Below are 57,671 nucleotides of genomic sequence, written 5' to 3'. Positions count from 1 at the left end.
GGCGTTCCGGCAGATTCTTCGATTCGGCCTGGGCCTGGGCGAACTGTTCTTGCAAGCTCATGAATACTCCTGTTGGTTGCGTTGGCAAAAATGCAGGAGACGATCTTAGCGCAGGAGAAGGGCGTTCACCGCCAAACCGGGCGAACTTTAGAGGGGATGCTCAAGGCGGCGCTCTGGAGATGGCGCCGCCCCGGAAGTCTTATACGTCCAGCAGTTCGACGTCGAAGATGAGGGTAGCGTTCGGCGGGATCACGCCGCCGGCGCCGCGTGCGCCGTAGCCGAGGCTGGCCGGGATGGTCAGGCGGCGCTGGCCGCCGACCTTCATGCCCTGCACGCCTTCGTCCCAGCCGCGGATCACGTGGCCGGCGCCCAGTGCGAACTGGAACGGATCGTTGCGGTCTTTGCTCGAATCGAACTTGGCGCCCTGGCTGCCGTCGTCGTTGCGCAGCCAGCCGGTGTAGTGGACGGTGACGTGCTGGCCGGCTTTCGCCTCGGCGCCGCTGCCGACGACGGTGTCTTCGTATTGCAGGCCGGAATCAGTGGTAATGGTGGACATGGTTTTCCCTGTTGTTCAAGTTGAACGGGGATTGTAGTCCATGCATCGCGGCCGCGCCAAACCACTGGCCTTACAATGGCGTTATCGAACTGAACACAGGAGTGACGATGCAGCCCGAGGTCCATCCATGAAAGGCGTGGCTACCGCTTACCGGCGCGCGCTGCGCGCTCAATTCTCGCGCCGCATGCTGGTGCTGTCCGGCGCCCCGCTGGTGCTGTCGCTGCTGCTGTGGGGTGCGGTCCTATGGACCAGCCTGCAGCCGCTGGTCGACTGGCTGCAAGGCCTGTTCGCCGACTACGGTTTGTTTCAAACGAGCAGCAGCATGCTGGTGACGCTGGGTCTCGGCGTGTTCAAGGCGATGGCAGTGCCGCTGCTGGCGATCGCGCTGCTGCTGCCCCTGATGATCGCATCAAGCCTGCTGTTCATGGGCGTGATCGCGATGCCGGCCATCGAGCGCCACGTCGGTAACACCCAGTATCCCAAGCTCGAACGGAAGGAGGGCGGTTCCTTCCTCGGCAGCGTGGCCATCAACCTCGGCAGCACCGCCGTGTTCGCGGTGCTGTGGCTGATTTCCCTGCCGCTGTACGCGGTGCCGCCGCTGGCCTGGCTGGTGCAGGCCTGCCTGTGGGCCTGGGTGACCTCGCGCGTGATGAGCTACGACGCGCTGGCCGCGCATGCCAGTCCCGAGGAGCGGCGCGCGCTGGTGCGGCGCCACCGCGGCGCGCTGCTGGCGATCGGCTTCGCCACCGGGCTGGCCGGCGCGCTGCCCGGCATCGTGTGGATGGGCGGGGCGCTGCTGTCCTTCCTGCTGTTCCCCTTCCTGGCCGCGCTGTCGCTGTGGCTGTACATCATGATCTTCCTGTTCGCCGGGCTATGGTTCCAGTATTTCTGCCTGGGGGCGCTGGAAGAACTACGCGCCGGGACGCCGCAAGATGGCAACGCCTGACAAGCATTGCCGGCCTGCCTCCAATGGATCGGTGCGAGTTTTCGTGAATTTTACGCCGCACCGAATGTGTACGATGCATGCTTTCTTCACGTAAGCAAGGACCTGTAATGATCAATGCGCGTCATCTGGCGATGTGCTCAGTGGTACTGCTGACAGCATGCGGTAGTGGTGGGCGCGATACGGCGTCCGGATCGTCTTCGCCCTTGCCGCCGACAATAGGGCTGGTCCCTTCCGCGGCGTCGGTCATGCCGAACGGCGCGGCGGTCGAGATCACGCCGACGCTCACCGGTGTCACGGGGCCGGTCAGCTGGTCGGCGACGCCGAAGGCCAGTATTGGCGACACCCTGTACACCTTGTCGGACAAGCCCATTGCCGCCTATGCGGCACCCTGGGACATGACGGCGGACAAGGTGACGATCACGGCCAGCGCGGGCGGCGTCTCGAACGCGATCCAGCTGAACGTGAAGCCTTCACCGGCGCCGGCGCCTTGGGTCGACTTGCCGGTGACCTGGGGCATTGCCTTCGGCGACCCGCCCACGCTCACCGGGGCGCGCCCCGTCGATTCTGCCATCGATCAATCCGGCAATCTTTACCTTGCTTATTCATCGCCCGTGTCGGAAATCAAGAAGGTGGCGACGGACGGCAGCATCACGACCTATGCCCGCGTGGGCGAACCGGTCGCGCTGGCCTTCGGGCCCGGCGGGGTGTTGTATGTCGTGGACAGGCTGGCTTCCTCCGCCTACGCGATCCGCCGGATATCAGGCGACGGAACGGTGTCCACGTGGACGGAAACCGCCCCCTATGACGCGGCAAGAGGGACAATCGATGGCGCTGCCAGGGTCGCCACCGCATATACCTTGCGCCTCGCGGTGGCGCCAGACGGCACTGTCTATGCGACCGATGGGTCGAGGGTGCGCAAGATCGCCCAGGACGGCTCGTTTGCGACCTTGGCCGGCGGCGGCTGCGAAACCGGCGTCCCGCCAGGATCGGCCTGCGCCGAGCGCAGGAACCCGGTCGACGGCCTTGGCACGCAGGCACGTTTCATGGGGCCGGCTGCGGTCGTCACTGACAAGGCCGGGAACCTGTACATCAGCGATGTCGCGCTCATCCGGAAGATCACGCCTGCAGGCGAGGTCACGACGCTTGCAGGTCGAACGAGCCGGAACTTCGATTTCGTCAACGAGATCGATGGTACAGGCAGCGCCGCCGTTTTCTCCGGGAATGGCCCGATGACCATCGATGCCGCAGGCAACCTCTACAAGCTTAGCCAGACCGGGCAGCTGAGAAAGATTACGCCTGCCGGCGTCGCAAGCACGGTGGCAAGCTCGATAGGCTTTACTGGAGCGCAACCACAAAACCGCATCGTATCGCTCCATGCGCTCAGCCCTGGCGTCCTGGTGCTGCAGTCTTACGCCCGGTTGAGCAAGATTCGGGTCGACTGATGCGCATGACGGCCCTTTTGCGCCGTCGCTGCGCTTCGGGGTGCCGGGAGCAGCCTGCCCGAAACGGGCATCGGTCCCTTGGCCTGTGGCACACTGGCCTGAAAGTACAGGAGGAAGTAGATGGGATTCGGCTTGATCATCGTGGGCGACGAGATCCTGTCCGGCAGGCGCCAGGACAAGCATTTCTCGAAAGTGGTGGAGTTGCTCGGCGCGCGCGGCCTGCAGCTGGCCTGGGCCGAGATCGTCGGCGACGATCCGGTGCGCCTGACGGCGAGCCTGCAGCGCAGCTTCGCCGGCGGCGATATCGTGTTCTCCTGCGGCGGCATCGGCGCCACTCCGGACGACCACACGCGCCAGTGCGCCGCGGCAGCGCTCGGGCTGCCGCTCGTGCTGCATCCGGAAGGGCGCCGCAACATCGAGGAGCGCATCCGCGAGACCGCGCCCGACGCCGACCTGGAGGCGCCCGACAACCTGCAGCGCCTCAAGATGGCGGAATTCCCGCAAGGCGCGAGCCTGATCCCGAATCCCTACAACCGCATCGCCGGCTTCTCGATTCGCCAGCACCACTTCGTCCCCGGCTTTCCGGTGATGGCCTGGCCGATGATCGAGTGGGTGCTCGACACCCACTATGCGCATTTATTTCACGCCAATGTCCACCTGGAGCGCTCGCTGCTCGTTTATGAACAGGCGGAGTCTTCTCTCACCCCGCTGATGGAGGCGCTGGAGCGCGACTACCCCGGCCTGCGGGTGTTCAGCCTGCCGAGCGTGGGCGACGCCCAGACCCGGCGCCACATCGAACTGGGCGTGAAGGGAGATCCTGCGCAAGTCGAGCCGGCCTTCCTTGCCATGCAGGCCGAACTGAGGAGCCGGGGCGCGGAATTCGAGGCTTTGTAGGACTGCATGCCGTCCTATTAACTCAGCCGTTGTTTTTTTGCGAAAATACTTCGCGCTAATCAAAATTGTTAAACGGTGTCTCGCGCGTGTCGTATTGATGTGGTGGAATGATACCTGTGGAGGTGCAATCCTGAGTGAGTTTGCACCGCACATTTTTGCGGACTGACGAGGACCTACATCACTCGAACGAACAGCGGCAAGGATGGCGGGCAGGTTGGCGGGGATTGAGCACGTATTGATTCAGACCGGTTGAGCCATCATGGAAAGTATTCGCCGCAATAAGCGGCCAAGCAAGCAAATCGAAGCAGTCAGCAACTGGCTCGGGCGTCCCGCCCAGGCCATGGCCGGCGGCGCCCCCGTGTTCGCATCGGCGGGCGGCAACGATGTTCCCCTATATGAAGCCTATCCGCACCTGGCGGCGGGTGGTTCCGGTGCGCCGGACCGCCCCGGCGACGTGCCGGTGCCGCCTCCGGAAACGCCCGAGGGCGGCCCGGCCGGGACCCCCAAGCCGGCGCCGCGCAAGCGCCGCTTCAAGCTCTATTTCTACCTCACGCTCCTGATCCTGCTGGTGCTGCTGGCCGCCTGGGGCGCGCTCGAGATGCGCACCTCGCGCCTGCAGGCGAAGATCTTCGCCGACATGGCCAGCGAGCTGACCTATCGGGTGGAGAAGGGACCGAGCAAGTCGATCCGCTTCCCGGCAGCGAGCCCCTACGACACGCGCCTCGGCTACGCCAGCATGCCGGCCTACCTCGAGAAGCTGCAGTCGCGCGGCTACCTGATCGACGCCCAGGCCCGCATCTCGCCGCAGATGGCGGCGATGGCCGACCGCGGCCTGTACGCCACTTACCACGAGAAGACCAAGGTCGGCCTCGAGATCCTCGACTGCCGTGCGCAGCCGCTGTTCGCCTCGCGCTTCCCGGAACGCTTCTATCACAAGTTCGACGACGCCCCGCCGCTGCTGGTGCAAAGCCTGCTGTTCATCGAGAACCGCGAGCTGCTCGACCCGGCCTACCCGCGCCGCAACCCGGCGGTCGAGTGGGACCGCTTCTCGAAGGCGGTGTTCGACAAGACCCTGAGCAGCGTCGGCCTCGGTGGCGCTGGCCGCGTGGCCGGCGGCTCCACGCTCGCCACCCAGATCGAGAAATACCGCCATTCGGCCGAAGGCCGCACCGGTTCGCTGCACGACAAGATCATCCAGATGGCCTCGGCCACGCTGCGCGCCTACCAGGACGGTGAAGACACCACCAAGGCGCGCCGCCAGATCGTGCTCGACTACCTGAATACCGTGCCGCTGTCGGCCAAGCCGGGCTACGGCGAAGTCAATGGCATCGGCGACGGCATGTGGGTCTGGTACGGACGCGACTTCGACAAGACCAGCAAGATGCTGCGCGGCCCGATGGACAGCCAGGAAGCCGTCACCGCCTACAAGGAAGCGCTGTCCCTGATGATTGCGCAGCGTCGCCCGGCCTACTACCTGGGCGACGGCGAGCACGATCTGGAAACCCTCACCAACAGCCACCTGCGCGTGCTGGCCCAGACCGGCGTCATCTCGCCGCAGCTGCGCGACGCCGCGCTGAAGGTCCAACTGCATCCTTCCCAGGGTTCGGGTGTGGCCGCGCCGGGCGCCGACGCCTTCGTGTCGCGCAAGGCCGCCAACGCCGTGCGCAACCACCTCGGCTACCTGGTGGGCGACTCGCGCCTGTACAACCTCGACCGCCTCGACCTGTCAGTGGTCTCGACCCTCGACGCCGGCGTGCAGCAGGCCGTCACCGCAACCCTGCGCCAGCTGTCCGACGCCGAGCACGCGAAAGAAGCCGGCCTGACCGGCAAGGGCCTGCTCGGCAACGGCGACCCGGCCGAAGTGGTGTACAGCTTCACCCTGATGGAACGCGGCGAGCACGTGAACTACCTGCGCGTCCAGACCGACAACTACGACCAGCCCCTCGACATCAACGAAGGCGCCAAGCTCGACCTCGGCTCGACCGCCAAGCTGCGCACCCTGGTGACCTACCTCGACATCGTCGACCAGCTGCACAAGCGCTACGAGCCGATGGACAAGATCGGCCTGATGGGCGTGGAAGTCGATCCGAAGGACCGCATGTCGCAGTGGGCCGTCGAGTACTTCCAGCAGCTGCCGGAAGGCGCCGACCGCGGCCTCAAGCCGATGCTGGCCGCCGCGATGGAGCGCAAGTACTCGGCCAACCCGGGCGAAGCCTTCTTCACCGGCGGCGGCATCCACACCTTCGGCAACTTCAGCAAGCTGGATAACAGCAAGATCATGACGGTGACCGAGGCGCTGCAGAATTCGACCAACCTCGTGTTCGTGCGCATGATGCGCGACGTGGTGCGCTACTACATGTTCCAGCTGCCTGGTTCCTCGGCCAAGCTGCTGGCCGACGCCGACGACCCGCGCCGCCAGAGCTACCTGGCGCGCTTCGCCGACAATGAGGGCAAGGTCTTCATGGCCAAGTTCTGGAACAAGTACAAGGGCAAGACCCCGGCCGAGGTGGAAAGCCTGCTGTTCTCCGGCATCCGCCCGCTGGCCTCGAAGCTGGCCGCCGCCCACCGCACCGTGTTCCCGAACGCGACGATGGCGCAGTTCGGCGCCTACGTCGACCAGGCCCTGCCGGATTCGGTCGACATGGATCCGGACCGCATCCCGAAGATGTACGAGATGTACGACCCGAAGAACATGTCGCTGGCCGACCGCGGCTACGTGGCCTCGGTGCACCCGCTCGAGCTGTGGCTGGCGGGCTACCTGATCACCCATCCCAAGGCCGGCTGGACCGAAGTGACCGATGCCAGCGTCAAGGAGCGCCAGGAAGTGTATTCGTGGCTGTTCAAGACCCACCGCAAGCACGCCCAGGACAAGCGCATCGCCGGCCTGATCGAGGTCGAGGCCTTCCTCAAGATCCACGCGCAGTGGAAGAAGATGGGCTACCCCTTCGATTCGCTGGTGCCGTCCTATGCGACCACGCTGGGCGCGTCGGCCGACCGTCCGGCCGCGCTGGCCGAGCTGATGGGCATCATCGTCAACGGCGGCGTGCGCAAACCCGTGGAGCGCATCGACTCGCTGCACTTCGCCAAGGACACCCCGTACGAGACCCTGGTCAAGCGCAGCAAGGGCGGCGGCAAGGAACAAGTGCTGGCGCCTGAAGTGGCGCGCGCCGTAGCCGACGCGATCCAGGGCGTGGTCAGTCACGGCACCGCCAAGCGCGTGAAGACCGCCTTCACCCAGTCCGACGGCAGCGTGATCGCCGTCGGCGGCAAGACCGGCACCGGCGACCAGCGCTTCGAAGTCTATGCACGCGGCGGCCGCGTGATCGAATCGCGCTACGTGAACCGTTCGGCGACCTTTGTCTTCAACATCGGCGAACGCTACTTCGGCAGCATGACCGCCTATGTGCACGGACCGCAGGCCGGCAACTACGACTTCACCAGCGCACTGCCGGTGCAGCTGCTGGCCAACCTGGCGCCGAGCCTGATGCCGATGATCGAACCGCCGGCGGGCAGCGTGGCCGCCCAGCGCCAGTGCGTCCGATAAGGGGCAGTACGGCCGCCGTACGAAAGGCGGTCACCCGCGTGCGCCAGTTCAGCGTTTTGTCCCTGCGCGACCTCCTGGTCGCGTCGGGGCCGACCCTGCTGGCGGCGATCGCGGTGGCGGTGCTGGCCTATATCTGGGTCGACCCGGCGCCGCCGCGCCACCTCATCATGGCCACCGGCCAGTTCAACAGCGCCTACGAAGAATTCGGCCGCCAGTACGCCGCGCGGCTGGCGCGCGACGACATCAAGCTCACGCTCCAGCCTTCGCTCGGCTCCGCGGAAAACCTGCAGCGCCTGGTCGACGGCAAGGCCGACGTCGCCTTTGTGCAGAGTGGGTCCACCGCGGATGGACAGGCCGAACGGGCAGGGCTGGTCTCGCTGGGCAGCCTGTTCACCGAGCCGGTCTGGCTGTTCCTGCGCGAGGGCGCCAAGGTCACGCATCTGACCGACCTGAAAGGCAAACGCATCAACCTGGGGCCGGAAGGCACCGGCGTGCCGCGCCTGTTCCGCCAGGTGCTGGACGCGAACGGCATCGAACCCAATGACTTGCAGATCGGCGCGCTGGAAAACACGCCGGCCACGGTCGAACTGCTGGCCGGCCGCATCGACGGCCTGGTGTTCAGCTCCGCGCCGGAAGCGCCGCTGATCCAGATGCTGCTGCAGACGCCCGGCATCCGGCTCTTCAATTTCACCCAGGCCGACGCCTATACCCGCCGCCTGCCTTTCCTGACCCATGTGGCGCTGCCGCGCGGGATCGTCGACCTCGGGCGCGACATCCCGTCCCAGGACTACCACCTAATCGCGCCGACCGCCACCTTGGTGGCGCGGGAAGACCTGCATCCGGCCCTGGTGGGTTTGCTGGTGAAGTCGGCCGGCGAAATCCACGGCAAGGCCGGCTGGTTCCAGCAGCAGGGCCAGTTCCCTTCGCCGAAGTACACCGAGATCCCGGTGGCGCGCGAGGCCGAGCGCTATTACCGCGACGGCCCGCCCTTCATGCAGCGCTACATGCGCTTCTGGCTGGCCAACCTGTTCGAACGCCTGTGGGTGGTGGCCGTTGCCCTGGCGGCCCTGCTGATCCCGCTCTCCAAAATCGTCCCGCCGATCTACGTCTGGCGCGTGCGCTCCCGTGTCTACCGCTGGTACGGCGAACTGCGGAAAGTCGAGCAGGAACTGGAGGCCACCCAGCCGGAAGAACGCGAGGCGGCGCGCGAAGGACTGCTGGGGCGCCTCGACGACATCGAGGACCGCGTCAACCACATCTCGATCCCGCTCGCCTATGCGGACGAACTGTATCGCCTGCGCAGCCACATCAACTTCGTGCGCGAACGCGTACGCGGCACGATCGACCAGCACGGCGTCGCCGTGCCCTTGGCAAGATAGCAAACACCGGCGGAAACGGATTACACTGGCGGTCTTTTGTCCGCCCTCCGAAGGAAGTCATGATCCGCCGTCCGTTCTCCGCCCTCGCACTTGGCGTGCTGCTGGCCTGCAGCGCCGCCGCCCAATCCAGCGCATTCGCCCAGTCGCCTGAGGCCTCCGCCCAGAAGCGCAGCCCGCGCGAAAGCTATACCAAGTACGAGTACCGCATCCCGATGCGCGACGGCGCGAAGCTGTTCACCACCGTGTACGTGCCGAAGGATGCATCGAAACCCTATCCCTTCCTGGTGCAGCGCACCCCGTACAGCGCCGGCGTGTTCGCGCAGGGAGAGCGGCGCTACGGCGTGGACTGGTTCCCCGAGGCGATCAGCCCCTCGCGCGAACTGGAAGACTCGGGCTACATCTTCGTGACCCAGGACGTGCGCGGCCGCTACATGTCGGAAGGCAGCTGGCAGGAGATGACCCCGCACGCCAAGGCCAAGCGCGCCGCGGGCGAGGGCCAGGAAAGCGAGGACATGCACGACACCGTCGAATGGCTGCTCAAGCACGTCCCCAACAACAACGGCCGGGTCGGCATCTGGGGCATCAGCTATCCCGGCTTCTATACCGCAGCCAGCATCATCGACTCGCACCCGGCGATCAAGGCCGCTTCGCCGCAGGCGCCGATCGCCGACCTGTACATGGGCGACGACTCCTATCACGGCGGCGCCTTCATGCTGTCGGCGAACTTCGATTTCTATTCGTCCTTCCTGCCGCAGAAGAACCCGACCGTGGGCGACAAGGAGCGCTCACGCTTCGAGTACGGCGAGGCCGACGCCTACGACTTCTTCCTCAAGCGCCTGACGATGTCGAACATCCTCGCCAGCCTGAGCGAAGAGCAGCGCACCTTGCTGGTGCCGACCATCGAGCACGACACCTACGACGAATTCTGGCGCTCGCGCGCGATCACGCCGCACATGAAGAACGTGAAGGCGGCGGTACTGACGGTGGGCGGCTGGTTCGACGCCGAAGATCCGGCCGGACCGTTCGAGATCTACAAGGCGGTCGGCAAATACAATCCGGCCACGCCGAACGCGCTCGTGATCGGTCCCTGGGTGCACGGCGGCTGGGCGCGCAGCGACGGCGCGCGCCTCGGCCACGTCAGCTTCGACGCCAAGACCGGCGACTACTTCCGCCGTGAGATCCAGTTCCCCTTCTTCGAGCAGCACCTGAAGGGCGTGAAGCCGGCGCGCACCGTGCCGAACGTGAGCGCGTTCGAAACCGGCACCAATGTCTGGCGCAGCTACGCGGCCTGGCCGCCGGCGCCAAGCAAGGCGCGCACGCTGTACTTCGGCGACAAGGGCACCCTCAGCTGGCAGCAGCCGGCCGCAAGCGGCGCCGGGTACGACGAATACGTGGCCGACCCGAAGAAACCCGTGCCCTTCATCGGCTACGCGGCCACCGGCGTGCCGCGCGAATACATGGTGTCGGACCAGCGCTTCGCCGCCAACCGTCCCGACGTGCTGGTCTACCAGAGCGAGGTGCTGGAAGAAGACGTGACGGTGGTGGGGTCCGTCGTGCCCAAGCTGTTCGTGTCGACCACCGGGACGGATGCCGACTGGGTCGTCAAGCTGATCGACGTCTACCCGAGCGACTACCCGACCCCGGCGGCTCAGCGCTCCGGCAACGACGTGGGACCGCCGAGCGTGAACCTGGGCGGCTTCCAGCAGCTGGTGCGCGGCAATCCGCTGCGTGGCAAGTTCCGCAACAGCTTCGAGAAGCCGGCGCCTTTCGTGCCGGGCAAGCAGGAAGCGCTGTCCTTCGACATCGGCGAAGTGAACCACACCTTCCGCCGCGGCCACCGCATCATGGTGCAGGTGCAGAGTTCCTGGTTCCCGCTGATCGACCTGAACCCGCAGACCTTCACCCACATCCCGAAGGCCAAGCCGGAAGACTTCCAGAAGGCCACCCAGCGCATCTACCGCGCCCCGGGTGCGGCGTCCGGACTGCAGCTGATGGTGATGCCGGCGCAGTAAGCCTGGGCTAACGCGGCGACAGCAGCATGGTCGCCGCGGTGCCCAGCAGGACCAGGCAGAACAGCAGCCGCAGGCGCGCCGGCGCAAACCGGTGCGCCAGCATCACGCCCAGCGAGACGGTCGCGATCCCGCCCAGCGCCAGCGGCACCCCGGTGGCCCAGTCGACGTGGCCGCCCTGGGCGTAGCCGAACAGCGCAACAAGCGAACTCGGTACCACCAGCGCCAGCGCCATGCCCTGGGCGCGGGTCTGCGGCATGCCGAACAGGCTCACCAGCGCCGGCACGATCACCAGCCCGCCGCCGATCGTGAACACCCCCGACATCAGGCCGCAAGCGATGCCGAGCAGGGGCAGGGCAGCGCGCGGCATCTTCTGCGCCGTCGCGGGCGCCGCCGGAACGTGTTTGGTCAGGAAGCCGAAATACACGGCCAGCGCCACTAGGAACAGCGCGAACGCGATGTGCAGGGCGCGCGGATCGAGGCCGATGGCAAACCGCGCGGCGAACCAGGTCGCGACCACGGAAAACAGGGCCATCGAGGCCACCGCGCGCAGGTCGACCGGATGCCTCTGGTGGTAGCGGTAAAAGCCGATCAGGACGTTCGGCGCGATCATCACCAGCGCCGTGCCCTGGGCCAGCTGCTGGCCCATGCCATACAGCAGGCCCAGCACGGGAATGGCGATCAGCCCGCCGCCAATGCCCAGCAAACCACCCACGAGGCCGAGCAGGGCGCCCAGCCCGAGGTTCAGCAGTAAATCAATCAAAGGCTCAGGCGCCTACCCAGGGCAGGCCGGCCTTGCACCAGCCGCCGATGGTCTTGCGATGTCCGTCGACGTCGCGGTCGCCTTCGAAGCCTTCCAGGATGTCGTAGGACTCGGCATAGCCGGCTTCGGTGGCCACGCGCGCGCTGTGGCGCGAGCGCACGCCGGAACGGCACAGGAACAGCAGCACCTCGTCCTTGCGCGCCAGCTGCTCCAGCTGCGCACCGAATGCGGGATTTGGCTGGCCGCCGGGGTAGGTGGCCCATTGCACCGCGAGGTGCTGGGCCTCGGGGATCGCGACCTGGCCGACCCAGTCGCGCTCGGCATTGGTGCGCACGTCCACCAGTTTCACGCGCGGATCGCTTTGCAGGAGCGCAAAGGCTTCCTCGGGCGTGACGGCGCCCGCATAGGGCTGGCCGACGGCGCGCTGGCGCGCATTGGCGAGGATCGAGTCGGTAGTAGTCATGGTCTGGTTCCGTTCTGAGGCGACGAAAAAAACATTGCACCAACTTGGTTCGGTGTATGCTGCGCTGCGATGGTGCACTGGCGCTGAACTTGCACTGTTTTGGTGCGGATGCACAGGCATGCACACCGATGGTGATGAGCGATTTTAGGACGGACAAGAGCGAATTCCAACGAAGCATTGAGCATTTGCTCATAATGCCCGGTTGGCACGCTTCATGCTTTAAACTAAAGCAAGTTGTCGTTCCGCGAGGACCTTCCGGTGCGACACCCCCTTTTCAATCAGGAGATACGAATGGCAAAGACGGTTGCAGACGTAATTCAACTCATCAAAGACAACGAAGTGAAGTTCGTTGACCTGCGCTTCGCGGACACCCGCGGCAAGGAGCAGCACGTGACCGTCCCCGTGTCGCACTTCGACGAAGACAAGTTCGAATCGGGCCACGCCTTCGACGGTTCGTCGATCGCCGGCTGGAAGGGCATCGAAGCCTCCGACATGCTGCTGCTGCCGGACCCGAACACCGCCAACCTCGACCCGTTCATGGAAGAGACCACGCTGTTCATGCAGTGCGACGTGATCGAACCGTCGGACGGCAAGGGCTACGACCGCGACCCGCGCTCGATCGCCAAGCGCGCCGAAGCCTACCTGAAGTCGACCGGCCTGGGCGACACCGCCTACTTCGGCCCGGAACCGGAATTCTTCATCTTCGACTCGGTCCGCTGGAAGATCGACATGTCGGGCTGCTTCGTCAAGATCGACTCGGAGGAAGCATCCTGGTCGACCGACAAGGAAATCGAAGGCGGCAACAGCGGCCACCGTCCGACCGTCAAGGGCGGCTACTTCCCGGTCCCGCCGGTCGACAGCTTCCAGGACATGCGTTCGGAAATGTCGCTGATCCTCGAATCGATGGGCATCCCGGTCGAAGTGCACCACCACGAAGTGGCCGGCGCCGGCCAGAATGAACTCGGCACCAAATTCTCGACCCTGGTCGAGCGCGCCGACTGGACCCAGAACCTGAAGTACGTGATCTGGAACGTGGCCCACAGCTACGGCAAGACCGCGACCTTCATGCCGAAGCCAATGAACGGCGACAACGGCTCGGGCATGCACGTGCACCAGTCGATCTGGAAAGACGGCAAGAACCTGTTCGCCGGCGACGGCTATGCAGGCCTGTCGGAAACCGCGCTGTTCTACATCGGCGGCATCATCAAGCACGCACGCGCCCTGAACGCGATCACCAACCCGGGCACCAACTCGTACAAGCGCCTGGTGCCGGGCTATGAAGCCCCGGTCAAGCTGGCCTACTCGGCCCGCAACCGTTCGGCCTCGATCCGCATCCCGCACGTGGCGAACCCGAAAGGCCGCCGCATCGAGACCCGCTTCCCGGACCCGCTGGCCAACGTCTACCTGTGCTTCGCTGCGCTGCTGATGGCAGGCCTGGACGGCATCCAGAACAAGATCCACCCGGGCGAAGCCGCGACCAAGGACCTGTACCACCTGCCGCCGGAAGAAGACAAGCTGATCCCGACCGTGTGCGCCTCGCTGGAAGAAGCGCTGGAAGCCCTCGACAAGGACCGCGAGTTCCTGACCCGCGGCGGCGTGTTCAGCGACAGCATGATCGACGCCTACATCGACCTCAAGATGCAGGAAGTGCAGCGTCTGCGCATGACCCCGCACCCGGCCGAATTCGACATGTACTACTCGTCGTAATCAAGTGGTCAACACAAGCGTTGCGCAAGAGCGTCACCACGCGTAAGGCTGTGTAACAAAGGCGGGGAAAGCGATGGCTTTCCCCGCCTTTTTTCATGCTTGCTGTACACTCGGGCCGTTCTACAATACGTGCACGTTTATTGTGCACCCTGACTCCTGATGCGAACGACATTGAGACTTCTTCAACGCTTTGCCATCGTCCTGGCCGCGGGACTGGCGCTCCACAACGGGGCGCAAGCCCAGGGCGCCGTCTATAAGTGCGTGGACGACCAGGGCCGCGTCGAATTCACCGATACCAGCCGAAAGGGCTGCAAGGCCCTCGACCTGCCGGGCTATGCGCCGCCCGCGCCGCCGCGCGCCTCCGCGCCGATTCCGGCCGTGCGCCCGCCGAACGGCAGCCCGGCCCCGGTCGCGAGCCCCACCAGCTTCCCGCGCGTCGACACCGCCCAGCAGCGCGCGCGCGACGACGACCGCCGCGAGATCCTGAACGACGAGCTGCGCATCGAGCAGAAGAAGCTGGCCGACCTGCGCCGCGACTTCAACGGCGGCGAGCCCGAACGCCAGGGCAACGAACGCAACTACGCCAAGTACCAGGAACGCGTGGCCTCGATGCGCGACGAGATCGGCCGCACCGAACGCAACATCGAAGCGCTGCAGCGCGAGATCAGCAACATCCGATGACGCCGAGCGGCCCCACCTCGCGTTACGCCGGCCTCGACCTGCTGGCATCGAGCGTGCTGCTGCTCGGGCTGGAAGGCGAGGTGCGCTACGCGAACCCGGCCGCCGAGAACCTGCTCGAACTCTCGCTCAAGTCCCTGCAGCGCGCGCCGCTGTTCGAGCTGTTCACCAATGGGAGCGAACTGGCCGCGCTGTGCGCCCAGGCGCTGGCCCACCAGTACGCCGACCTGCGCCAGGACCTCAGCCTGCAACGGAGCGGGCGCGAGCCGCTGCACGTGATCACCAGCGTCAGCGCGCTGGGGGAGGGCGAGCTGCTGCTCGAGCTGCGCGAGAACGTCCAGCAGCTCAAGCTCGACCGCGAGGAGCGCATCCTCGACCAGAGCCAGGCCAACAAGGAACTGATCCGCAACCTGGCGCACGAAATCAAGAACCCGCTGGGCGGCATCCGCGGCGCGGCCCAGCTGCTCGAGCTCGAGCTTCCTCCGCACCACCTGGCCGACCTGTCGGAATACACGCAAGTGATCATCAAGGAGGCCGACCGCCTCCAGACCCTGGTCGACCGCCTGCTGGCGCCGCACCGCAAGCCCCACATCGTCGGCGACGTCAACATCCACGAAGTGTGCGAGCGCGTACGCAGCCTGATCCTGGCCGAATTCCCGTCCGGGCTCACCATCCGGCGCGACTACGACGCCTCGATCCCCGAGTTCAGGGGCGACATGGAGCAGCTGATCCAGGTGGTGCTGAACATCGCCCACAACGCCGCCCAGGCGCTTGCGAAACGCATCGCGGCGGGCGACGCCGAGATCGTGCTGCGCACCCGCGTGGCGCGCCAGGTCACCCTGGCCAAGGTCCGCTACGGGCTGGCATTAGATTTGCATATCATCGACAATGGACCGGGCATCGCACCCGAGATCCGCGACCGCATCTTCTACCCGCTCGTCTCCGGGCGCGAAGGCGGCAGCGGCCTCGGGTTGACGCTGGCGCAGACCTTCGTGCAGCAGCACCTGGGTGTGATCGAGTGCGAAAGCCGGCCTGGACTGACGGATTTCCGGATCCTGCTGCCCTTGCCATAAGTGGGGGAATGCAGCATCCGCCGTGAGTCCCCATTGAATCGTAGGATGCGAACGACGGGAACCACGAACACATGAAACCAATCTGGATTGTCGACGACGACGCATCGATCCGCTGGGTGCTGGAAAAGGCGCTGGCGCGCGAAAGCCTGGAGACCCGCAGCTTCGCCAATGCGCAGGATGCGCTGGCCGCTTTCGACACCGACACGCCGCAGGTGCTGGTGTCGGACATCCGCATGCCTGGCGAATCCGGCATCGAACTGCTGCAGGCGGTCAAGGCGCGCCACCCGGGCCTGCCGGTCATCATCATCACTGCCTTCTCCGACCTCGATTCGGCGGTCGCCTCGTTCCAGGGCGGCGCCTTCGATTACCTGGCCAAGCCCTTCGACATCGACAAGGCGGTGGCGTTGATCCGGCGCGCGCTGGAAGAGAGCCTGCGCGAAGCCAGCGTCGAAGCGGCGCCCGCCGAAACCCCCGAGATCCTGGGCCATGCGCCGGCCATGCAGGAAGTGTTCCGCGCCATCGGCCGCCTGTCGCAGTCGAACGTGACGGTCCTGATCACGGGCGAGAGCGGCACCGGCAAGGAGCTGGTCGCGCGCGCCTTGCACAAGCACAGCCCGCGCGCCCAGCAGCCCTTCATCGCGCTCAACACGGCGGCGATCCCCAAGGACCTACTGGAATCGGAACTGTTCGGCCACGAGCGCGGCGCCTTTACCGGCGCCCAGGCCATGCGGCGCGGCCGCTTCGAGCAGGCCGAGAACGGCACCCTGTTCCTCGATGAAATCGGGGACATGCCCTTCGATTTGCAAACGCGCCTGCTGCGCGTGCTGTCGGACGGCCACTTCTACCGCGTCGGCGGGCACCAGCCGGTCAAGGCCAATGTGCGCGTGATCGCCGCCACCCACCAGAACCTGGAACAGCGCGTGCGCGACGGGTTGTTCCGCGAAGACCTCTACCACCGCCTGAACGTAATCCGCCTGCGCCTGCCTTCGCTGCGCGAGCGCAGCGACGACATCCCCATTTTGGCGCGCCACTTCCTGGTGCAGAGTGCACGCCAATTGGGCGTCGAACCGAAGCGCCTGTCCGAATCGGCGATGCGCTTTTTATCCGGCCTCGAACTGCCGGGCAATGTGCGCCAGCTGGAAAACCTGTGCAACTGGATTACCGTGATGGCTCCGGGTCAGACGGTCGAGGTGAAGGACCTGCCGCGCGACCTGACCCAGGGCTCGCCCGCGCCCTCGACCTTGCAGGATGCCGCTCTGGCCGGGATCGCGGCCGCGCCGGTGGTAGCGCCGGGCGTCTCGGCGCCGACTTCGCCGGAAGGCTGGATCGCGCTGCTCGAACTGCAGGCCGCCGGCATGCTCAGCGCCGGCCAGGTGGACGTGATGGACACGCTCGGACGCCAGTTCGAATCGGCCCTGATCAAGACCGCGCTCAAGCACACCCACGGGCGCAAGAACGATGCCGCGATGCGGCTCGGGATTGGCCGCAACACCATCACGCGCAAGATCGGTGAACTTGGGATAGATGGCGCACGGGATGAGTGATGGCAATGGTGTAAGCTGGCGCATCATGTGCCGTTATCGCTTACACCATCCATGCTGATCAACTGTGTCGCCTACCAGGAAGGCAAGAAGCTGTCCGACATCCCCGTCGCCGACATCAGCGAATACCTGAAACTGCCCGAGACCTTCGTCTGGGTCGCCCTGCGCGACCCGGACCAGGCGGAAATCGCCACCATGCAGGAAGAATTCAACCTGCACGAGCTGGCGGTGGAAGACGCCGCGCGCGGCCACCAGCGCCCCAAGATGGAGGAGTACGGCGACAGCATCTTCATGACCCTGCACATCGTCGAACTCAATGGCGACGAGATCTGCGCCGGCGAGCTGGCCATCTTCGCCGGGCCCAACTACGTGCTGTCGGTGCGGCGCGACGCCAACCAGGGCTTCCTGGGCGTGCGCGCCCGCGCCGAGCGCGAGCCGCACCAGCTGCGCAAGGGCTCCGGTTTCGTGCTGTATGCGCTGGTGGACGCGGTGGTGGACCGCTACTTCCCGGTGGTCGACATGCTCGAATCCGAGCTGGAATCGATCGAGGACCACATCTTCGGCCAGCAGGGCGGACAGCGCGCCAACATCGAGCGCCTGTATGAGCTCAAGCGCAAGTCGCAGGTGCTGCGCCATGCGGTGCTGCCGCTGATGGATGCGATCGGGCGCCTGCACGGCGGCCGCGTGCCACAGGTCGTGGTCGAGACCCAGGATTATCTGCGGGACGTGCACGACCACCTGCTGCGCATCCTCGGCCGCCTGGACACCGTGCGCGACACCATCAACACCGCGATCCAGGTCACGCTGTCGATGGTGGCGATCGAAGAGAACGACATCAGCAAGAAGCTGGCCTCGTATGCGGCGATCTTCGCCGTGTTCACGGCCTTTGCCGGCATCTGGGGCATGAACTTCGAATTCATGCCGGAACTGAAGTGGAAGTACGGCTATCCGGCCGCGCTGTGCGTGATGGGTTGCGTCACCTGGTACCTGTACCGGCGCTTCAAGAAGGCCGGCTGGCTTTAAACGCGCTTGCGTTCCGCCGTGGCGGCTGCCCCGCCGCAGGCCACGATCACCAGCGCGATCGCCAGCCACTGCATGCCGGTGAGGCGCTCGCCCAGCACCAGGAAGCCGGCCACGGCCGCGAAGGCCGGTCCGGCGCTGACCAGGATGCCGAACACGCGCTGCGGCAGGCGCGCCAGCGCCGCCATCTCCAGCGTATAGGGCAGGGCGCTCGACAGCACCGCCACTGCCAGCCCGCCCGCCAGCACGATTGGTTCCAGCAGGCCGGCGCCGGCATGCGCCACCCCGACCGGCACCGTGAACAGGGCCGCAGCCAGCATGCCCCAGGCCACGGCGTGGCCGCCATTCAGGGTCGAGACGCGCTTGCCGAACACGATGTACATCGCCCAGCAGAAGGCCGCGCCGAGCGCATAGGCCACGCCAGCAGGATCCAGAGGGGGAACGCCTTCATGCACCGGCGCCAGCAGCCACAGGCCTAGCGCGGCCAGCAGCACCCAGCCGAAGTCGCGCGCGCGGCGCGAGGACAGCACCACCACGCCGAGCGGGCCGACCACCTCGATGGCGACCGCGATACCGATCGGAATACGGGCAAACGCCCCATAGATCAGGAGGTTCATGCAGCCCAGCATCAGGCCGTAAACCAGCAGGTTGAGCGCGTCGCGGCGCGCGGGCAGCCGGCGCCAGGGGCGCACGATGGCGAGCATGATGAGCGCCGCCAGGCCGACCCGCACCGCGGTCACGCCCTGGCTGCCGACCAGCGGGAACAGGTGCTTGGCCCAGGCGGCGCCCAGGTTCACCGACACCATCGAGGCCAGGATCGCGAGACCCGGACCCAAGCTACTGCCGGCGCCCGCGTCCTGCTTCACGCGGTCATCGACAGCGCCACGGCTTCCGCCACGCGGATGCCGTCCACCGCCGCCGACATGATGCCGCCGGCATAGCCCGCGCCTTCGCCGGCCGGGAACAGGCCGCGCGTGTTCAGGCTTTGCAGGTCGTTGTCGTTGCGCTTGATGCGGATCGGCGAGGAGGTGCGGGTCTCGACCCCGGTCAGCACCGCGTCGTGCTTGTAATAGCCCTTGATCTGCTTGTCGAACGCCACGAAGGCTTCGCGCATCGCGGTGATCGCATACTCGGGCAGCGAAGGCGCCAGGTCGGTCAGGTGCACCGCCGGCCGGAAGGAGGGGACCACCGAGCCGAATTCGGTCGAGGCCACGCCGTTCACGAAGTCGCCCATCAGCTGGCCCGGCGCATCGTAGTTGGAACCGCCGAGCACAAACGCGCGCGACTCCAGCTCGCGCTGGAAGGCGATACCGGCCAGGGGGTGGCCCGGGTAGTCTTGCGGCGTGATACCGACCACGATGGCGCTGTTGGCATTGCGTTCGTTGCGCGAGTACTGGCTCATGCCGTTGGTGACCACGCGGCCTTCTTCGCTCGATGCCGCCACCACGGTGCCGCCCGGGCACATGCAGAAGCTGTAGACCGAACGGCCGTTGGAGGCATGGTGCACGATCTTGTAGTCGGCCGCGCCCAGCAGCTTGTTGCCGGCGTTCGGGCCGAAGCGGCAGACGTCGATCAGCGACTGCGGGTGCTCGACCCGGAAGCCGATCGAGAACGGTTTGGCTTCGATATAGACGCCGCGCTCGTACAGCAGCTCGAAGGTGTCGCGCGCGCTGTGGCCGATCGCCATCACCAGGTGGCGGGTGGCGATCTCTTCGCCGTTCGACAGGCGCACGCCCTGGACCTGGCGCATCCCGTTTTCTTCGGTCACGAACACGTCGTCCACACGGGTCTCGAAACGGATCTCGCCGCCGAGCGCGATGATGTCGGCGCGGATCTGCTCGACCATCTTCACCAGGCGGAAGGTGCCGATGTGCGGCTTGCTGACGTACAGGATCTCTTCCGGTGCACCGGCCTTGACGAACTCGGTCAGCACTTTGCGGCCGAGGTGCTTGGGATCCTTGATCTGGCTGTACAGCTTGCCGTCCGAGAAGGTGCCGGCGCCGCCTTCGCCGAACTGCACGTTCGACTCGGTGTTCAGCTTGCGCTTGCGCCAGAAGCCGAAGGTGTCGACGGTGCGCTCGCGCACCACCTTGCCGCGCTCCAGCACCAGCGGGTTCAGGCCCATCTGGGCCAGGATCAGGGCCACGAACATCCCGCACGGCCCCATGCCGACCACCACCGGACGCGGGGTGCCCGGCGCCGGTTTGCTGGTGGTGACGAACTGGTAGCTGGTATCGGGCGAAGGGCCGACGTACTGGTCCTTGCCCAGGCGCGCCAGCACGGCGGCTTCATTGCGTACCTCGACGTCGATGGCGTAGATCAGCACGATGGCCGACTTCTTGCGCGCGTCGTAGCTGCGCTTGAAGACGGTGAAGTCGACCAGGTCGTTATTCGCAATACCCAGGCGGGCGAGGATGGCTTCGCGCAGGGCGGGTTCCGGATGGTTGAGGGGGAGTTTGAGTTCGCTGATTCGGATCATGGTTGTGGTTGCTGGCAATGCAACAAAGGGAAAAGACAAAGCCGCTATTTTACTGGACTCGAGCTTGCCATGCCCCCATGGCGGGGGGAATCGCGGTGGAAGCGTCGCCCGGGCGCATCAGCGGCATTTGCCGCAGCGCTTGCGCTTGCCGGCCGGTTCGCGTCGAGATGGACCAAGTTGCACGCAATATGCGGCAAGTTCCCGCAAACCTTGACTTAAGTCCTAGCCCATTCGTAAGAATTGACCCTCCCATAGGTGAATGTTGTTATCAAAACAGTTCGAGGTTGTTTAGACAACAAACCTTGAATGGCACGCCAGCCGGTGAAGGCAAGGCCGGCGGCGGATTGGAACAACCTGCGGGCCTGTGCGGCCCGCTTCACCAGGAAAAACCTATGTTAAGAAAGACAGTGTTGGCACATGCCGTGGGGCTCGCAATCGCGACTTCGCTCATGGCGGGCGGCGCCCAGGCCGCTTCGAACTCGGCCGGCGACATCGTCGGGCGCGCCGCGGCGGGCACCGTGATCACGATCGAGAACAAGTCGATCGGCTTCACCCGCACCCTGACCGTCGGCCAGAACGGCGACTACCAGATGACCCAGCTGCCGCCCGGCACCTATACGGTGCGCGCCAAGCGGCCGGACGGCACGTTTGACGAGCGCCAGGTCGCGGTGAATGCGGGCGAGGCTGCCTCGACCAGTTTCGAGGGCGCCGCCATCAGCACCGTGAACGTGAGCGGCCGCCTGAACCGGATCGACGTCAAGAATCCGGAATCGAGCATGGTCCTGAACGAGGCTGCCATCGACCGCATCCCGGTGACGCGCGACGTCACCGCCGTGGCCCTGCTGGCGCCGGGCGCGACGCGCGGCGACCCGCGTATCGGCCAGACCACGCTGCGCGCCGGTAACGTGCCCTCGCTGGGCGGCGCCTCGCCGGCGGAGAACGTCTATTACATCAACGGCTTCAACGTCACCAACATGCTCAATGGCGTGGCCTTCAACCAGGTCCCGTTCGAAGCGATCGCCCAGCAGCAGGTCAAGACCGGCGGCTACGGCCCGGAGTACGGGCGTTCGCTGGGCGGCGTGCTGAGCGTGACCACCAAGCGCGGCACCAACGAGTGGAAGGGCGGCGCCAATGTCATCTACACGCCGGAAAGCCTGCGTGGCGACGACCTGTACAGCATCAAGGACGCCAGCGGGCGCTGGATCAGCAAGAAGCGTCCCGGCGGCCTGGACGACCTGCAGGCCAACGTCTGGGCCGGCGGCCCGCTGGTCGAGGACAAGCTGTTCGTGTTCGGCCTGGTGCAGGGCGCGAACATCGAACGCAACACCTATTCGAGCGTACTGACCCAGTACAAGACCACCACCCCGCGCTATCTGCTGAAAGCCGACTGGAACATCACCGACAAGAACCTGCTCGAGTTCACCGCCTTCAGCGACAAGAGCAAGGACAAGGTCCGCACCTGGGCGCTGGCGACCGAATACACCGACAGTCCGACGGCCGAAAAGCTGCCGGACGAATACACCACGGGTGGCGAGAACTACATCGCCAAGTACACCTCCTGGCTGACCGACGACTTCACCATTTCGGCCCTGGCCGGCCTGGGACGCTACAGCAATGCGAGCAAGATCGGCTCGGCGGCCTGCCCCTATATTACCGACGAACGCCTGGCCAGCGCCCCGGTCCAGGGCTGCGCCACCGCGTCGGCTGCGAACCTCCCGGGTGCGATGGACGAGCGCAAGGCCTTCCGCATCGACGCCGAATGGAACCTGGGCGACCACGGCCTGCGCTTCGGCCTCGACAACGACAAGTACAAGGTCGTCAGCGGCAGCGTGAGCTCGGGCGGGGCGCGCGAATACATCCGCACCATCGCCGCCGGCGCTTCGCTGGCCAACGGCTACGTCAACAACACGGGCGCGGCCTTCGACTACGTCGCCTCGCGCCACTTCGAGAACGGAGGCGCCTTCACGACCAAGAACTCGGCCTTCTATATCGAGGACAACTGGCAGGTGACGAAGAACCTGGTGGCCAACATCGGCGTGCGCAGCGAATCCTTCGAAAACCTGAACGCCGACGACAAGACCTTCATCAAGGTCGACAACACCATCGCCCCGCGCCTGGGACTGAGCTGGGACGTCAAGGGCGACCAGAGCACCAAGATCTTTGCCAACGCCGGCCGCTACTACATCCCGGTGATGTCGAACACCAACGTGCGCCTGGCAGGCGCCGAGCTCGACTACACCGACTACTACCGCTACAGCGGCACCAACAGCAGCGACCAGTTCCAGCGCCCGAATCGCGGCGCCCAGCTGGGCGGGCGCCTCCTGGTGTCGAACGGCGAGGCGGGCGACCCGCGTTCGGTGGTGGATCCGAACATCAAGCCGATGTACCAGGATGAATTCATCCTCGGCGCCCAGCAGGCCCTGGCCAACCGCTGGTCGGTGGGCGCGAAAGTCACCTACCGCAAGCTGAAAAAGGTGATGGACGACATGTGCAACGGCCCCGGCGCCGAAGCCTGGGCCCGCGCCAATGGCTACAGCGCGGCGCAGGCTGGCATCATCGGCGAAGCGATCGACCACTGCTTCCTGTACAACCCGGGCGGCGACCTGACCGCCAACATCGACCTGGAAGACGGCAAGGGCTTGACCGCGATCAAGATCCCGGCGTCATCGCTGGGCTTCGAGCAGCCCGAGCGCAAGTACACCGCGCTCGAGTTCACCTTCGAGCGCGCCTGGGACGGCAAGTGGAACCTGCAGGGTTCCTATGTCTGGGCCAAGGTGCGCGGCAATACCGAGGGCTACGTGAAGTCCGACATCGGCCAGGACGACGCCGGCATCAGCCAGGACTGGGACTACCCGGGCCTGATGGAAGGCGCCTACGGCTACCTGCCGAACGACCGCCGCCATACCCTGAAGCTGTTCGGCGCCTACCAGCTGACGCCGGAATGGCGTGTCGGCGCCAACCTGATCCTGCAGAGCGGGCGTCCGCTGAACTGCCTGGGCTACTACGCCGGCAACCTGGACGAAGTGTCGATCGCCTACGAATCGGCCTCGTTCTGGTGCAACCGCAAGCTGAACCCGCGCGGCACCCTGGGCCGCCTGCCCTGGACCCGCGAACTGGGCCTGCAGGCGAGCTACGAACCGGCGTGGCTGAAGGGCGCGAGCTTCACGGTCGACGTGCTGAACGTGCTGAACAAGCGTGCAGTGGCCCAGGTGGACGAGGAGGGCGAACTGGCCATGGGGACGCCGAGCCCGGCTTACTTGAAGCCCGGCGCATTCCAGCCGGGCCGCAGCTTCCGCTTCATGGCGCAGTACGAGTTTTAAGCCCTCCGCCGAGGCTAAAAACGGAGCCGCCCACGGGCGGCTTTTTTCCCGCTCTACCTTTGGGCGGAGAGCGCCAAATATGCATGGCATCGCAGCGTTGTGTCGGTGCAACGCACTGTGTCCGTGCGTCCGGTCATGGCGACGCACCACGGGAGGGCGCCGACTGTCCGCCCCAGTCGATCACGGACACATGCAGACGAAATCGCGGCAAACCGTGCAACTGCCGCCAACCAGCCGCGTACTGACGCTAGTTTGCTTGTATTTACCAAAATGGATGAGCTGACTTTCGGGTCATTTTTGCGGTGCACCATCGCAGTGCGGCACGCATATGCACTAAATAAATGTGTTGTTTTTAACTCTATAGGCCATCTGCGTTCAATTGACACTTTTCCACGCCATATGGTCTTATCTATTCATTCAAATAACATTTCTTTTAATCAGCTGTTATTTGAGACTGCTCGTACTAGCAGCACCGGTACGGAAGAATGCCGCACTTAAAAAGCGGCGATATACAGACGTGGCGATTTGTATGAAATGAAGTAAGCCTCCAAGCCCCCGGCCGGCATCCATTGCGGCAGGGCGCGCGCAGTTTGCGCTCGGTTTGCAGGAGACGGCCGCATGGCGGATCGATCATTCGCGGTGCGGTGGCAAAAAAACCACTTAAGAAAAGCCCAGAAGGAGAAGTATTCATGACGTTTAAATTGAAGTCGCTGCCGTTCGCGGTCGCATGCGCGGTCGCCAGCGGCGCCCTGGTCGGTGCCCCGGCCTTCGCGCAGACCACCGAATCCGCCGGCGCTGCACCCCAGCGCGTGGTCGTGACCGGCTCGCTGATCAGCCGCGCCAACACGGAGACCCCGACCCCGGTGCAGGTGCTGACCGCCGCTGACATCCAGAAGAGCGGCAAGACCTCGGTTGCTGAACTGCTGACCGACCTGGCCGCCAACGGCGCGGGTACCCTGGGCACCGGCTTCGCCGGCGCATTCGCCAACGGCGCATCCGGCATCTCGCTGCGCGGCCTGACCGTCGGCGCGACCCTGGTCCTGATCGACGGCCACCGCATGACCGGCTACCCGCTGTCGGACGACGCCCAGCGCCAGTTCGTCGACGTGTCGTCGATCCCGTTCGACGCCATCGACACCATCGAAGTCCTGAAATCCGGCGCCTCGTCGCTGTACGGTTCGGACGCGATCGCCGGCGTGATCAACATCAAGCTGAAGAAGAGCCTGACCGGCACCCGCATGTCCGCCGAAGTCGGCAACACCCAGCACGGCGGCGGCAAGACCAAGCGCGCCTCGATCAGCGCCGGCATTGGCGACATCGACCAGGACGGCTACAACGCCTTCTTCACCGCGGAAATCCGCAAGCAGGGCGCGATCAAGGTCGCCGACCGCGACAGCTACGATTACGCAAACCGCGACTGGCGTTCGCGTGGCGGCAACAACATCACCCTGGGTGCGCCGGTCGCCGGCACCACCGCCACCGGTGCGCCGCGCAGCATCAACTCCTTCCTGACCCCGGCCAACAGCCCGTTCCTGTACAACCCGTCGGGCACGGGCGGCGTGAACAATCCGGCCAACTTCGTGTTCCTGGATCCGTCGAAGTGTAACTACACCGCCTACATGGCGAACCAGTGCACCGTGCGCGACACCTTCGGCTTCATCCAGCCGGAAACCGAGAACCGCAACGTCCTGGTCGGCATGACCAAGAAGCTGAACGACAACTGGGAACTGGCGCTGAAGGGCTCGATCTTCCAGCGTGAGAGCACCAACAACCGTGGCGCGACCCCGCAGGCCTACAACCCGCTGAGCTACGCCGGCGTCACCACCCTGAACAACGGCGTGCTGGTCACCCGCGTCAACGCGATCAACAACACCACCTTCGCTCCGGGTGCACGCGTCGGCGCCAACATCACCAACCCGTTCGCGAACGCGGCCCGTCTGTACGGTTACATCCCGGACATCGACCCGAACCTGACCACCAACAACAAGTCGACCACCAGCCGCATCTCGGCCGACCTGACCGGTAGCGCCATGGGCTGGGATGTCCAGGCCGCAGCTGGTATGACCAAGGTCAAGGTTGACGCGAACTACAGCGGTTACATCAACCGCCAGAACCTGTGGAACGCCATCGTCGGCGGCCAATGGAACGTGCTGGGCGGTAACTCGCCGGCGCTTGTCGACGCTGTCTCGCCGCGCTTCAGCAACACCCTGGAGTCGACCCTGAACTACGTCGACCTGGTGGGTTCGCGCGAAATCCTGCCGTCGTTCGGCGCGGGTCCGCTGGCCTTCGCAGCCGGCGTGCACTGGCACAAGCGTGAGCAGAACGCACCAGCATCGTCGCTGACCGCGAACGGCGCCGTGGCCAACACCTCGGCCTTCACCATCGGCGACGAAACCAACTCGGCAGTCTTCGCCGAGCTGCGCGCGACCCCGATCAAGGCCGTCGAGGTCAGCCTGTCGAGCCGTTACGACCACTACGATACCTACGGTAACTCGTTCACCCCGGCAGCCAACTTCAAGTGGCAGCCAGTGTCGAACTTCGCCCTGCGCGGTACCTTCGCACGCGGCTTCCGCGCGCCGAACCCGGCAGAAGTGGGCAACGCAGGTTCGTTCTTCACCTTCAACTCGATCAACGACCCGATCCTGTGCGCCAACGGTAACCAGAACACCGCCGGCAACGTCCCGACCGCCTGCGGCTTCGCACCGCCGTACGTCCAGACCACCAACCCGAACCTGCAGCCTGAGAAGTCGAAGTCCTACACCCTGGGCGTGGTGTACGAGCCGATGCGTGGCCTGAACATGACCCTGGACTACTACAAGATCCGGATCAACAACCTGGTGGTGACCCAGGCTGGTAACGACCCGAACTTCGTCCCGACCTGGGTCCGTGGCCCGGCACTGCCGGTCGACGTCGCCACCGGCGTCGGCGATGGCCGCGTGGTTGCCACTCCGTCGGTCGGCCCGATCCTGTACGGCCTGTCGCCGTACATCAACGCGGGCGCGGTCCAGACCCACGGCGTCGAAGCGGACGTGCGTTACCGTTGGCGCCTGGCCAACGACGCGGGCACCATCTCGGCAGCCCTGTCGGCGGCGCACACCTTCGGTTACGAAAGCATCATCGACGGCCAGAGCATCCAGCTGGCCGGCACCCAGGGCCCGTCGTCGGTCGGCGGCGCCACCGGTAACCCGAAAGACCGTGCACAGTTCACCCTCGGCTACAACCGTGGCCCGCTGGACGTGACCGCCACCGTGAACTACACGAGCGGCTTCTCGACCATCGACCCGGCACTGGGCGTGAACGACTGCACCGCGACCGCAGCGGAAGTGGGCGGCCGTAACTACTTCCAGGGTGTGCCGACTGGGCAGCCGGCCGGTTACTGCAACGTGCCTTCGTTCACCGTCACCAACCTGAACGTGCAGTACAAGCTGTCGCCGAACCTGACCCTGCGTGGCGCGATCCTGAACCTGTTCGATCGTGAAGCACCGATCGACGTCGGCACCTACGGTAACGCCGGCGCCGGTACCTCGTACAACGCCTCGCTGCACCAGCCAGGCGCGGTCGGCCGCTTCTTCAGCCTGGGCCTGAACTACACGTTCTAATCAGCTGAGACAGGCAGCGGCAGCGATGCCGCTGTCCTGACAAACAAAAGCCCCGGAGCAGTTCGCTGCTTCCGGGGCTTTTTTTTACCATTCGGTAAAAATTACATCCCGTTCCAGAGCCCTCCCAGCATGGCCAGGGCCGCCAACGCCGCCGTTTCTGTGCGCAATACGCGCGGACCGACCGACAGCGCCAGCGCGCCGGCGGCCAGGGCCGCGTCTTCTTCCTCACGGCTGAAGCCGCCTTCCGGACCCACCATCAGGATTACGTCCTGCGGGCCGTTTTCCTTGGCCCAGGCCGCCAGCGACTGGCTGGCCCGCGGGCTGAGCAGGATGCGTGGAGCCGGGGAGGGCGCCGCTACCCAGCGCCCGAAGTCTTGCAGCGCTTCGAGCCGCGCCAGCCGGTTGCGCCCGCACTGTTCGGAAGCGGCTTCGATCACGCCCTGCCAGTGGGCCTGGCGTTTCTCGGCGCGCTCGCCGGAAAGGCGCACCACGCTGCGCTGTGCCGCCAGCGGCTGTACCGCGGCCACGCCCAGCTCGACCGCCTTTTCGATGATCCAGTCCATCTTGCTGCCCTCCGGCAGGCCCTGGGCCAGGGTGACGGCGTAGGGCAGCTCGGCCTCGACGTCCTCGACCGCCTCGACGCGGGCGCTGGCGCGGCGCTTGCCGCTGTCGAGCAGGGTGGCGCGCACCTGGCCGCCTTCGCCATTGAACAGGGTCAGGTTCTCGCCCGGCTGCAGGCGCACGACGTGCAGGTGATGGGCGACGGCTTCCGGCAAGTCGACGGTGGAACCGGCGACCAGCGGCTGGGGGCAATAAAAGCGGGGCATGCGTGCTCTTGGGATGTTGAATAAAGCTGCATTTTAATAGGGCAGCACGCTGGTCTGCTAAAATACCGGGTTACGGCCAGCAGCATCGCCTCCGCTTTCCAATCCAGACCTCGCACTTCCATGAAATCTACGCAAACCACCACCCTGATGGCCAACGCGATCCGCGCGCTGGCGATGGACGCCGTCCAGAAAGCCAACTCGGGCCACCCGGGCATGCCAATGGGCATGGCCGAGATCGGCGTCGCGCTGTGGGACAAGCACTACCGCCACAATCCGGCCAATCCGGGCTGGTTCAACCGCGACCGCTTCCTGCTGTCGAACGGCCACGGTTCGATGCTGCACTATGCGATGCTGCACCTGGCCGGCTACGAGCTCTCGATGGACGACCTGCGTGATTTCCGCCAGCTGCACTCGAAGACCGCCGGCCACCCGGAAGTGGGCATCACCCCGGGCGTGGAAACCACCACCGGCCCGCTGGGCCAGGGCATCGCCAACTCGGTCGGCATGGCGCTGGCCGAGTGGCTGCTGGGCTATGAATTCAACCGCCCGGGCTACGACGTGGTGGATCACTACACCTACGCCTTCCTGGGCGACGGCTGCCTGATGGAAGGCATCTCGCACGAAGTGGCCTCGCTGGCCGGCACCCTGCGCCTGAACAAGCTGATCTGGCTGTACGACGACAATGGCATCTCGATCGACGGCCGCGTCGAAGGCTGGTTCACCGACGACACCCGCAAGCGTTTCGAAGCCTACGGCTGGAACGTGATCGGCCAGATCGACGGCCACAGCGTGGGCGCGGTCTCGGACGCGATCGAGCAGGCCAAGGCATCGGACCGTCCGACCCTGATCATGTGCAAGACCATCATCGGCAAGGGCGCCCCGAACCTGGAAGGCGGCGACAAGGTCCACGGCGCTCCGCTGGGCGACAAGGAAATCGCGGCCGTGCGCCAGCACCTGCTGTGGGATCCGATCCCGTTCGACATCCCGGGCGAGATCTACGAAGCCTGGGACGCCAAGGCGCGCGGCGCCCAGGTGGAAGCCGAATGGAATGCAAAATTCGCCGAATACCGCGGCGCCCATCCTGAACTGGCCGCCGAATTCGAGCGCCGCATGAAGGGCGAACTGCCGGGCAATTTCAAGCAGATCCTGGATGCCGCCGTCGCAGCGTGCGTGGAAAAGAAGGAAACCATCGCCACCCGCAAGGCCTCGCAGAACGCGATCCAGGCCCTGGCGGCGACCCTGCCGGAATTCCTGGGCGGCTCGGCCGACCTGACCGGCTCGAACCTGACCAACTGGAAAGAGTCGGTCGCGGTGCGTTCGGGCATTCCGGGCAACCACATCAACTACGGCGTGCGCGAATTCGGCATGGCCGCGATCCAGAACGGCGTCGCCCTGCACGGCGGCTTCATCCCGTTCGGCGCGACCTTCCTGACCTTCTCGGACTACAGCCGCAATGCCCTGCGCATGGCCGCCCTGATGAAGATCCGTTCGCTGTTCGTGTTCACCCACGACTCGATCGGCCTGGGCGAAGACGGCCCGACCCACCAGTCGATCGAGCACGTCTCTTCGCTGCGCCTGATCCCGAACCTGGACAACTGGCGTCCGTGCGACACGGTCGAATCGCAAGTGGCCTGGGGTGCGGCCGTGCAGCGCAAGGATGGCCCGAGCACCCTGATCTTCTCGCGCCAGAACCTGCCGTTCATGGAGCGTGACGGCGCCACCATCGCCAACGTGGCCAAGGGCGGCTATGTGCTGCGCGACGCCGCCGACGCGAAGGTGATCCTGATCGCGACCGGTTCGGAAGTCGAACTGGCGATGAAGGCGGCCGACGCGCTGGCAGGCGAGGGCATCAACGCCCGCGTGGTCTCGATGCCGTCGACCGACGTGTTCGAGCGCCAGGAACAAAGCTACAAGCAACAGGTCCTCCCGCGCGGAATTCCACGTGTCGCGATCGAAGCCGGCGTTACCGACTTCTGGTACAAGTACGTGGGCCTGGAAGGCGCCGTGGTCGGCATCGACACCTTCGGCGAATCGGCGCCGGCGCCGGTGCTGTTCAAGCACTTCGGCTTCACCGTCGAGAACGTCGTGGCCAAGGCTAAGGGCGTGATCGGCGCGTAATCTGTTTCAAAGGGCTGCCGCGTGGCGGCCCTTTTCACATGGGTGTGACGAAAAAAGTTTTTTTCTAATCAGGAGCTAAGCAATGACGATCAAAGTTGCAATCAACGGTTATGGCCGCATCGGCCGCAACATCCTGCGTGCCTTCTACGAAGGCGGCAAGAAACAAGACATCCAGATCGTGGCGATCAACGATCTCGGCAACGCCGAATCGAACGCCCACCTGACCCGCTACGACACTGCGCACGGCAAGTTCCCGGGCACCGTCACGGTCGAAGGCGACAACATGATCGTCAACGGCGACAAGATCCGCGTGTTCGCGCAGCGCAATCCGGCCGAGATCCCATGGGGCGAGCTCGGCGTGGACGTGGTGCTGGAGTGCACCGGCTTCTTCACCACCAAGGAAAAGGCCTCGGCCCACCTGAAGGGCGGCGCCAAGAAGGTGATCATCTCGGCCCCGGGCGGCAAGGACGTCGACGCGACCATCGTCTTCGGCGTCAACCAGGACGTGCTGAAATCCAGCGACACCGTGATCTCGAACGCTTCCTGCACCACCAACTGCCTGGCCCCGCTGGTCAAGCCGCTGCACGAAGCCATCGGCCTGGAAACCGGCCTGATGACCACCGTGCACGCCTACACCAACGACCAGGTGCTGACCGACGTGATGCACGAAGACCTGCGCCGCGCCCGTTCGGCCACCCAGTCGATGATCCCGACCAAGACCGGCGCCGCCGCCGCGGTCGGCCTGGTGCTGCCGGAACTGAACGGCAAGCTGGACGGTTTCGCGATCCGCGTGCCGACCATCAACGTGTCGATCGTCGACCTGTCGTTCATCGCCAAGCGCGACACCACGGTCGATGAAGTCAACCAGATCATGAAATCGGCTTCGGAAGGCGCCCTCAAAGGCATCCTGACCTACAACACCGATCCGCTGGTCTCGGTCGACTTCAACCACAACCCGGCTTCGTCGAACTTCGACGCCACCCTGACCAAGGTCTCGGGCCGCCTGGTCAAAGTGTCGTCGTGGTACGACAACGAGTGGGGTTTCTCGAACCGCATGCTGGACACGACGGTTGCACTGATGAGCGCCAAATAAGCACCCCTGTTGTGCACGAAAAGCACCGTCCCGGTGCCTTTTCTGTACATACAGAAGTTTGCCAAAACGCCCCGAAAGGGGCGTTTTTCATATACTCATATGTGCATTTCGCAGAACAAAATTCTGCGTTGAGGAAAAACAACAGATATCAAGTTTTTTTTACGAATCTTTACGAAAAGCGTTTTCTTTGTTGCAAGTTCCTGCGAGACTAAGCCTCTGTATGCACCAGATGCATATGGATTGTATTGAGCAATAACTAAAAATCGTAGGGACGAGAAAACGTGAATAAACCACTCTTGAAACACAGTGTCGTCGCAGTTGCCCTGGCAGTTGGCGCCGCACCATTCGCCCTGGCGCAAAATTCCGCATCGGAAGCGCCTGCCACCGTCTACGTGACGGGCTCGAACCTGAAGCGTACGGACAAGGAAGGCACCCAGCCGATCCAGACCATTACCGCCAAGGAAATCCGCGAGTCCGGCGCGGCCACCGTCACCGAGCTGATCCGCCTGGTGCCGTCGATGGGTACCGACAACAACCTCGACACCAATGACGGCGGCTTCTCGCGCGGCGTCTCGACCGCGTCGCTGCGCGGCCTGTCGTCGACCTCGACCCTGATCCTGTTGAACGGCCGCCGCATGGCGCCGTCCGCATACGCCGACCCGAACAACGGCAACTCGACCCTGTACGACCTGAACCAGATCCCGATCAACGCGCTCGAGCGCGTCGAGATCCTGAAGGATGGCGCATCGGCCGTGTACGGCTCCGACGCCATCGGCGGCGTCATCAACTTCATCACCAAGTCCTCGTTCCGCGGCTCGGAAATCAGTGCACGCGCCAGCGCCAACGACGACGGCGAATTCGCACGCAAGGGCGCGACCTTCTTCACCGGCATCGGTGACGTCGAGACCGACGGCTTCAACGTGTTCTTCACCGCCGACATCTCGGACCGCGACCGCACCCAGCGCGACGAAGTGCGCGACATCAAGTTCGACGAATACAAGCGCCTGCAGAACCGCTACGCGACCCCGTACGGCAGCACCATCTCGAGCTCGCCGATCTTTTACCGCGAAACCGCCGCGAACTCGGGTTCCTTCACCGCAACCCAGGCCAACGCCGCCGACCGCCTGCGCGTGACCCTGAACTGCGACCCGTCGCGCCAGCTGGTCGGCACCACCCAGATGGGCCTGGCCGCCACCAGCGTCTTCATCGGCCGCACCTTCTGTAACTACGACACCAACCAGAACCTGGAAGGCACCAGCAAGGGCAAGGACGGCAGCTTCCTGAGCCGCGGCGTGCTGAAGCTGGGCGAGAACATGCGCGCCTTCGCCGAGGTGGCCTATGCACGCACTGAGCGCCAGTACACCGCCAACCCGATCACCATCAACACCACCCCGGTGACCAACTTCACTGCGAGCGGTGTGGCGCCGTCGTACCAGACCATCCTGCCGATCGGCCACCCGGACAACCCGTTCCCGAACGCACGCGCCTCTTTCGCCTACCGCTTCGAGAACGCGCCGACCGGCACCGAGACCATCAACCAGACTGGCCGCCTGCTGACCGGCCTGTCGGGCTCGCACTTCAACTTCGACTGGGAAACCGCTTTCCTGCTGAACGAAGCGCGCAAGGAAGACGGCTACAACGGCCGCCTCTACCTGCCGACCCTGCGCAAGATCAACCAGGGCGCGCGCATCGCCGACGTCGCTAACGACCCGACCCTGTTCCGCAGCACCCGCTCGGACGACCGTTCGCGCATCGCCCAGCTCGACGCCAAGGCCAGCACCCAGTTCGGCAACCTGCCGGGCGGCCAGATCGGCATGGCGGTCGGCGCCGAATTCCGTCGCGAAACCCTGAAGATGCGTCCGGACGCCGAACTGGCAGCCGGTAACATCTACGGCCTGGCCAACGTCATCATCGATGGCGAGCGCGACGTCAAGTCGGGCTTCGTCGAATTCCGCACCCCGTTCTTCAAGAACTTCGAGATGGACTGGGCCGGTCGCTGGGACAAGTACGAAGGCATGAAAACCAACTTCGTGCCGAAGGTCGGCGCCAAGTGGAACGTGACCCAGACGCTGGCTTTCCGCGGCACCTATGCTGAAGGTTTCCGTGCTCCGGCACTGTCGCAGGTGACCCCGGGCGGCGCGCAGTTCTTCCTGTCCGGCCTGTTCGATCCGAAGCGTTGCGAAGCCGACGAAGTGACCCCGAAGCCAGGCGCGACCGAAGTGGACTGCAACAAGTCGGCATCGGGCACCGGCGGCGCGAACCCGGATCTGAAGCCTGAAACCTCGAAGTCCTACTCGTTCGGCATCCTGTTCTCGCCGACCAGCAACTGGGACTTCGGCCTGGACTTCTTCAAGATCCGCAAGGAAGACGAAGTGGCCCTGGGTTCCGCCTTCGACGCGCTGCGTAACGAAGACAACAATCCTGGTCTGATTGTCCGCGACACCAACCCGGCCAACCTGCTGCGCGACGCTGCCGGCAACCCGATCCCGGGCACCGGTCCTCTGCTGGCCGTGCGTGAACCCTGGATCAACCAGGGTGCGATGGAAACCCGCGGCGTCGACATCGACGTGGCCTTCCGCAAGAACCTCGGTTCGATGGGTAACTTCAGCGCCAAGCTGACCTCGACCTACACCCACGGTTACTACCTGGCGCAGGAAAAGGGTGATCCGGAACACAACATCGCTGGCTACAACGCTGGCCTGGTGGACTGGAACCTGTCGAGCGGCATCGACGTTCCGCGCTGGAAGACCAACATCTCGGCCTCGCTGACCCGTGGTGCGCATGCGTTCAGCGCCAACCTGAACTACACCGGCCAGGTTTCGCTGCAACGCAAGTACGACAAGGACGTCACCTACGCCATGCCGTTCTGCCACTACGCTCCGGTCGTCAACGCCAGCACCACGGCGAACTTCCCGAGCGCCAGCGCAGCGGTGCCGGGTTACCTGAACGCGTTCCCGGATTGCGCGGTCAAGGAATGGGTCCGTGTCGGCGTGGGTTACACCTACACCGGCATCAAGAACCTGGCTCTGACCCTGAACATCCAGAACCTGTTCGACGAGGCAGCACCGTTCGATCCGCGTTACGGCGCGAGCGCAGGTGCACCGCTGGCCGGCTACAACGCAGGCCTGCACAACCCGTACGGCCGTTACTTCTCGGTTTCGGCGAAGTACAACTTCTAAGCGCCTCGCGCCTAGTCAAGAACCCGGCTTCGGCCGGGTTTTTTTATGCCATTTGAAAGGAACGGGGATGAGTCGACGGGAGATCGGTTCGGGCGCAGCGGCGGCATTGCTGCTCGCCCTGGCATTACCTGCAGCAGCCGACGAGGTGCTCAGGCACAGCAGGGACGGCGCCAGCCTGCGCATCGATGGCCCGATCAATGCGCAGAGTGCGGACATCATCACCCGCTTCATCGAAAGCGGAGGGAAGACCATCATCATCGACTCGACAGGCGGCGATGCCGACGCAGGCATGCGCATTGGGGAAAGTCTGGCCGCGGCCGACGTCGAGGTGGTAGTCGACCGGTATTGTTTCTCGTCCTGCGCGAACTACGTGTTCGTCCCGGCGCGCCACAAGGCGCTGAACGCGGGCGCGGTGCTCGGTTTTCACGGCGGCGCGCCCGATACCCGCCAGGTCAGGATGGAAGGCATGGCGCCGGAGACGCGCGCCCTGTTCGAAACGATGGCGCGCCTGTACTTACGGCAGGAGGCGCTGTTCGGCCCGCTCGGGGTCGACACGGCGCTGTTCGGCGGCGCCGGCAAGCTGAGCGGCCGGACTGCGTCAAAAAGCGGCTACCGGCTGGACTGCGGCGGCGTCCAGCGTGCCTACGTCTCGGAGCAGGCGGCGAAGCGGGCCCTGGCCGCCTGCATGCGGGCTGGGAAGAAATACAGTTTCGGTACGACGAGCGGGCTGGAAACGACCGTGTATTTCCCGAGCCGGGAAACGCTCGAGCGCCACGGTGTGCGCGGCGTGGGCGCCTATCCTTATCCGGCCAACCGGGCGGCCCTGCGCAAGCTGGCCGCTGGCATGGGATTCAAGATCGACCTGGTCGCCGACATCCCCTGAACCCGCAGGGGAGAGTCAGGCGTCCGGCCAGGGCGTCAGGATCTCGACGCCGTTCTTGGTGACCGCGACCATGTGTTCCCACTGGGCCGACAGCGAACCGTCGGCCGTGACCACGGTCCAGCCGTCGTCCAGCTGGTCGACGTCGGCGCCGCCCAGGTTGATCATCGGCTCGACCGTGAAGGTCATGCCTTCCTTGAGCAGCAGGCCGGTGTCGGGACGGCCGTAGTGCAGCACCTGCGGGTCTTCGTGGTAGACGCGGCCGATGCCGTGGCCGCAGTATTCGCGCACCACCGAGTAGCCGGCGCCTTCGGCCAGCTTCTGGATCGCGTGGCCGACGTCGCCCAGGCGCGCGCCCGGGCGTACCTTGTGGATGCCGGCCATCATGGCCTGGTAGGTGACGTCGACCAGCTTGCGCGCTTCCGGCGTCGGCGCGCCGACGAAGTACATGCGGCTGGTGTCGCCGTGCCAGCCGTCCTTGATCACGGTGACGTCGATGTTGACGATGTCGCCTTCCTTCAGCACTTCCTGTTCGCTCGGGATGCCGTGGCAGACCACGCCGTTGACCGAGGTGCACAGGGTTTTCGGGAAACCGTGGTAGCCGACGTTGGCGGGCGTCGCCTTCTGCACCTTGCGGATGTATTCGTTGCAGCGGCGGTCGAGTTCCTCGGTGGAGACGCCGGGCACCACGTATTCCTTGATCATGGCCAGCACCTCGGCCGCGAGGCGGCCGGAGACGCGCATTTTCGCGATGTCGTTCGCGTTCTTGAGTTTGATTGGCATGCTGTTTTTCTAAAGGGCGGTGGGGCGGGTAATCCGACATGATACCCGCGCCCAATGAAAAATGCCCGCCAGGCGAACCTGGCGGGCATCGGACATTGGCTTCAGATCAGGCCCTGACGGGCCCCATCATCAGAATGCCTGGTTGTAGCGCACGTAGAAGAAGCGGTCGATCGGGTAGTCCGCATCCACGCGCGAGGACGAGGCGGCGGGGGTGGTGATCAGGCGCGGCTTCTTGTCGAAGACGTTGTTGACACCGACCATGATCTGGCCTTTCCACGCGGTCTTGTAGCCGACGCTCAGGTCGCTGTACGAAGTGCTGCCCAGCTTGTTGAAGTTCTTGCCCCAGCTGGCTTCGCCGCCGATGTTCGAGCACTCGTCGGCATTCACCTTGTAGCAACGGTCTTTCACGCCGCTGTAGAAGCGGGTGGTCCAGGTGGCGCTCCAGTCGCCCAGGCTCCAGTCCAGCGACAGGTTCGACTTGACGCGGTTGTAGAAGTACTGGCCGGCGTAGTCGGTCCACTCGGCGCCGGTGGTTGCCTGGTCGCGCAGCTTGTCGACGTACGAGGTTTCCGAACGGATGCCGAACTGGCCGTACTGGGTACGCGGCAGGCGGTAGCCGACCGACAGGTCGAGACCTTCGGTCATCAGCGCGCCCTTGTTGGCGTTGCCGCGGTTCAGCGAGATGATCTGGCCGGTGGCCGGGTCACGCTTCAGCGCCGCGCAGTACGGAGCGAGGTTGTCGACGTAGCAGTATTCCGCCACTTCGGTCGCCGAAATCGCCGTGATCTGGTTGGTGATCTTCACGTTGAACCAGTCCAGCGCCACGGTCAGGCCCGGGACGTACGACGGGCTGTACACGAAGCCGACGGTCTTGGTGATCGCGGTTTCCGGAGTCAGGGCGGTGTTGCCCGCGCCTGCCACGAACGGGTACGGGCTTTGGTCGCCGGCGCCGCTGGTGATCGGGCCGGTTTGCGCCAGCTGGCGGAAGCCTGCGCCTGCGCCTGCAGCCGCGCAGCGTTGCGCCACGGCCGGGTCGCTGGTCGCGCCGTACAGCGAATCGCACGGGTCGACGTAGGTATCGAAGGTCTGCTGGCCGCCACCGAAGGTGTCGCCCACGGCCGGAGCGCGGAAGCCCTCGGCCCAGGTGCCGCGCACCAGCAGGTCCTTGATCGGCTTCCACATGAAGCTGGCCTTGCTGTTGTTGGTCACGCCGAAGTTGCTGTAGTCGGAGTGGCGGGTCGCCAGGTTGACGCTCAGCAGGTCGGCCAGCGGCACGCCCTTCAGCAGCGGGACGTTCAGCTCGGCATAGGCTTCACGCACGGTGTAGCGGCCGCGGGTCGGGTTGCCCGCCAGGTCGGTCGAGTAGCCCGACTGTTCGAACTGGCCCGGCAGGTCGTAGCCTTTCACTTCGCGGTGTTCGATACCGGCCGCGACGCCGATCGCGCCTGCCGGCAGGGTGAAGATTTCACCGGCGAGGTTGGCGGTGGCGCTGTTGGTGGTCGAACCGTAGGTTGCCTGGCCGGTCGCCATGACGTAGTTCATGATGGCCGGGGTTGAGGCCGACGGGCCGCCGATGATGTTCCATGGCTGGCATTCCGCCAGCGCGATCGGGTTCGCCGCGGTGCCGCACTGGACCACGCCCGACGCGTTCAGGAAGGATGGGCCCAGGGCCTTCTTCAGGTTCAGCAGGTTGACGTTGCCGGTGCCCAGCAGCGAGCCTTTGACGGCGCTGTGGTTGTAGCCGATGTCCCAGTTCCAAGGCAGCGAACGGAACTCGAAGTCGCCCGACAGGGTGGCGTCGATGTGCAGGGTGTTGTTGCGGTTCTCGGTCACGCGCGGCACTTCGATGGTGCGGCGGTAGAAGTACAGGTCCTGCGCGGTGGCTGCGCCGACGACCGAGCTGCCGTACGGGTTGTAGTAGCTGTCCTTGTCGATGTAGACCGGGAAGGCCGGCTGCGATTCGCTGTTCAGCGGGTAGCCGGCGACCTGGGCTACCGACTTGCGCTGCGAGTACATCGCGGTGGTCTGGAACTGCATGCCGTACGGCAGTTCGACGGTACCCTTGGTGAAGATGGTGTCGAGCCTGGTCGGCATCGCGAACATCATCTGCGAGGCGCTGTTGAAGTTGTCCAGCGGACCGCCGTCCCAGTCGTGGTAGTTGGCCGGGTTGCGCGAATCCTGGCCGACGCCGTCGCCCAGCGGGCCACCGGTGTGGTTCAGGACCTTGTCGAAGGAGAAGTCGAGCGGGAGGATCTCGCCCCATGGGCCCACGCCCAGGCCTTCGTTCTGGTATTTCGGGCCGCGCGGGTACTTGGTGATGTCGCGGGTCTTGGCCCATACCACGCCCTGCTCGGTATGCGACAGGCCGAACATCAGCGAGGTCTTCTCGCCGTTGGCGCCGAAGCTCAGCGAGAAGTCCTTGCTCTTGCCGTCGGCTTTCTCGTTCTGGCCCAGGTAGACGCTCAGGTTGCCGCCTTCCAGGCGCTTTTTCAGGATGATGTTGACCACGCCCGCGATCGCGTCCGAGCCGTAGATCGAGGAGGCGCCGTCCTTCAACACTTCGATGCGTTCGATCATCGAGGCCGGCACGGTCGACATGTCGGTGTAGCCATCGACGGACTGGGTCCAGCGCTTGCCGTCCACCAGCACCAGCAGGCGGTTCGAGCCCAGATTGCGCAGGTTGATGTACTGGCCGCCGTTTTCACGGTTCGAGGTCAGCGAGCCGCCCTTGCTGAAGTCCGGCGAACCGGCCGAGGACAGCTGGTTCAGCACGTCGCCGACGGTGACCAGGCCGGTCTTCTGGATCTGTTCCGAGGTCATGACCTGGATCGGCTGCGCCGTTTCGAGGTCGACCTGGCGGATACGCGAACCGGTCACTTCGACGCGCTGCAGCGGCTGCGCTGCGTCCTGGGCGAAAGCGGCGCCCATGCTGAGGGTCATGCCGCCCAGGCAGATCGCGCGGATCGACCGGGACAAGATTGTTTCCATCATGTTGCAAAACTCCTTGGGTGAAAACGCGGCCATGCTTGTGGCTGGCCATCGGGAAGGGTCGTTACGACCACCTGAAAGTAGTCAATCTCTCAACTGAGATTGCTTTCAAGTCAGCAATAAGATCACCCGTTGCCGTGGAGTGTCAAACTAAACAAGCGTAGTAAATACACAATTGTTGCAATTTTGTGTATTTACTGGGCGGATACAATTTAACTATTGACGAATGCAGATATCAAAAAACCAAAGAAAAAGCCCGCCCGGCTTGCGCCGGACGGGCTTGCTACGCAATTAAATTGCGTCGAATCGCTTATGCGTAGTGCGCTATCAGAAGCTCTGGTTGTAGCGCACGTAGAAGAAGCGGTCGATCGGCAGTTCCGGGTTGACCGAGCTCGAGGAGTTCGGGCCGCCGTAGCCGCTGTTCGCGTTGTAGTTGATGATCGGACCCTTGTTGCCGATGTTGTTCACACCAGCCAGCAGCTTCGCGTTCCATGGCAGGGCGTAGCCGACCGACAGGTCGCTGTACCACATTTCCTTGAACTTGTTGTAGCCGGTGCCCCAGGTTGCCAAGCCCGTCGGGTTCGAGCACTCGACTGCCGGGGAGGCGGTCCAGCAACGGTTCTTCTGGCTGCTGTAGAAGCGGTTGGCCAGGGTGACGCTCCAGTTGCCCAGGCTCCAGTCAAACGCGATGTTTGCCTTCCACTTGAAGATGTCGTATTCGCCTGCATACTCGGTGAAGCTGGCAGTGTTGCTCGACTTGCTGCGATACGAATCAACATAGGTGGTTTCCGAACGGAAGCCAAACTGGCCGTAGCGGGTACGTGGCAGACGGTAGTTCAGGCTCAGGTCGTAGCCTTCGGTTTCCAGTGCGCCCAGGTTGGCGTTGCCGCGCGACAGGTTGACGATCTGGCCGGTGATCGGATCACGCTTGATCGCATCGCAGAAGCTCTGCACGCCGTCGATGTAGCACTGGTTCACGACGAAGGTCGCGCTGATCGCAGTGATGCGGTTCGCCACCTTGATGTTGAACCAGTCGAGGCCGACCGACAGGCCAGGCACGTAGGATGGGCTGTAGACGAAGCCGGCGGTCTTGGTGACCGCGGTTTCCGGCTGCAGGGCCGAGTTGCCGGCGCCGGTCTGGAATGGCGTCGGGGTCTGGGCGCCACCGGCGGTGACCGGGGTACCGGCCTGGTTCACCTGGCGGAAGGTTGCCGGAACACCGGCGGCGGTGCAGCGTGCCTTGGTGGCCGGGGTGGTTGCCGCATTGCCGAAGGCGCTGTCGCAGGCGTCCAGGTAGCTGTCGTAAGACTGCGAACCGCCGCCGAAGGTGTCGTTCAGGGTCGGGGCGCGGAAACCTTCAGCCCAGGTGCCGCGTGCCAGCAGGTCCTTGATTGGCTTCCACATGAAGCTGGCCTTGCTGTTGGTCGTCGAACCGAAGTTCGAGTAGTCCGAGTAGCGCGACGCCAGGTTCAGGTTCAGCAGTTCCGCGAACGGCATTGCTTTCAGCAGCGGGATCTGGGCTTCGAGGTAGGCTTCACGCACGGTGAAACGGCCGTAGGTCGAGTTGCCGGCCAGGCCGGTCGAGTAGCCGGACTGCTCGAACTGGCCCGGGCGGTCGTAGCCGCGTACGGTGCGGTGTTCGAGGCCACCCGCGATGCCGACAGCGCCTGCAGGCAGGTTGAACAGCTCGCCGCTGATGTCGGCGTTGGCATTGCTGATGGTCGAGCCGTAGGTCGCCTGGCCAACTGCCATGACATAGTTCAGGGCTGCCGGAGTCGAGGCCGACGGGCCGCCGAGGATGTCCCAAGGCACGCATTCCGCCAGCGGGATCGGGCTTGCCGCGGTGCCGCACTGGACCACGCCGGATGCGTTGCGGAAGGACGGGCCCAGGGCCTTCTTCAGGTTCAGCAGGTTCAGGTCGCCGTAGCCGGTGTTGGTGCCTTCGACCTTGTTGTAGTTATAGGCCAGCGACCAGTTCCACGGCAGGTTGCGGATCTGGAAATTGCCTTCGAGTGCGGCATCCAGGTGCAGGGTGCGGTTGGTGTTGTCGGTCACGCGCGGCACTTCGATGGTGCGACGGGCGAAGAACAGGTCGATACCCTTGCCGGCGCCGGCAACCTGGTTGCCGTACGGGTTGTAGTAGTTGTCCTTGTCGATATAGACCGGGTACTTCGCCTGGGTGGTCGAGGTCAGCGGATAGCCGGCGACCTGGCGGCTCGAATCGCGCACTGCGTACATGCCGGTGGTGGTCAGGCGCATGTCGTACGGCAGCGCGATCTCACCCTTGGTGAAGATCGAGGTCAGCTTGTTCGGCGACAGCAGGTGCATCTGCTGGGTCGAGTTGAACACGTCGGCGTCGGCGCCGGCATATGCATGGTAGCTGTTCGGGTTGCGCGAATCCGAGCTGGTGCCCACGCCGTCGAAGGTGCCGGTGTGGTTGATGATACGGTTGAAGCCGCCCGCCGATGCGGTGGTGTTCGAGCCGCCGGATGCGTTCACCGGGGTGATACGGCCCCATGGCGAGGTGCCCAGGCCGCCGTTGTAGTGTGCCGGGCCGAAGGTGAAGGCGGTGGCGTTGCGGTCCTTGGCCCAGACTTCGCCTTGCTGGGTGTGGGTCAGGCCGAACAGCAGGCTGGCCTTGTCGTCGCCGGCGCCGTAGGTAACCGAGAAGTCCTTGTTCTTGCCGTCGCCCAGGTCGTTCTGGCCGGTGTAGGCACTGGCGGTGCCGCCCTGCATGGTCTTCTTCAGGATGATGTTGACCACGCCCGCAATTGCGTCCGAACCGTAGATCGAGGAGGCGCCGTCTTTCAGCACTTCAATACGCTCGATCAGCGCCGACGGGACGGTCGACATGTCGGTGAAGCCCGCCACCGAAGCGGTCCAGCGCTTGCCGTTGACCAGCACGAGCAGGCGCTGCGCACCCAGGTTACGCATGTTGATGTACTGGCCACCCTGTTCGCGGTTCGAGGTCAGGACCGAGCCGCGGCTGAATGCCGGCGTACCGACCGACGACAGCTGGTTGACGATATCGCCAACGGTCACGAGACCGCTTTTCTGGATCTGTTCCTGGCTCACCACCTGGACCGGCTGCGCAGTTTCCAGGTCAACCTGGCGAATGCGTGAACCGGTGACTTCGACGCGTTGCGGAGCCTCTTGAGCCTGCGCCACGGAAATCATGGACTGGAGGGCGATAGCGACGGCCATCGCGATCTTGGTTCGTTGTTGCATGTGTTCTCCATCGTGCGCCCGAGAAAGGGAGGGCGCGGTTCTATGTTTTCAAAAGGTGCAACTTGTGCGGACCGGCACACCACGGGTAGCGGCAATGCTTTAGTGCATACACCTCTGTATAAGATCATTCTGTATTGATGCCCGTCAATTACACAGGTGTGAAAACTGAACGAAAAACAACAGTTTTGCGTAGGAAATCTCTGACTCAAAAGTCAATAGAAAATCTATGCGCAAAACATGTGCTTTGATAGGGAAAAACGCATAAGAAGGGGGCGCATGCACCGGATTGGTGCATGCGGAAGGAATAATTCAGGCGCCCAGGCAGGCTTCCCACAGGCGCCGCACGGCCTCCGGGTGGCCGCCCAGCAGCTGCGGATCGACACGCGCCTTTTCCTGCCCCTGCAGGCGCACCTGGTGCTGCAGGCGGCGCATGGCCCGGTAGGCGTCGGCGACAGCGGCCGCCAGCCCGGCGTCGATCAGGCCAAGCTCGCCGCACAGGCGGAGCAGGGCGATGTTGCCGGCATTTGCCGTCAGTTGCGGGTAGTTGGCGGCATGGCGCAGCACCAGATACTGGACGATGAACTCGATGTCGATCATCCCGCCTTCGTCCTGTTTCAGGTCGAACAGCAGGCTGGCGTTGACGTTGGCATCGCGCATGCGGCGGCGCATGGCGCGCACCTCGTCCTTCAGCTGCTGCTCCTGGCCGCTCCTGTCCTTGCGCAGCACGGCGATGCGGATCTGCTCGAAGCGCTCGCCGATGGCGGCGTCGCCGGCGCAGAAGCGGGCCCGGGTCAGGGCCTGGTGTTCCCAGATCCAGGCGCTGGCCGTCTGGTAGCGCTCGAAGGCGCCGACGCTGGACACCAGCATGCCGCTGGCGCCGTCCGGGCGCAGGGCGGTGTCGATGTCGAACAGGATGCCGGCCGCGGTGTGGGCCGTGTTCCAGGTAATGAAGCGCTGCGCCAGCTTGGCATAGTTGGACGGGGCCATCTCGTCCTCGTCGTCGAACAGGAAGATCACGTCGAGGTCGGACACGTAGCCCAGCTCCTTGCCGCCCAGCTTGCCATAGGCGATGACGGCGAAGCGCGGCTCCTCGCGATGGCGGCTGGCGACCGCGCGCCAGGCATGGCGGATGGTGGCGCCGACGATGGTGTCGGCCAGCAGCGACAGGTGGTCGGCCAGGCGCTCGACCGAGAGTTCGCCGGCCAGGTCCAGCGCCAGCAGCCGGAACAGCTGGGCGTGGTGGGCTTCGCGCAGGATGTCGAGCTGGCGCTCGGTGTCGCCGGCCGCCTCGCTCAGCTGCGTGTCCAGCTCGCTTGCCAGCTGGGCGAGGTCGGCGACGCCCTCATTGCGGTCGTCCAGCAGCTCGTCGAGCAGGATCGGGTGCTGGGTCAGGAAGGTGGCGGCCCAGCCGCTGGCATTGATCATCCGGATCACGCGCTCGAGGGTGTGCGGGTATTCGGTCAGCAGCGACAGGTAAGCCGAGCGGCGTGCGATCGCTTCGAAGAAGTCGAGCAGGCGCCCGAGCGTGCCGGCGTGGCTGCCGATGCCGGCCTCGCGCACGACGGTAGCGATGCTCCCGAGGGCCGCGTCGCCCAGCGCCAGCAGGCGGGCGCGGCTGGCGTCCGGCAAGCTGGCCAGGCGCGGGCCCTGCAGGGTGGCGACCAGGCGCGCGGCCGCCCCGGCCGGATCGTCGTAGCCGAGCTCGAGCAGGCGGGCGGCGATCGCCTCGCGGTTTTCCGGATCGTCGGCCAGGGTCGCGCCTTCCGCTTCGCCGCCTTCGCTCTTGTCGGCGAAGATCGCGTCGAACTGGGCGGCGACGAAGGCGCGCTGCTCTTCCAGCCGCACCAAGAGGGTGGACACGTCGGGCAGGCCCATCATCCGGGCCACCGCCAGGCGGTCTTCCTCGCTGGCGGGCAGGGTATGGGTCTGGGCGTCGTCCAGGTACTGCAGGCGGTGTTCCAGGTTGCGCAGAAAAGTGTAGGCCTCCAGCAGGCGCGCCACCGTATCCTGGGACAGCAGCTCGCGCTCGGCCAGAAGGCGCAAGGTGGTCCGGGTCGAGCGTTCGCGCAGGGCCGGGTCGCGCCCGCCGCGGATCAGCTGGAACACCTGGGCCAGGAATTCGATCTCGCGGATCCCGCCGCGGCCCAGCTTGACGTTGTGGCTGCGCTCCGGGTGCAGGCGCTCCTGGCGCTTGACCTCGGCGCGGATCTGCGCGTGCATGTTGCGGATCGCGTCGATCACGCCGAAATCCAGGTAGCGCCGGAACACGAAGGGGCGCACGATCGCGTCCAGTGCCGCGATGTCCTCCGGATCGCCGGTGACCGCGCGCGCCTTGACCCAGGCATAACGCTCCCATTCCCGGCCCTGCACAATGAGGTATTCCTCGACCATGGCAAGGCTGGCCGCCAGCGGGCCCGAATTCCCGTTGGGGCGCAGCGCCATGTCGACGCGGAAGGTGAAGCCGTCCTCGATGATTTCGGACAGGGCGGCGTTCAGGCGGCGCCCGAGGCGCACGAAAAACTCGTGGTTGGACAGCTGGCGCTGGCCGGGGCCGGCAGCGGTATCGCCGTCCTCGGGGTAGACGAAGATCAGGTCGATGTCCGACGAAACGTTCAGCTCGCCGCCGCCGCCCTTGCCCATCGAGAGCACCATGAGCCCTTGCGGGCGGCCGGATTCCTCGCCGACCGGCATGCCATGGGCGGCCACCAGCTCCTCGGTGAGGGCGGCGACGTGGGTCTGGATGGCGAAATCGGCGAAGCGGGTCATGGCGCTCACCACTTCGTCGAGTTCGGCGCGGCCTTCGAGATCGCGCCGGATGATGGCGCAGACCAGCAGGTTGCGCAGGCGGCGCATGGCGCGCGGCAGGGGCAGGCCGGCCTCGAGCTGGCGCGCCAATAACGCGCCAAGGTCGACGCCGGCCAGCGATAATCCGGACAGCTCGTCGAGCTGCGCCTGGCGCGCCGGATCGGCCCCGAGCCAGCGCTGCAGGAAGCGCGAGTGTGTCATAGGGGAAGGGGTGGACGGCGCAGCAGGGTTCATGGTGTCGGTTTGGGCTTGTGTTTTTGCCGTCCAGCAGGCATTCGTGCGGTAGAATTGCCCGCCGTGCCGCCTGGGGTGAGCACGATGGTAAGGTAGACGCCGCGACTGTTGCAAGCGATCTGTTAATAGAGAATCAATTTACGGCGAGCCTTTTTGAGCACCTTGATGGACAACCAGGAACAGGCGGCCCACGCCCACCTGCCGCTGGCCCGACGCTGGCACCGGCTGCGGGCCGCCTATCGCTATGCGAACCTGGCCTCGCACCATTTCCTCGGCTTTGCCATCAAGCTGGTGCTGCTGCTGTATTTTGCGCTGGCGCTGCTGTTCCTGGTGCTGCGCTACGCCATTTTCCCGAACATCGACGTCTACAAGGGCGACATCGAAGCCGCCGCCGGCCGCGCGCTCGGCAACCGCGTGACGATCGCGCGCCTGGCCACGTCCTGGCAGGGCATCCATCCGGTCCTGAGCTTGGGCGACGTGCGCCTGATCGACCGCGGCGGGCGCCAGGTGCTGGTCTTGCCGCGGGTGGAAGCGGCGCTGTCCTGGTGGAGCCTGGCCGCCTTCGAGCCGCGCCTGCACGCGCTAGAACTGACCGGCCCGCAGCTGGACGTCCGGCGCGGCAGGGACGGCACGCTGAGTGTGGCCGGGGTGCGCCTCGACCCGAATAAAAAGGACGACGGGCGCGGCGCCGACTGGCTGCTGCGCCAGCGCGAGATCGTGATCCGCCAGGGACGGGTCGACTGGACCGACGAGCTGCACGGCCGTCCCACCCTGGTCCTGACCGACGTCACCATGGCCCTGCTCAACCGCTTCGGCGGCGGCCACCGCTTCGCGCTGCGCGCCACCCCGCCGCGCGCGCTCGGCCAGCCGCTCGACGTGCGCGCCAGCTTCCGCCACCGCTTCGGCGCGCGGCCTTCCGATATGGCGCGCTGGAAGGGCGAAGTGTATGCCGACCTGCGCGAAGTCGACCTGGTGGCATGGAAGCAGCAGGTCGATCTGCCTTTCCAGATGACGAGCGGGCGCGGCTCGGTGCGCGCCTGGCTGAACTTCGACCAGGCCCGGGTGGCCGGCTTCACCGCCGACCTGGCACTCAGCGACGTCAATGCGCGCCTCGGCGCCACCCTGGAGCCCTTGCGGCTGGCCCGGCTCAAGGGCCGCCTGGCGGCGCGCGAGGAAATGCTGCCCGGGAAAGATGAGGGCAAGCCGACCTTCGGCGCCCATGGTCACACGGTCAGCGTGACCGACTTCTCGGTCACCACGCGCGACGGCCGCGCGCTGCCGCCGGCCACCCTCGAGCAGCGCTGGCTGCCGGCGCGCGAAGGCAGGCCCGAGCGGGGCGAGCTGAGCGCGCGCCAGCTCGACATCGGCGCGCTGGCGGCGCTGGCCGGCTACCTGCCGCTGCCGCCGCAGCAGCGCCAGATGCTGCTCGACTACGCGCCGCGTGGCCGCCTGCTCGACGTCGCGGCCGAGTGGGACGGGCGCTACCCCGACTTGCGCGGTTTCCGCCTGCGCGGCGACGTCGCCGGCCTGGCCATCAACGCCCAGCCGGCGCGCCCGGCCCAGCCGGCCAGGGAGGGCCAGCCGGCGCTGCCCGCGCATCCGGCCACGCCCGGCTTCCAGAACCTGAGCGGCAGCATCGACGCCAGCCAGAACGGCGGCAGCGTGACCGTCGGCGCAAGCAGCCTGGTGCTGCAGGTGCCGGCCTGGTTCGCCGAACCGGCGCTGCCGCTCGACCGCCTGGACCTGAAGGCGCGCTGGACCATCGACCCGGGCCGGCAGCTGCTGGTCGAGGTGGAAAAGCTGCAGTTCGCGCAAGGCGGCCTGAGCGGTTCGCTGTCGGGCCGCCATACGCTGCCGCTGCAGCCGGGACACGGCCCCGGCACCGCCGATTTCAGCGGCAAGCTGGACGGCTTTGCGATCGGCACCGTGGGGCGCTGGCTGCCGCTGGCCACGCCCGAGCACCTGGCCCACTGGTTGACGGGGGCGCTGCAGGGCGGCACCCTGCGCGACGCCACGCTGCGCCTGCGCGGCGACCTGGCCGGCTTCCCCTTCCGCGCCAATAATCTGGTCGAACGCGCGCGCGGCGAATTCAATGTCGCCGGCCGTCTCGAAAACGCGCGCCTGGAATACGCGCCCGGCCACCGCCACCCCGACGGCACGCCCTTGTGGCCGCTGGCCGAGAACATCAACGGCCGCATCGAGTTTGACCGCGCGCGTATGGAGATCCGCGGCGACCGCTTGAGCACCATGGGCGTGGCGCTGTCGAACGTGAAGGCGGTGATCCCCGACCTCGGCGCACACGAGCACATGATGCTGGAAATCGACGGCAACGCCGCCGCCCCGCTGCAGGAATTCCTGCGCTACGTGGGGGCCAGTCCGGTGCCGGAGTGGATCGGCCACTTCACCGATGAAACCCGGGCCGCCGGCAACGCGCGCCTGGGCTTGAAGCTGCGCATGCCGCTGGCGCACCTGCCGGACACCAAGGTGCAGGGCAGCCTGCAATTGCTGGGCAACGAGGTCAGCCTGTTCCCGGAACTGCCGCCGCTGGCGGCTGCGCAGGGACGGATCGACTTCTGGGAGCGCGGCGTGGCCCTGAACGGCATCAATGCCAGCTTCCTGGGCGGGCCGCTGGGCCTGTCCGGCGGCACCCAGAAGGATGGCAGCATCGCGATCCGGCTCGGCGGCACCTTGTCGAGCGAGGGCATGCGCCGCACCGCCCCGGCGCCGGCGCTGGGACGCCTGGCAGAGCGCCTGTCGGGCAGCACGCCCTACACCGGCAGCGTGGTGGTGCGCGAAGGACGACGCACCGTCACGCTCGAATCGAACCTGGCGGGCCTGGGCCTGGAACTGCCGGCGCCCGTCAACAAGCCGCAGGCCGATGCGCTGCCGCTGCGCTTCGTGCTGGCGGGCGAGCCGACCGTGAACGGCGTGGCGCGCGACGAGATCCGCGTTGCGCTGGGCGACAATCTGGCGGCGCGCTACCTGCGCGAGAAGGCGGGGCGCGGACCCTGGACCGTGCTGCGCGGCGGGATCGGCGCCAACGTGCCGGCGCCGGAACCGGACGGCGGCATGATGATCAACGTAAACCTGCGCGCCCTGAATGCGGACGCCTGGATCGCCGCCGGCAAGGCCATTGCGGGCGAGGGGGGCGAGACTGCAGGTGGCGGTGGCGGGGCAGACTTCGCCCAGTACGTGATGCCGACCCTGATCGGCGGCCGCGTGGGCGAATTGACCATCGGCGAACGGCGCCTGGCCGACGTGGTGCTGGGCGCGACCCACCAGAAGGATACCTGGCAGGCCAACCTGCATTCGCGCCACGCCAGCGGCTACGTGACCTGGGCCGAATCGGGCAGCGGCCAGGGCCTTGGCAAGGTGACCGCCCGCCTGGCCTCGCTGGTGATCCCGGCTTCAAGCGAAGCCGAAGTCAAGAACCTGCTCGAATCGAACCGCGGCGCCAGCGCCACCATTCCTTCGCTCGACATCGTGGCCGAGCAGTTCCAGCTGGCCGACAAGCGCCTCGGCCGCCTCGAACTGCAGGCCAACAACGTGCAGGCGCTGGCCGGGCGCGAATGGCGCATTAACCGCCTCACCCTCGACAACCCGGACGGCCAACTGAAGGCGAACGGCCGCTGGCTGCACAAGGACGGGCGCAGCAACACCAGCCTGAACTTCATCCTTGATATCGACGACGCCGGCAAGCTGCTGGATCGTCTCGGCTTCCCGGAAACCCTGCGCCGCGGCAAGGGCAAGATGTCGGGTGACATCTCCTGGAGCGGATTGCCCTACGACCTGGACATCCCGAGCCTGTCCGGCCAGATCGAGATGAACGTGGAGTCGGGCCAATTCCTGAAGCAGGACCCGGGCGCCGCCAAGCTGCTGGGCGTCCTGAGCCTGCAGGCGCTGCCGCGCCTCCTCAAGCTGGATTTCCACGACGTGTTCTCGGAAGGCCTGGCCTTCGACGGCATCAGCGCGAACGCGATGATCTCGCGCGGCGTGCTGCGCACCGACAACCTCAAGATGCACGGGGTGGCGGCCACCATCCTGATGGACGGCACCGCCGACATCGCCAACGAAACCACCAACCTGCGGGTGGTGGTGATCCCCGAATTCAACCTGGGCACCGGGCCGCTGGTGTACGGCCTGGCGGTGAACCCGATCATCGGCATCGGCAGCTACCTGGCGCAGCTGTTCCTGCGCGCGCCGGTGATGAAGGCGCTGACTTACCAGATGCGGATCTCGGGGCCGTGGAAGTCCCCGACCATCGTCAAGATCGACAACCCGCCGCCGCCACCGGCCGCGGCCGCGGCCGCGGCGAATGCGCGTAGCAACCCGAAAAAGGACTGACATGACAATCGTAGCCGCAGTGCAGATGGTGTCCACCCCGCAGGTGGCCGACAACCTCGCGACGGTGCGCCGCCTGGTGGCGCAAGCGGCGGGCGAAGGCGCGCAGCTGGTGGCGCTGCCGGAGTACTGGCCGATCATGGGCATGAGCGACGTCGACAAGGTGGCGCAGGCCGAACCGGAGGGCAGCGGCCCGATCCAGGATTGCATGGCGGGGCTCGCGCGCGAGCACGGCATCTGGCTGGTGGGCGGCACGCTGCCGCTGATTTCGCCGGTGGACGGCAAGGTGCTCAACACCACCCTGGTGTACGACCCGCAGGGACAGGCCGTGGGCCGCTACGACAAGATCCACCTGTTCGGCTTCAACAAGGGGAGCGAATCCTACGACGAAGCGCGCACCATCGTGCCGGGGGAAAGCGTCGGCAGCTTCGAGGCGCCCTTCGGCCGCGTCGGCCTGTCGGTGTGCTACGACCTGCGTTTCCCGGAACTGTTCCGCGCGATGGGCGAGTGCGCCCTGATCATCGTGCCGGCCGCCTTCACCCACACCACCGGCCTGGCGCACTGGGAAGTGCTGCTGCGCGCCCGCGCCATCGAGAACCAGTGCTACGTGCTGGCCTCGGCGCAGGGCGGCATCCACGCGAATGGCCGCCGCACCTTCGGCCACAGCATGCTGGTCGATCCTTGGGGCGAGGTAAAGGCGGTGCTGCGCGAAGGCGAGGGCGTCATCACGGGGCAGCTGGACGACGCGTTCCTTGCGAGCGTGCGCGAGAGCCTGCCGGCGCTGAAGCACCGCAAGCTATAGGCTAATCGGCCGTATCCTGCTGGGGGCCTTCCGCGCCCTTAGCGGAGTCTTTCCCGCCGCAGGTACTCCATGCATGCGGGCCTGCCGACGTATACCCCATCGGCGCGCGCCTGGGCCAGATCGATCCGCACCGACAGGATCCCGGCATCGGGGCCGAACGCTACCCGTCTGAACGCCTCCTCGACAGCGGTCTGGTCGTTCCGGCTCGCCCCATCCACGAAGCGGACCTGGAATTGCGTTCTTCCATTCGTGCCCGCGCTGCTGATGTCGAGCATGTTCGGCAAGGTCTTGAGCACCGCCATTACCGGCGCGTCGACCTTCTCCATGACGCGGTCCACATTCTGTTCCGCGACACACACATCGATGTAGACCGCCTGCGCGGGCGGCGCCTCGGCATGCGCGGCGGCGTGGCAACAGACCAGCACAGTCATCAGCAAGCAATGTCGACCTGAAACCATGGCGTATTCCCTTGAGTGCGTCCACGCAAAGTGTGCCATCACTAAGGGATCCCGGCAATATGGCTGCGAAGCCGATCAGGGTCGCCGCTTCATGCCAACAGGCAATTGATCCATGCTCATGCCCGATCATTTGCTGCTGCCCTCACTGTTGGGAAGGGGCCTCGTGTCCGGTACGAAGCGGGCGGATATGGCACAATGAGCTCTCCATACGAACGACCGAACGCAAAATGAAACCATTCGAACCGAACCTTTCTTCCCTGGCTGTCGCACGCGACGTGCTGCTGACGCCATTCGGCCTCGACGAGGGCAAGCTGCTGAACGCGCTGGGCTCGATGTTCACGCACAAGGTCGATTACGCCGACCTGTATTTCCAGTTCACCAAGAGCGAGGGCTGGAGCCTGGAAGAAGGCATCGTCAAGACCGGCAGCTTCTCGATCGACCAGGGCGTCGGCGTGCGCGCGGTGTCGGGCGAGCGGACGGCCTTTTCGTATTCCGATGACATTTCCGAAGCGGCGCTGCTGGATGCGGCGGCCGCCACCCGCACCATTGCCCGCGCCGGCAGCGGCAAGGTAAAGATCGCCAGCGCGGCGCGCCCGACCGGCGGCCGTTCGCTCTACCTGCCGCACGATCCGCTGGCCTCGCTCGACGCGACCGCGAAAGTGAAGCTGCTCGAGCGGGTCGAGAAGATGGCGCGCGCCAAGGATCCGCGCGTGGTGCAGGTGATGGCGGGCCTGGCCGGCGAATACGATGTGGTGCTGGTGGTGCGCAGCGACGGCGTGCTGGCCGCCGACATCCGCCCGCTGGTGCGCGTGTCGGTTACCGTCATCGCCGAGCAGAACGGCCGGCGCGAAGTCGGCTCTTCCGGCGGTGGCGGACGCTACGATTACGGCTACTTCAGCGACGAGCTGCTCGACAAGTACGCGACCGAAGCGGTGAAGTCGGCCTGCGTCAACCTGGAAGCGCGTCCGGCGCCGGCCGGCCCGATGACCATCGTGCTCGGCCCGGGCTGGCCCGGCGTGCTGCTGCACGAGGCGGTGGGCCATGGCCTGGAAGGCGACTTCAACCGCAAGGGCTCCTCGGCCTACGCCGGCCGCATCGGCGAACGCGTGGCGGCCAAGGGCGTCACCGTGGTCGACGACGGCACCCTGCAGGACCGCCGCGGCTCGCTCAACATGGACGATGAGGGCAACCCGACCCAGTGCACCACCCTGATCGAGGACGGCATCCTGAAGGGCTATATTCAGGACACCATGAACGCGCGCCTGATGAAGATGCCGGTCACCGGCAACGCGCGCCGCGAATCCTTCGCCCACCTGCCGATGCCGCGCATGACGAACACCTACATGCTGGCCGGCGACAAGGACCCGGAAGAGATCCTGGCCTCGGTCAAGAACGGCCTGTACGCGGTCAACTTCGGCGGCGGCCAGGTCGACATCACCAACGGCAAGTTCGTGTTCTCGGCCAGCGAAGCCTACATGATCGAGAACGGCAAGATCAGCTATCCGGTGAAGGGTGCGACCCTGATCGGCAATGGCCCGGAAGTGATGAACAACATCTCGATGATCGGCAAGGACATGCGCCTGGATTCGGGCGTCGGCGTGTGCGGCAAGGAAGGCCAGAGCGTGCCGGTGGGCGTCGGCCAGCCGACCCTGCGCATCGAGGGCGTGACGGTGGGCGGCACCGGCTGATCCTGCGCTTGCGCTGACAGGACAACGCCCGGCTCCGGCCGGGCGTTGTCGTTTCGTGGCCCGCTTTCTACGTTCAGAAGCGGTAGGTCACGCGCGCATACACCGTGAAGCCGAGCGGGTCGGTGTAGCGCGGGTCATTGCTGAACAGGGTCTGCTCGGCCAGGGCGCTGATCTGGTCCTTGAGGCGGATGTTCCAGTAGTCTAGCGAGAAGCTCAGGTTCTGGGCCGGTTCGACGACGAAGCCGGCATTCTAGGTGCGCGCGCGTTTCGGGGATACGTCGCAATTGCTGCCCTCGCGGATGAATTGCTGCTGGCCGCAGGCGATGTTCGGGTTGGCGCCGGGCGCCGGCACATCCCCCCGGGCAGAGCAAGGGGGCGTCATAGGTGTTCGAGGTGTTGGTGCTAGCTTGCGGACTGTACAGGTCGAACAGGGTCGGGGCGCAGAAAACCCTTGTTGAAGGAGCCGCGCACCAGGAGCTAGCGGCTCGGCTGCCAGCGCAGCGACACCTTGGATTGAAGCTGCCGCCGACGTCGCTTTAGTGGTTGTAGCGCGCCGCCACGTTGAGCTCCAGGTCCTTGATGATCGGACGTTGACCTCGCTGAACAGGGTCCAGATGCTGCGCTGGCCGGCCTGGTCGCTGGCGTCGGCGTAGCCGGAACTCGATGCCTGCGAGGCCAGCGCGCGGTCGATGAAATACTTGACGCGGTGGCGCCGGAACTCGGCGCCGATCGCGAAGCCGAGCGGCCCGCCGTGCAGGCTCAATAGCTCGCGGCTAGCGCGCGCATCGACCGCCGCGATGTGGATGCGCGCATTTGTACGGACAGCCTTCGGATGAACTTGGCGGAGCGCGCAGTGTCAAAAACCTATCTTCCCCATACTTGGCGCGACATGCTGCTGGCCCATCGCATCCGTCTTGAGCCGACACCGGCGCAGCGCGACTATTTTGCGCGCGCCGCCGGCACCGCGCGCCGGGTCTGGAACTGGGCCCTGGCTGAGTGGAACCGGCTCGCAGCAAGCGGGCAGCGCCCGGACGCGATGCGGCTCAAAAAGCACTTCAACGCCATCAAGTACGCCCACCCCGACTGGCTCGACGATCAAGGAAATCCTTGGCTGCGCACCGTCCACCGCGACGCCCATGCCCAGCCATTTGCACACCTGGCGCGGGCCTGGTCGCGCTATTTCGAAGCGCGCCGGACCGGCGAGCACGCCCGCCCGCCCCGCTTCAAGAAGAAGAGCCGCTGCCGCGACAGCTTTTATGTTGCGAACGACCAGTTCCGGATTGAGGGCAAGATAGCTGTCCTGCCCAGGGTCGGCAGGGTTTCTCTGTCTGAGACGCTGCGCTGGCCGGGCAAGATTATGGGAGGCTCGGTGTCCCGAGAGGCGGACGACTGGTTCCTGGCGGTGCAGGTCGACGTGCCGGACGATGTCGGCAGATGCAGGCGCAGCGGGAGCGGCGTCGTCGGTGTCGACCTCGGCATCACGGCCGCCGCCACCTTCGACAGCGGGTACAAGGTCGCCGCGCCTCGCCCTTTGAAAGCGGCGCTGCGCCGCCTGCGCATTCGCAGCCGTCGACAGAGCCGCAAGCACGAGGCAGCAAAGGCCCTGGCCGGGATCGACGTTGGCGGCACGAAGGGATGGACGCTGCCGAAGTCGAAAAACCAGACCAAGGGAGCGAAAGCGCTGGCTCGCCTGCAGGCAAGGATCGCGCGGGTACGCCGGGACTTCCTCCACAAACTGACCACCCGCCTGTGCCGTGAAAACCAAGCAGTTGGGATCGAGGACCTACATGTCAAAGGGATGCTGGCCAACCACCGGCTGGCAAGAAGCATCGCCGACATCGGCTTTCATGAATTCCGGCGCCAGCTCCTGTACAAGGCGCAGCGTTATGGCACTAGGATCGTGGTGGCCGAGCGCTGGTATCCGTCCAGCCGCCTGTGTTCGGGCTGTGGGGCAAAGAACAGCAAGCTCGCGCTGGGCGAGCGAAGCTGGACCTGCGGCTGTGGTGCACGACACGACCGCGACGTGAATGCCGCCATCAACCTTCAACGGCTCGCCACCGCCGCCCTCGGGGTGGAAACGGCGCTACCCGTGGCTAGCCAGGCGTTGACGCCGGGCACTGCCGCCGGAACGGTTCCGGCGGCAGGCGGGAAAGTCACGCCTGCTAGGCACGAACACGGTCAACAGGACGGCTCGGGGCAGGAAGAGAACGCTGCGCACTTGCGCGCACGTTTTTGATAGCAGCCGGTGATTTCGACGCGCTGCACCGGTGCGGCGGTCGGAGTAGGCGGCTGCAGGCCGGGCGGCGAGGTCTGGGCCAGCAGCGGCGGCGCGCACAGACGAGGCCGCAGGCGAACAGGCGGCGCAGGATGCGCGCGAGGATGGTTTTGTTCATCATGGTTCCGTTAATGAAGGGAGGAAGGCCGCGCCTGCCGGTAGGGAACCGGGAGGCGCGGCAGGGCCGTCAGAAGGTGTAGCGCGCGCCCAGGGTGAAGAAGCGGCCGACCGCGCCGGCATAGTCGAGCGGGTTGTACGACACGGCGCCGTAGGTCAGCGGATCGAGCGGCGCGATCTTGTCGAACACGTTCTGGATCGAGCCGAACACTTCCCATTTCGGCTGCGGCTTCCAGCGGAACACCAGGTCGACGGTGGTGAACGAGGCCAGTTCGCAGCCGCCGGGGGCGTCGTTGCCGTTGGCGAAGTGGCTGGCGCAGCCATCCGGGTCGTCCTTGAACAAGGTGTTGTCGATCTTGCCGCGGTATTGCACGTTGGCCGATACGCGGAGGTCGCTGCGCTCCCAGCTGGCGCGCAGGTTGGCGCGGTTGTCCGGCGTACCCACGCAGTTGGTCACGTCGCAGTTGCCGTGGGTGCCGGCAAAGTCGCGCGAGCTGCCGTCCTGTTCGGTGCGCAGCCATTTGAACAGGTGGGTCCACTTGGCGTCGAACACCAGGTTGCCCATGCCGTTCGGCAGCGGCAGGCTGTGGCGCGCGTCGAGGTCGAGTCCGCGCACCTTGGTCTGGGCCGAGTTGACGTAGCTGGCCAGCACCGCGGTGATGGCGCCGGGGTCGCCCGGGATGCCGGCCTGGGCCGTGCTGGGGTCGCGCGCCACGCGCCCGGCCAGGATGGCGGCCGGGATCTGCTCCTGGTTGATCTCGTTCTTGCGCTTGATTTGCCAGTAGTCGAGCGAGATGCTGGTGCGCGGCAGCGGATCCCAGATGACGCCCACGTTGTAGCTCTTGGAGCGTTCCGGATCGAGGTCGGGGTTGGGCGAGGTGATCAGGGCGATGTTGGCCGGGTTGCAGGCCACCTGCACGCCGAGCGCGCAGCGCACCGGGTCGGAAGCGTTGGTGAAGGCGGCCAGGCCGCCGACCCCGTTTTCCGCCGGGCTCGGGGCCCGGAAGCCGCGCGCCCAGGTGGCGCGCAGGGCGATCTGGCGCAACGGCGTCCATTTCACGCCGACCTTCGGCGTATAGGCATTGCCGACGTCGGTGAAGTGGTCCCAGCGCATGGCGCCGGTCACTTCGAGGCCGGAAATGACCGGCGCCAGCACCTCGCCGTACATGGCGAACACGTTGCGCTGGCCGTCATAGGCCGAATAGCCCAGGCCGATGATGTTGCCGCGCTCGGTGCCGGTGCTCGGCTCGAGCACGGCTGCTTCGTGGCGGAACTCGGCGCCCACGGCCACCCCGAGCGGTCCGCCGGGCAGCTTGCCGAATTCGTGCGTGGCCTTGAAGTCGATCTGACCGATCTCGGTGTGGGCCTTGTTCGAGATTTCCGGCGACAGCGCCGCGTACACGGCCGGCGAGTTCAGGCCGGCGTTTTCGCCGATGCGCCACAGGGTCCCGATCGGCAGCGCCCGGTAGCCGGGATTGTTGGCGATGGCGGTCGCCACGTTGGTCGGGGTCGGGTTGAGCAGGGCGAAGGTCGCGTCGCGCTGCAGGAAGCCGTTGCGGGCGTTGCCCACCCGGCTGCGCGAGTAGAGCAGGGAAGTGTCCCACTCCCACCCGTAGTTGGTGCCGCGCGCGCCGAGCAGGGCGCGGATGAAGGTCGAATCGATGTCCGAGCGGCGCGGGCCGACGTCCCCGGCCAGATAGCGCAGTCGCGCCTCGCGCCCGAAATACGGGTTGTCCGGGTGGGTGGGGCCGAAGGCGGCGCCGGCGCCGCTGACCGGGCCGCCGGGGTAGCCCTGGTTGGCGCTGATGGTCGAGGGCGTGGTCGAGGTCCGCGTCAGGCTGTTGTAGAGGTTGAGCTCGGTGTAGCCCTCGATATCGTTCGGCAGCTTGAGGGTGCCGCGGCCGAACAGCGAAGTGTATTCCTGGTCGGGCTGGATCTGGCTGTACAGGAAGGGCGCGTCGATCAGGCAGCCGCCGCCCGGGTCGCCCTGGGGGTGGTTGGTGAAGTTGGTGCAGGCCGCGGCCGGAAAGAAGCGGGTGAAGCCGGCCCCGGCCGGATTGCCGCGGTTGTAGTAGGCCAGCGTGTCGGGATTGCGCACATTGCCGTTGATGGCGCTGCCGGAGGCGTTGTTGCCGGTGATCGCACCGGTACCGCCGAAGCCTTCCTGGGCCGAGTAGCCCCAGGGGCGCAGGTCGGCCTTGCCGACCCAGTCGCGATTGCCGCGTTCGCGGTTCCAGATCTCGTCGGTCTTCTTGTACTCGAAGTTGAGCAGCAGGTTGTAGCCGTCGGCGTCGAGGTCGCCCCTGCCCCAGGTGGCGGCGACATTGTATTGCTGGCCGTCGCCGGCCGTGGCGGTGCCGACCAGGGCGCGCACCGTGCTGCCCTGGAAGTCGCGGCGCAGGATGATGTTGACCACGCCGGCGATCGCGTCGGAGCCGTAGA

Annotated in this window: 33 protein-coding genes and 1 pseudogene (2 of these 34 running past the window's edge); 21 read left to right on the top strand and 13 right to left on the bottom strand. The window is 65.7% G+C overall.

The window, feature by feature from the left end; all coding sequences use genetic code 11:
* A protein-coding gene (locus GV068_RS04575) for an acyl-CoA-binding protein (protein ID WP_159696209.1) crosses the window boundary here: on the bottom strand, positions 1-61 show its 5' portion. It extends 194 nt beyond the left edge of the window; only the first 61 of its 255 coding nucleotides appear in the window; its start codon is at positions 59-61; its stop codon lies beyond the left edge, outside the window.
* Positions 62-199: 138 nt separating this feature from the next.
* Positions 200-556, bottom strand: a complete 357-nt coding sequence (locus GV068_RS04570; protein WP_159696208.1) for an FKBP-type peptidyl-prolyl cis-trans isomerase — start codon at positions 554-556, stop codon at positions 200-202.
* Positions 557-683: 127 nt separating this feature from the next.
* Here GV068_RS04570 and GV068_RS04565 point away from each other — a divergent pair, with 127 nt between their 5' ends.
* The 6 genes from GV068_RS04565 (at position 684) to GV068_RS04540 (ending at position 10,773) form a co-directional block, all read left to right on the top strand.
* Entirely contained in the window at positions 684-1,502 is an 819-nt protein-coding gene (locus tag GV068_RS04565; RefSeq protein WP_159696207.1) for an EI24 domain-containing protein, read from the top strand.
* A 245-nt stretch (positions 1,503-1,747) separates the two neighbouring features.
* Positions 1,748-2,944 carry a hypothetical protein gene (locus GV068_RS04560; protein WP_159696206.1) on the top strand — a complete coding sequence of 399 codons (1,197 nt, stop codon included), beginning with the start codon at positions 1,748-1,750 and terminating at the stop codon, positions 2,942-2,944.
* A gap of 120 nt (positions 2,945-3,064) precedes the next feature.
* A complete protein-coding gene (locus GV068_RS04555; protein WP_159696205.1) occupies positions 3,065-3,838 on the top strand; it encodes a molybdopterin-binding protein in 774 nt (257 codons plus the stop codon).
* A gap of 259 nt (positions 3,839-4,097) precedes the next feature.
* Positions 4,098-7,382 carry a transglycosylase domain-containing protein gene (locus GV068_RS04550; protein ID WP_159696204.1) on the top strand — a complete coding sequence of 1,095 codons (3,285 nt, stop codon included), beginning with the start codon at positions 4,098-4,100 and terminating at the stop codon, positions 7,380-7,382.
* Between the two features lie 38 nt (positions 7,383-7,420).
* Entirely contained in the window at positions 7,421-8,761 is a 1,341-nt protein-coding gene (locus GV068_RS04545; RefSeq protein ID WP_229463734.1) for a TAXI family TRAP transporter solute-binding subunit, read from the top strand.
* Between the two features lie 59 nt (positions 8,762-8,820).
* On the top strand, positions 8,821-10,773 hold the full coding sequence (locus GV068_RS04540) for a CocE/NonD family hydrolase (RefSeq protein WP_159696202.1): 1,953 nt from the start codon (positions 8,821-8,823) through the stop codon (positions 10,771-10,773).
* A gap of 7 nt (positions 10,774-10,780) precedes the next feature.
* Here GV068_RS04540 and GV068_RS04535 read toward each other — a convergent pair whose 3' ends face one another.
* Both GV068_RS04535 and GV068_RS04530 read right to left on the bottom strand, forming a co-directional pair.
* Positions 10,781-11,533, bottom strand: coding sequence for a sulfite exporter TauE/SafE family protein (locus tag GV068_RS04535; RefSeq protein ID WP_159696201.1), 753 nt, complete (start codon positions 11,531-11,533; stop codon positions 10,781-10,783).
* A 4-nt stretch (positions 11,534-11,537) separates the two neighbouring features.
* Positions 11,538-11,996, bottom strand: coding sequence for a rhodanese-like domain-containing protein (locus GV068_RS04530; protein ID WP_159696200.1), 459 nt, complete (start codon positions 11,994-11,996; stop codon positions 11,538-11,540).
* A 291-nt stretch (positions 11,997-12,287) separates the two neighbouring features.
* On the opposite strand from GV068_RS04530, the gene glnA reads away from it, so the two are divergent.
* The 5 genes from glnA to corA all read left to right on the top strand — a co-directional run bounded on the left by glnA (position 12,288) and on the right by corA (position 18,018).
* Positions 12,288-13,703: a type I glutamate--ammonia ligase gene (glnA, locus tag GV068_RS04525; RefSeq protein ID WP_159696199.1), complete on the top strand. Its 1,416-nt coding sequence runs from the start codon at positions 12,288-12,290 to the stop codon at positions 13,701-13,703.
* A 171-nt stretch (positions 13,704-13,874) separates the two neighbouring features.
* Entirely contained in the window at positions 13,875-14,384 is a 510-nt protein-coding gene (locus GV068_RS04520; protein ID WP_229463723.1) for a DUF4124 domain-containing protein, read from the top strand.
* Positions 14,381-15,454, top strand: a complete 1,074-nt coding sequence (glnL, locus tag GV068_RS04515) for a nitrogen regulation protein NR(II) (protein WP_159696197.1) — start codon at positions 14,381-14,383, stop codon at positions 15,452-15,454. Before GV068_RS04520 ends, glnL begins: the two co-directional genes overlap by 4 nt.
* Positions 15,455-15,525: 71 nt before the next feature.
* Positions 15,526-16,998 (top strand): nitrogen regulation protein NR(I), encoded by a 1,473-nt coding sequence (gene ntrC / locus GV068_RS04510; RefSeq protein ID WP_159696196.1) that lies wholly within the window; start codon positions 15,526-15,528, stop codon positions 16,996-16,998.
* 51 nt (positions 16,999-17,049) lie between these two features.
* Positions 17,050-18,018, top strand: a complete 969-nt coding sequence (gene corA, locus GV068_RS04505) for a magnesium/cobalt transporter CorA (protein ID WP_159696195.1) — start codon at positions 17,050-17,052, stop codon at positions 18,016-18,018.
* On the opposite strand, the gene GV068_RS04500 is transcribed toward corA, so the two are convergent.
* A complete protein-coding gene (locus tag GV068_RS04500; RefSeq protein ID WP_159704581.1) occupies positions 18,015-18,821 on the bottom strand; it encodes an EamA family transporter in 807 nt (268 codons plus the stop codon). The two genes, corA and GV068_RS04500, sit on opposite strands and share 4 nt — an antisense overlap.
* Before the next feature lie 56 nt (positions 18,822-18,877).
* Complete coding sequence (locus GV068_RS04495) at positions 18,878-20,494, bottom strand: NAD(P)/FAD-dependent oxidoreductase (RefSeq protein ID WP_159696194.1); 1,617 nt, start codon at positions 20,492-20,494, stop codon at positions 18,878-18,880.
* Between the two features lie 422 nt (positions 20,495-20,916).
* Between GV068_RS04495 and GV068_RS04490 the strand changes: the two genes are divergently transcribed.
* Both GV068_RS04490 and GV068_RS04485 read left to right on the top strand, forming a co-directional pair.
* A complete protein-coding gene (locus tag GV068_RS04490) occupies positions 20,917-23,814 on the top strand; it encodes a TonB-dependent receptor (protein ID WP_159696193.1) in 2,898 nt (965 codons plus the stop codon).
* Between the two features lie 689 nt (positions 23,815-24,503).
* Positions 24,504-27,413, top strand: coding sequence for a TonB-dependent receptor (locus tag GV068_RS04485; RefSeq protein WP_159696192.1), 2,910 nt, complete (start codon positions 24,504-24,506; stop codon positions 27,411-27,413).
* Positions 27,414-27,514: 101 nt separating this feature from the next.
* Here the strand turns inward: GV068_RS04485 and GV068_RS04480 are convergent, their stop codons facing one another.
* Positions 27,515-28,240, bottom strand: coding sequence for a 16S rRNA (uracil(1498)-N(3))-methyltransferase (locus tag GV068_RS04480; protein WP_159696191.1), 726 nt, complete (start codon positions 28,238-28,240; stop codon positions 27,515-27,517).
* A 120-nt stretch (positions 28,241-28,360) separates the two neighbouring features.
* Here GV068_RS04480 and tkt point away from each other — a divergent pair, with 120 nt between their 5' ends.
* The 4 genes from tkt to GV068_RS04460 all read left to right on the top strand — a co-directional run bounded on the left by tkt (position 28,361) and on the right by GV068_RS04460 (position 35,513).
* Positions 28,361-30,358 carry a transketolase gene (gene tkt / locus GV068_RS04475; RefSeq protein ID WP_159696190.1) on the top strand — a complete coding sequence of 666 codons (1,998 nt, stop codon included), beginning with the start codon at positions 28,361-28,363 and terminating at the stop codon, positions 30,356-30,358.
* A gap of 82 nt (positions 30,359-30,440) precedes the next feature.
* Positions 30,441-31,451 (top strand): type I glyceraldehyde-3-phosphate dehydrogenase, encoded by a 1,011-nt coding sequence (gene gap, locus GV068_RS04470; protein ID WP_159696189.1) that lies wholly within the window; start codon positions 30,441-30,443, stop codon positions 31,449-31,451.
* Between the two features lie 281 nt (positions 31,452-31,732).
* The gene (locus GV068_RS04465) at positions 31,733-34,630 is read left to right on the top strand and encodes a TonB-dependent receptor domain-containing protein (RefSeq protein ID WP_159696188.1); all 2,898 of its coding nucleotides are present in this window, start codon (positions 31,733-31,735) and stop codon (positions 34,628-34,630) included.
* A 67-nt stretch (positions 34,631-34,697) separates the two neighbouring features.
* On the top strand, positions 34,698-35,513 hold the full coding sequence (locus GV068_RS04460) for a hypothetical protein (RefSeq protein WP_159696187.1): 816 nt from the start codon (positions 34,698-34,700) through the stop codon (positions 35,511-35,513).
* Between the two features lie 15 nt (positions 35,514-35,528).
* On the opposite strand, the gene map is transcribed toward GV068_RS04460, so the two are convergent.
* The 4 genes and pseudogenes from map to glnE all read right to left on the bottom strand — a co-directional run.
* The gene (gene map / locus GV068_RS04455) at positions 35,529-36,293 is read right to left on the bottom strand and encodes a type I methionyl aminopeptidase (protein ID WP_159696186.1); all 765 of its coding nucleotides are present in this window, start codon (positions 36,291-36,293) and stop codon (positions 35,529-35,531) included.
* Positions 36,294-36,422: 129 nt separating this feature from the next.
* The gene (locus GV068_RS04450; protein WP_229463721.1) at positions 36,423-39,269 is read right to left on the bottom strand and encodes a TonB-dependent siderophore receptor; all 2,847 of its coding nucleotides are present in this window, start codon (positions 39,267-39,269) and stop codon (positions 36,423-36,425) included.
* Between the two features lie 339 nt (positions 39,270-39,608).
* Positions 39,609-42,509, bottom strand: a complete 2,901-nt coding sequence (locus tag GV068_RS04445) for a TonB-dependent receptor domain-containing protein (protein ID WP_159696184.1) — start codon at positions 42,507-42,509, stop codon at positions 39,609-39,611.
* A gap of 309 nt (positions 42,510-42,818) precedes the next feature.
* Positions 42,819-45,557 (bottom strand): annotated as a pseudogene (glnE, locus tag GV068_RS04440) (bifunctional [glutamate--ammonia ligase]-adenylyl-L-tyrosine phosphorylase/[glutamate--ammonia-ligase] adenylyltransferase); the annotation flags it as partial.
* A gap of 144 nt (positions 45,558-45,701) precedes the next feature.
* On the opposite strand from glnE, the gene GV068_RS04435 reads away from it, so the two are divergent.
* Together GV068_RS04435 and GV068_RS04430 are read left to right on the top strand one after the other, a co-directional pair.
* The gene (locus GV068_RS04435) at positions 45,702-49,892 is read left to right on the top strand and encodes a YhdP family protein (protein WP_308636920.1); all 4,191 of its coding nucleotides are present in this window, start codon (positions 45,702-45,704) and stop codon (positions 49,890-49,892) included.
* A gap of 1 nt (position 49,893) precedes the next feature.
* Entirely contained in the window at positions 49,894-50,691 is a 798-nt protein-coding gene (locus GV068_RS04430; RefSeq protein ID WP_201303243.1) for a carbon-nitrogen hydrolase family protein, read from the top strand.
* 38 nt (positions 50,692-50,729) lie between these two features.
* On the opposite strand, the gene GV068_RS04425 is transcribed toward GV068_RS04430, so the two are convergent.
* Positions 50,730-51,122 carry a hypothetical protein gene (locus GV068_RS04425; protein ID WP_159696182.1) on the bottom strand — a complete coding sequence of 131 codons (393 nt, stop codon included), beginning with the start codon at positions 51,120-51,122 and terminating at the stop codon, positions 50,730-50,732.
* A 254-nt stretch (positions 51,123-51,376) separates the two neighbouring features.
* On the opposite strand from GV068_RS04425, the gene tldD reads away from it, so the two are divergent.
* Together tldD and GV068_RS04415 are read left to right on the top strand one after the other, a co-directional pair.
* A complete protein-coding gene (gene tldD, locus GV068_RS04420) occupies positions 51,377-52,837 on the top strand; it encodes a metalloprotease TldD (protein ID WP_159696181.1) in 1,461 nt (486 codons plus the stop codon).
* 853 nt (positions 52,838-53,690) lie between these two features.
* Positions 53,691-55,073 carry a transposase gene (locus tag GV068_RS04415; protein ID WP_229463717.1) on the top strand — a complete coding sequence of 461 codons (1,383 nt, stop codon included), beginning with the start codon at positions 53,691-53,693 and terminating at the stop codon, positions 55,071-55,073.
* A gap of 226 nt (positions 55,074-55,299) precedes the next feature.
* On the opposite strand, the gene GV068_RS04410 is transcribed toward GV068_RS04415, so the two are convergent.
* A protein-coding gene (locus GV068_RS04410; protein WP_159696180.1) for a TonB-dependent receptor crosses the window boundary here: on the bottom strand, positions 55,300-57,671 show its 3' portion. It continues 505 nt past the right edge of the window; 2,372 of the gene's 2,877 nt are visible here — the last part of the coding sequence; its start codon lies off the right edge, out of view — the gene reads right to left on this strand; it ends in the stop codon at positions 55,300-55,302.

It is taken from the genome of Massilia sp. 9I (genome assembly GCF_902506415.1).
Taxonomy (GTDB): Bacteria; Pseudomonadota; Gammaproteobacteria; order Burkholderiales; family Burkholderiaceae_D; genus Telluria.
Note: the sequence above shows the minus strand (reverse complement) of the source record. Positions and strands in the feature narration are given on the sequence as shown.

Coding starts and splice junctions, on each gene's coding strand:
- GV068_RS04570 (WP_159696208.1), bottom strand. CDS start 556: ATGTCCACCATTACCACTGATTCCGGCCTGCAATACGAAGACACCGTC.
- GV068_RS04565 (WP_159696207.1), top strand. CDS start 684: ATGAAAGGCGTGGCTACCGCTTACCGGCGCGCGCTGCGCGCTCAATTC.
- GV068_RS04560 (WP_159696206.1), top strand. CDS start 1,748: ATGCCGAACGGCGCGGCGGTCGAGATCACGCCGACGCTCACCGGTGTC.
- GV068_RS04555 (WP_159696205.1), top strand. CDS start 3,065: ATGGGATTCGGCTTGATCATCGTGGGCGACGAGATCCTGTCCGGCAGG.
- GV068_RS04550 (WP_159696204.1), top strand. CDS start 4,098: ATGGAAAGTATTCGCCGCAATAAGCGGCCAAGCAAGCAAATCGAAGCA.
- GV068_RS04540 (WP_159696202.1), top strand. CDS start 8,821: ATGATCCGCCGTCCGTTCTCCGCCCTCGCACTTGGCGTGCTGCTGGCC.
- GV068_RS04530 (WP_159696200.1), bottom strand. CDS start 11,996: ATGACTACTACCGACTCGATCCTCGCCAATGCGCGCCAGCGCGCCGTC.
- glnA (WP_159696199.1), top strand. CDS start 12,288: ATGGCAAAGACGGTTGCAGACGTAATTCAACTCATCAAAGACAACGAA.
- glnL (WP_159696197.1), top strand. CDS start 14,381: ATGACGCCGAGCGGCCCCACCTCGCGTTACGCCGGCCTCGACCTGCTG.
- ntrC (WP_159696196.1), top strand. CDS start 15,526: ATGAAACCAATCTGGATTGTCGACGACGACGCATCGATCCGCTGGGTG.
- corA (WP_159696195.1), top strand. CDS start 17,050: ATGCTGATCAACTGTGTCGCCTACCAGGAAGGCAAGAAGCTGTCCGAC.
- GV068_RS04500 (WP_159704581.1), bottom strand. CDS start 18,821: ATGGTGTCGGTGAACCTGGGCGCCGCCTGGGCCAAGCACCTGTTCCCG.
- GV068_RS04495 (WP_159696194.1), bottom strand. CDS start 20,494: ATGATCCGAATCAGCGAACTCAAACTCCCCCTCAACCATCCGGAACCC.
- GV068_RS04485 (WP_159696192.1), top strand. CDS start 24,504: ATGACGTTTAAATTGAAGTCGCTGCCGTTCGCGGTCGCATGCGCGGTC.
- GV068_RS04480 (WP_159696191.1), bottom strand. CDS start 28,240: ATGCCCCGCTTTTATTGCCCCCAGCCGCTGGTCGCCGGTTCCACCGTC.
- tkt (WP_159696190.1), top strand. CDS start 28,361: ATGAAATCTACGCAAACCACCACCCTGATGGCCAACGCGATCCGCGCG.
- gap (WP_159696189.1), top strand. CDS start 30,441: ATGACGATCAAAGTTGCAATCAACGGTTATGGCCGCATCGGCCGCAAC.
- GV068_RS04460 (WP_159696187.1), top strand. CDS start 34,698: ATGAGTCGACGGGAGATCGGTTCGGGCGCAGCGGCGGCATTGCTGCTC.
- map (WP_159696186.1), bottom strand. CDS start 36,293: ATGCCAATCAAACTCAAGAACGCGAACGACATCGCGAAAATGCGCGTC.
- GV068_RS04445 (WP_159696184.1), bottom strand. CDS start 42,509: ATGCAACAACGAACCAAGATCGCGATGGCCGTCGCTATCGCCCTCCAG.
- GV068_RS04430 (WP_201303243.1), top strand. CDS start 49,894: ATGACAATCGTAGCCGCAGTGCAGATGGTGTCCACCCCGCAGGTGGCC.
- GV068_RS04425 (WP_159696182.1), bottom strand. CDS start 51,122: ATGACTGTGCTGGTCTGTTGCCACGCCGCCGCGCATGCCGAGGCGCCG.
- tldD (WP_159696181.1), top strand. CDS start 51,377: ATGAAACCATTCGAACCGAACCTTTCTTCCCTGGCTGTCGCACGCGAC.